Consider the following 57,671-nt stretch of genomic DNA (forward strand, 5'->3'; position numbering starts at 1 on the left):
TGGGCGTCCTTCAGTTCCGGATGGTTGCGCACCAGCCAAAGAATAGCATTCGGGCGATCCTGGCGCTTGGAAACCGGTGTATAGCGCGGTCCACGGCGTTTGGATTCAGGCACGCGAACCTTGGGCTCGGAAAGCTTCAGCTTGTGTGCCGGGTTCTTTTCGGCACGGGCGATTTCGTCGCGGGAAAGCTGGCCGGTTGAGATCGGATCGAGCCCCTTGATGCCCTGCGCGGCTTCGCCATCGGCAATCGCCTTCACTTCGAGAGGATGCAGCTTGCAGAACTGTGCGATCTGGTCGAATGACAGGGCTGTGTTGTCGACGAGCCAGATGGCGGTCGCCTTCGGCATGAGCAATTGTTGAGCCATGGATATAGTCCTTCTGTCGTCCGCGCCGGTGTCGCGGTCCGTGGATTGTCACCACTATGTCCGGGAAATATGGCGCTATATAACCGTAGTGACACAGAATTGCAATTGATCACGAATGAAATGACCTTTGTCTAATTGCCGGTCAAATGCGACCTGCTATGAATGCCTAAAGCCAGGCCGGGCTGCTTCATTTTGTCCGGTGTCCGTGTGAGGAGGAGTTCCATGTCGGAAAAGATCTACCCGGTGCAAAAGCCGGTGAAGAACCATGCGCTTATCGATAAGGCCAAGTACGAAAAATGGTACGAGGAAAGCATCGAGAACCCCGATAAGTTTTGGGGCAAGCATGGCAAGCGGATCGACTGGTTCAAGCCCTACACCAAGGTCAAGAACACGTCTTTCACAGGCAAGGTCTCGATCAAGTGGTTTGAGGACGGGCAGACCAACGTTTCGTACAACTGTATCGACCGGCACCTGAAGACCAACGGCAATCAGGTGGCCATCATCTTTGAAGGCGACAATCCTTACGTCGACAAGAAGATTACCTACAACGAGCTCTATGAGCATGTTTGCCGTATGGCGAACGTCATGAAAAAGCATGGCGTCAAGAAAGGTGATCGCGTCACCATCTACATGCCGATGATCCCGGAAGCAGCCTATGCGATGCTCGCCTGCGCTCGCATCGGAGCCGTGCATTCGGTCGTATTCGGCGGCTTCTCGCCGGAAGCGCTGGCCGGCCGCATCGTCGACTGCGAATCGACTTTCGTGATCACCTGCGACGAGGGCGTCCGCGGCGGCAAGCCGGTGCCGTTGAAGGATAATACCGATACAGCAATTCATATTGCCGCTCGCCAGCATGTTATTGTCGACAAGGTTCTGGTGGTCCGGCGTACGGGCGGCAAGACCGGTTGGGCGCCAGGTCGCGACCTCTGGTATCACCAGGAGATCGCGACGGTTAAGCCTGAGTGCCCGCCGGTGAAGATGAAGGCGGAGGATCCGCTGTTTATCCTCTACACTTCAGGCTCCACGGGAAAGCCGAAGGGTGTGCTGCATACAACGGGCGGCTATCTTGTCTATGCAGCGATGACCCACGAATATGTGTTCGACTACCACCCGGGTGATATCTACTGGTGCACCGCCGACGTGGGCTGGGTGACCGGCCATTCCTACATTGTCTACGGTCCGCTTGCGAATTGCGCGACGACACTGATGTTCGAAGGCGTGCCGAATTTTCCGGATCAGGGCCGATTCTGGGAAGTCATCGACAAGCATAAGGTCAATATCTTCTACACAGCGCCGACGGCGATCCGCTCGCTGATGGGCGCCGGCGATCACTTCGTCACGCGCTCGGCGCGTTCGAGCTTGCGCTTGCTCGGAACGGTCGGCGAGCCGATCAATCCCGAAGCTTGGGAGTGGTATTACAATGTCGTTGGCGACAAGCGCTGCCCGGTGATCGATACATGGTGGCAGACGGAAACCGGCGGCCACATGATCACGCCGCTTCCCGGTGCGACAGACCTGAAACCGGGTTCGGCGACGAAGCCGTTCTTCGGCGTCAAGCCGCAGCTTGTCGACAACGAAGGCAAGGTCCTGGAGGGAGCTGCCGACGGAAACCTCTGCATCACAGATAGCTGGCCTGGACAGATGCGTACCGTCTACGGCGACCACGAGCGCTTTATCCAGACCTACTTCTCGACGTATAAAGGCAAATATTTCACCGGTGACGGCTGCCGACGGGATGAGGATGGCTATTACTGGATCACAGGTCGCGTCGATGACGTGCTGAACGTCTCGGGCCATCGCCTCGGCACCGCCGAGGTCGAGTCCGCGCTCGTTTCGCACAATCTTGTGTCGGAGGCCGCGGTCGTCGGTTACCCGCATCCGATCAAGGGGCAAGGCATTTATTGCTACGTGACGCTGATGGCCGGCAATGAGGGCTCGGACGAATTACGGCAGCAACTGATCAAGCATGTTCGCGGTGAGATCGGCCCGATCGCCGCGCCTGACAAGATACAGTTCGCACCGGGTCTTCCGAAGACCCGTTCGGGCAAGATCATGCGCCGCATCCTGCGCAAGATTGCCGAGGACGATTTCGGCTCTCTGGGCGATACCTCGACGCTTGCCGATCCGGCGGTTGTCGATGACCTGATCGCAAACCGCCAGAACAAGGCGATTGCCTAATGAAAAAAGCCGCCCTGAGTGATCGGGGCGGCTTCGTTTTTTAGGGACAGGCTTCCCGCGGTTTTCGGCCGCCATCGTATGCCCGGACCATTCCTTCATCCAAAAGGTTCTGAGCCGGATCCCGGCCGTCCGAAAGTGTGACATTTGCCAGGATACGGCCGAAATACTTGTCGCCCTCGATGTGGGTAAGCCGGATTTCAGGTGATCCTGAGGTCAGTCCTTCCAGCGCATGGCGAGCATCAATCCCCGCGCGCCTTACTTCAGCACAGCTGGAGTGCATTTCGGGGGCGTCGATACCGCGAATCCGAACGTAGACTTCCATTGTCTGCTGCGGCCACGGACGCGCTTCAACCAGCAGCGTGTCTCCGTCGATCACTCGTAGGATTTCAGCTGCTACCGGCCCTTCTATTTCGTCGCGTGCCACGGATGCGACAGGAGACACCATAAGGGTCAGAGCAATAAGTGAAGCAATTTTCCTCATAAAAGGAATAAATTCCGATCAACAGGGAAGGTCAATAGGAATATTTACTTAGAAATCGATCGCCCTGCCATTTATTTCCCAGTCTCCGAAACGGGAGGGATCGGCACCGCCGCGACCACCGATCTCTGCCGGCATTTCCACCGGCTTCTCATTTCGACGACGCGCTTCCGCCTCGGCAAGCGCGCGCTTGGCAGCTGGCGAAAGCAACTTGCGAGGCGTCTCGGCCGTCACGGTTTCGTTGTTGTCGTTATCTGCTGCCTGCATCACGCGATTCCGCCTGAAAAATATTGAAAATGGCTGGTGAATGACCAAATCATAGTGCGCCGGCGCCGCAATTGAAACCCTCTAGCCTTGTGCGGTCCGCTTAGGGGTATTTGGAGACAGCAATGAACCTCATCCGTACAGCCATGTTGCTTGCCTTCATGACCGCGTTGTTCATGGCCGTCGGCTTTCTGATTGGCGGACGCGGCGGGATGATGATTGCGTTCCTGATAGCCGCCGGCATGAACTTCTTTTCCTATTGGAATTCCGACCGAATGGTCCTGTCGGCCTATCGTGCCCAGGAAATCGACGAGCGGAATGCGCCGGAGTTCTTCTCAATCATAAGAGACTTGGCGCGCAATGCCGGCCTGCCCATGCCGAAGGTTTATTTGTATGACAGCCCGCAGCCAAATGCTTTTGCAACCGGCCGCAATCCCGAGAATGCCGCTGTCGCTGCCTCCACCGGCCTGCTGAGCGCATTGTCGCCGGAAGAAGTCGCCGGTGTCATGGCGCATGAGCTTGCGCACGTGCAAAACCGTGACACCTTGACGATGACGATTACGGCGACGCTCGCTGGCGCGATCTCGATGCTTGGCAACTTTGCATTCTTCTTCAGCGGCAACCGCGAGAACAACAACAATCCACTCGGTTTTATCGGCGTATTGCTGGCGATGATCGTTGCACCGCTTGCCGCCATGATGGTTCAGATGGCCATCAGCCGGACGCGCGAATATTCGGCCGATCGCCGAGGGGCAGAGATCTGCGGCAATCCCCTATGGCTTGCTTCGGCTCTCGGAAAGATTGCGCGGAGTGCCTCGCACGTGCCGAACTATGATGCCGAGCGCAATCCTGCCACCGCGCACATGTTTATCATCAATCCGCTGACCGGTGCGGGCATGGACAATCTGTTTTCCACACATCCGAATACGGAAAACCGGATCGCCGCGCTGGAGGAAATGGCACGGAGCGGCATGAATGTCTCGACGCCGCAGGCTCGCGCTGATAATCCGACGCGCAAATCGCGCTCGGTTCCGGATACGGGCCTTGGTCGCGGTGGTTCACAACCGCCGAAAGGTCCGTGGTCTTGAATTCAGACGGCAAGAAGAAGCCATTTCGTAAGCAGCCTTCCAACGCACGGCCTGTCCCGGGTCCGGCAAAACCTGGATTGCAGGTTCGTGCCGCTGCCGCCAAGATCCTGGCTGCAGTTGTGGACCGCAAGCTCCCGCTTGATGGCGCGTTGGACAATGAGCATGGCAATCCTGCCTACAAAGCGCTCAACGAGAGTGATCGAGCGCTCGTGCGGGCCATTCTCAATGCGACGCTGCGCCATTTGCCGCGTATCGACGCCGCGATCTCTCAGCTGCTCGAATCTCCGCTGCCAGAAGGCGCGCGGGCACTCCATCACGTCCTCGCAATTGGTGCTGCCCAGATCCTGTACCTTGATGTACCTGATCACGCGGCGGTTGATCTTGCTGTAGAACAGGCAAGCCATGATCCGCGCAGTCGTCGTTTCGCCAAACTGGTGAACGCGATCCTGCGTCGCCTTGGCCGGGAGAAGGAAGAGATTCTCGCTCATGTCAGCGCGATTCCCGTCATGCCGGAATGGTTCCTCCAAAGGCTCGAGCGGGCCTATGGCAGGGAAAGAGCACATTCGATTTCTGAATCACAGCTGGAACCTGCCGCGATTGATCTCACCGTCAAAGCCGATGCAGAAGGCTGGGCCAAACGGCTGAATGGCTTCGCGTTGCCGACAGGTGGTGTGCGGCTGGCGGCCTTCGAAGGCGGTATTCCCTCACTCGAAGGATTTTCAGACGGGGCATGGTGGGTGCAGGACGCGGCCGCCAGCATTCCCGCCCAGCTTTTTGGCGATCTTGCAGGTAAGCGCGTCGCCGACCTGTGCGCGGCGCCTGGCGGGAAGACGGCTCAGCTGGTTCTCGCCGGTGGCGACGTCACGGCGGTCGAGCAATCCGAAAATCGTATCAAGCGGTTGCGATCGAATCTCGAGCGCTTGGGTTTGCGCGCCAAGACGATTTCATCCGATCTGACGAAGTACCAGCCAGAGGAACTATTCGACGCTATACTGCTGGACGCGCCCTGTTCGTCCACAGGAACGACGCGCAGGCATCCGGATGTTCTCTGGACCAAGGGGCCGGAGGATATAGTGAAGCTTGCAGCTCTTCAGGAGCGTCTTCTGAGGCATGCTGTTGCCTTCCTGAAGCCGGGTGGTACCATTGTTTTCTCCAACTGCTCGCTGGATCCGATCGAAGGCGAAGATGTAGTAGCCCGCGTTCTTGCGGATACACCGAGCATGGAGCGTGTTGCGATCGATGCCAAGCGCTGGCCTGGGCTGGAAGCCGCGATCAGCCCGCTCGGCGAATTCCGAACGACCCCTGACATGCTGGAGGCTCCGTCCGGATTTGCTGGTGGCCTCGATGGCTTCTATGCCGTCGTCATGCGCCGTGTTGCCTGATCGAAGGGCAACTGGCATAGTTGAGCACTTGTCACAATTTGATACGTAAGTGTCACTGATTCCCGGCTTATTCACCTTTTCTTAACGACGCGGGTCAATAGACGATAGATATGTGGTCCGGGCGGTTCTCGACTCTTTACATGGGGGAGGCTTGGCGGCGCGCGATGTGCCGCGGAGCAATCCTGCGGCTGCGCCTGTTTCGGCACACGGTCAAGGCGCCGGAACGCCTGACCGTTGCGCCTACGGACCTGCGAGCCGTCGATCCACATGTGGCCGAGGAAATCCTGAATGGCCGTTTCCCGCTTGCCGGACGTCTTCTTGAAACGGGCGGAAAGTCGCCCTTCAATTTCAGCCTCCCCTCACGATCCTTCGCCGTGCGGCTTCACAGTTTCGGCTGGCTCCGGCACATGCGGACCAGGAAAAGCGATCTCCACTCAAGTGTCGCTCGTTCCATCGTCAACAACTGGCTGTCTCTGCACGGAGGGCGTATCGAAGGCATCGCCTGGGAGATCGATGTCACGGCACAGCGTGTGATTGCGTGGCTCTCTCATTCTCCCGTTGTACTTCACAATGCGGATCACGGTTTCTATCGCCGTTTTCTGCGGTCGCTCGCGTTTCAGGTCCGCTTTCTGCGCGCAATGGCAAAGCATGCCCCACCGGGAGAGGTTCGTTTTCGTCTGCGTATTGCCCTTGCAATGGCTTCGATTGCAATGCCAACGCGTGCGGGCGTGCTGCGGCGCGCCGCCGAGGCTCTGGATCAAGAGTTCGATAGCCAGATTTTGCCCGATGGCGGCCATATATCGCGCAATCCGCGAGTCGGCTTGGAGCTGCTGCTCGATCTTCTTCCGTTGCGGCAGACCTATGTCAATCTTGGCCATGACCTGCCACAGAAACTGATCTCGGGCATTGACCGCATTTATCCAGCCCTGCGCTTCTTCAGACATCAGGACGGTGATCTGGCTCTTTTTAATGGTGCGACATCGACCCTTGCGACGGAGCTGATGTCGCTTCTGCGCTACGACGAGTCTGCGGGAGACCCCTTCAAGGCCATGCCTCATTCCCGCTATCAGCGGTTGGCCGCGGGGAGGACGGTGGTTATCGCCGACACAGGATTGCCCCCCGCTGGCGGCCTGTCGCGCACCGCTCACGCCGGTTGCCTGTCGTTCGAGATGTCATCCGGGCGCCATCGCTTTCTCGTGAACGCAGGATCGCCGAAATTTGCCGGCCGGCGCTATGTCCAGATTGCGCGTACGACGGCGGCCCACACCACGGTTACCGTCGACGATACCTCCTCGAGCCGGTTTGCGCCGTCGGATTTCGTCTCGAATGTGATTACCGATGGCGTGAAGACCGTGAGCGTCGATCGTGTGCTCGCCGATGATGGGCGAGACGTGATCAAAGCAAGCCACGACGGCTATCTGGAAGCTTACGGGGTGCTGCATGAACGCGAACTGACCTTGAACGCGACCGGACTGATCATCACGGGTTGCGACCGGCTTACTACGCCGGAAGGAAAAATCGAGGGTTCTGTGCGAGCTATCGCGCGATTTCATGTGCACCCTTCGATAAACCTTAAGCAAATCGACAAAGAGTCCGTGATGTTGACGGCGCCCGACGGAGAGACCTGGCTGTTCTCCTCGCCCGGCAGCGAACTACTGGTTGCCGAGGACGTGTTCTTCGCGGACGCCTCGGGCATCTGCGGGTCAGATCAGATCGAGATCGCCTTCTCCTACCCTGATCGGCCGGAAATACGCTGGTTTTTATCGCGCAAGAGCTAGCGAGTGTTTCCGCGGGCGTAAAGCTGTGCTAACGCGGCGCCATCATCCTCTTATCCCTCGCCGGATATCTCCTGAAGACCAAACGGAGAAGCCTCATGGCCGTTGTTTCCAAGAAAATTCCCGCACCCGACAAAGTAGCAGTCAAGACCGCCCTGCTTTCGGTGTCTGACAAGACCGGTATCGTTGAGCTCGCGCGTGCGCTTGCTGACAAGGGCGTTCGCCTCTTGTCGACAGGGGGCACTCACAAGGCAATTGCAGCGGCTGGCCTTGCTGTAACCGATGTTTCCGACGTCACGGGTTTTCCGGAAATCATGGATGGTCGAGTGAAGACCCTGCATCCGAAGGTGCACGGCGGCCTGCTTGCCATCCGGGACGACGCGGAACACCAGGCGGCAATGAAGGCGCATGGCATCGAGGGCATCGACCTTGTGGTTATCAACCTCTATCCGTTCGAAGACGTCCGAGCAGCCGGCGGCGACTACCCGACGACCGTCGAGAACATCGATATCGGCGGTCCGGCAATGATCCGCGCATCGGCCAAGAACCATGCCTATGTGACAATCCTGACCGATCCTGAGGACTATCCCGCCCTGCTCGAGCAGCTCGCAGCGGATGCCGGCCAAACTGCTTATGCCTTCCGCCAGCGGATGGCAGCCAAGGCGTTTGCTCGTACGGCAGCTTACGATGCCATGATCTCCAATTGGTTTGCTGAGGCGCTTTCGATCGACACCCCGCGTCATCGCGTCATTGGCGGTGTGCTCAAGGAAGAGATGCGCTATGGCGAGAATCCGCACCAGAAAGCTGCATTCTATGTGACGGGCGAGCGCAGGCCCGGCGTTGCCACCGCGTCACTGCTTCAGGGCAAGCAGCTCTCCTACAACAACATCAATGACACCGATGCAGCCTATGAGCTTGTCGCCGAGTTCCTGCCGGAGAAGTCCGCAGCCTGCGCGATTATCAAGCACGCAAACCCCTGCGGCGTAGCAACCGGCGCCAACCTGCTCGAAGCTTACAAGCGCGCGCTTGCCTGCGATTCCGTTTCCGCCTTCGGCGGCATCATCGCGCTCAACCAGACGCTCGATGCGGAAACGGCGGAAGAGATCATCAAGCTCTTTACCGAAGTCATTATCGCGCCCGACGTTACCGATGAGGCGAAAGCCATCGTCGCGCGCAAGGCAAACCTCCGGCTGCTGACAGCGGGCGGTCTACCGGACCCGAGATCTGCTGGTCTGACGGCGAAAACCGTTTCCGGCGGGTTGCTCGTCCAGAGCCGGGACAACGGCATGGTCGAGGATCTTGAGCTGAAGGCGGTGACCAAGCGCGCGCCGACCCAGCAGGAACTCGAAGACATGAAGTTTGCATTCAAGGTTGCCAAGCACGTCAAGTCCAACGCTGTGGTCTATGCCAAGGATGGACAGACCGCCGGCATCGGTGCAGGTCAAATGAGCCGCGTGGATTCCGCACGTATCGCAGGCCTGAAGGCTGAGGAAGCGGCGAGAGCTCTTGGTCTTGTTGAGCCGCTGACGCGTGGATCTGCCGTTGCCTCAGAGGCGTTTCTACCCTTTGCCGATGGCTTGCTGTCGATGATCGCTGCAGGTGCTACGGCGGTTATCCAGCCCGGGGGATCGATGCGCGACCAGGAAGTGATCGACGCTGCCAACGAACACAATGTCGCGATGGTCTTCACCGGTATGCGCCACTTCCGGCACTGAAGCTCCGCCTGTTACGCCCTGTCCGCTGGATAGGGCGTACGGATAAGCAGGATCAGCCCTCCTGCCAGGAATAGTACCAAGGTCGCCATTCCAAGTCGCGACGAGCCGGTCATATAGGTGATGGCTGAGAAGAACAGCGTTGCCAGGAAGCTGGTAGCGCGGCCGGAAAGCGCGTAGATACCGAAATAGCGGCCCGCTTCGTTCAGGCTCACGCTGCGTGCGAGGTAGGAGCGCGATGAGGCCTGCACCGGCCCAAAAGCGAGACCGATCAGCAAACCATACAAAATGTAAGCCTTTTCAGCTGCTGTGCCAAAGAGGCCGCCGGAATCGGCGGTTGGCAACTCAAGCCAGCGAAAGAGCGTATATCCAGGTCCCGTCGATACAATCCCGATGGTTGCGAGCATCAGCATGACCAGGCTGATGACGATCGTCGATTTGGAGCCGATACGCCGATCGACGCGGCCGGCAATGATGCAGCCGAAAATCGCAACGACGTTGAGTATGATCCCGTAGATCCCGATCTCGATCGTCGCCCATCCAAACATGCCAGCGGCAAAGGCACCGCCCAGGATCAACAGTCCGTTGACGCCATCCTGATAGATCATCCGCGCGATCAGGAAACGGACAATCCCACGGCGTTGCTTGAGTTCGCCAAGCGTGCTTTTCAGCTCGGCAAGGCCGGTGCGGACGGCGGCTCTGAAGGGCAGGCCCTTGCTGATGTCAGGCGTGAAAAAGAACATCGGAAGGATGAAGATCAGATACCATAGGGCCGAGATCGGTCCCGTGATGCGCGCATCCTCACCCTGGTGCGGATCGAGACCGAACAACGGCTCTAGACCGAGAATTGTCTTGCCGGATTCGAGATTCCCCGCAAGCAGAACGACGACTGCGATCAGCACGATCATCCCGCCGAGATAGCCGAGGCCCCAGGCCGTATTGGATAGCTTTCCGACCTCGTCCTTGCTGACGAGGCGGGGCATCATGGAATCGTTGAAGACAATGGAAAATTCCGCCGCGATCGAAGCCAGGATCATGAAGATCATGGGATAGATCACAGGCGAGCCGGGGGCTGCAAACCAGAGCCCGAAGAGGCTTGTGATCTTGATGACGGCAAAGAATGCAATCCAAGGTTTTCGAGCGCCGGACTGGTCGGCGATTGAACCTAGCACAGGCGACAGTATGGCAATGATCACCGAGGAGATCGTCGCCATGTTGCTCCATGTCGTCTGCGCCGAGACCGGGTCGGCCGTCAGGCGCGACACAAAGTAGGGGCCGAAGATGAAGGTCGTTACGACTGTGAAGAACGGTTGGGCCGCCCAGTCGAAGAGCATCCAGCCCCAGATGCCCTTCTCCGATGCCCTAGCCGGCTGCGTTCCCGTCCAGTCGATTCGATTCACAATCCGCTCCCGATTCCGAGCGGAACTGTCTCACCTCGCCCCTTCGCGCGCAAGATCGCTCAAGAGACCTGCGGCCACTGTGATTCGGGCAAGGTTCGGGTCGCCGCTATCACTCAACCCAGATAACTCTTCAGCTATCCGATTGATCCTGATGCGATCGCCCGCATGCCAAGCCTGGACCGGAAGCTTGTCTTTGCCGTGGTTGGCGAGTGCCGAGATGACAATATCACGCCTCGCACTGGCGATCTGGTCGATGCTTCGTGCGAGCGCCAGATTTTCATAGTGGTCGGCCGTGATGATGCGCGATCCCGCGGCAAGCAGCCGTCCGATCCGGAATGTCTTTGAGACGGCAAAGTAGCTCTCCGCGGCACGAGCCAACGGTTCGCTTGTGCGTTCGGCGATCTGCATGATCTCGGGCGCCAGCGCGAAGCCGAGCAGCCCGGAGATCTCGGCAGCCAGCTTATCTGGCACGCCAGCCTCACGATACTCCTGCTGACGCGCCTCGAGTTCCGGTACCGTCTGACTGGCGAAAATTGGCCTGAGCTTCTTCAGCGCCGCCTGGAGCCCTTCGATGGTGGTCGCCATATCGCCCTTGGCCATCTGCGTCTTTAGAAGAAGGCGTGTCAGCACCGTGAAAGTGTGGCTGATTTCTTCGTAGATGCGGTTCTGCATCTGGCCGCCAATCTTGCCGTCCAGCGCATCGGTTTCCGCCCAAAGCCGTCCTAGATCGAAACCATCACGCGCAATGATTGCCGCACGCACGACCTCCGGCGCCGACGCTGCGGTTGCGTCCATCATGCTGACAGCGAAGCCAGGGCCACCTCTGTTAATGGCCTCGTTGGCGAGCACGGTCGCAATGATCTCGCGCTTCAGACGATGGGCGTCAATGTCGGACGCGTTGGTCTTGCGCATCTTTGCAGGGAAGTAATTTGAAAGCGTTGCCGCGAAATAAGGGTCGTCAGGCAGTTCGCTGGCTGCCAAGGCATCGAACAGTACGATCTTGGCGTAGGAAAGCAACACGCCGATCTCGGGTCGCGTCAGTGGCTTGCCGGCCACATAGCGCTCAGCAAGGACTGTGTCGTCAGGGAGCGTCTCGACCTTTCGGTTCAATTGCTTGGCACCTTCAAGCACCGTCATGAGCCGGGCAAGTTCCAAGCCGTTAGCCGTTCCCTTGCGCGCCGTCAGTGAAATCGCCAGAGATTGCAAATAGTTGTTTCTGAGCACTAGCTTTGCGACTTCATCCGTCATCGATGCCAGAAGCTGGTTGCGTTTTGCCCGCGTAAGGCGCGCATCGTGCATCGCAGCCGCAAGCGCGATCTTGATGTTCACCTCGACGTCCGACGTGTTGACGCCGGCCGAGTTGTCGATCGCATCCGAGTTGCAGCGTCCGCCTTTCAGGCAGTACGCGATACGGCCCTTCTGCGTGACACCGAGATTTGCGCCTTCGCCGATCACCTTGGCGCGCACATCCTCGGCTGCAACGCGGATGGGATCATTGGCGCGATCGCCGACTTCGGCATCCGTCTCGAACGGCGCCTTGACGTAGGTGCCTATCCCGCCGAACCAAAGTAGATCAACCTGGCTCTTCAGAATGGCTGTCATGATCTCAAACGGCGTTGCCGCCGACTTGTCTATCCCAATCGCGGCCACCGCCTCCGGCGTCAGCGTAACGGACTTTGCCGATCGCGAAATGATCATGGCGCCCTTCGAGAGCACGGTCTTGTCGAAATCCTGCCAGCTCGACCGCGCCAGGTTGAAGAGACGCTGCCGTTCGGCGAGTGTCTTTGCCATATCTGGATCAGGATCGATGAAGATGTCGCGATGGTCGAAGGCGGCGACCAAACGGATTTTGGGCGACAGCAGCATGCCGTTGCCGAATACATCGCCGGACATGTCACCGACACCTGCAACGGTGAACGGCGTGGTCTGGATATCGATGTCCATTTCGCGGAAGTGGCGCTTGACCGTTTCCCAGGCGCCGCGAGCGGTGATGCCCATCTTCTTGTGGTCGTAGCCGGCTGAGCCGCCTGAAGCGAAGGCATCGTCCAGCCAGAAACCTGCCTCCTGAGCGAGCGCATTCGCGGTGTCCGAGAACGTGGCGGTTCCCTTGTCCGCGGCGACGACGAAATAGGGGTCGTCGCCGTCAATCCTGACCGTGTCCTTGGGCGGCACGATATCGGCGCCGCTGATGTTATCGGTGATGGACAGCAGCGTGCGGATATAGGTTTTGTAAGCCTCGCGCCCCGCGTTGAAGATCTCGTCGCGGCTGCCGCCGACTGGAAGTTTCTTTGGATAGAAGCCGCCCTTCGCGCCAACCGGCACGATCACGGCGTTCTTGACCTGTTGCGCTTTCACAAGCCCGAGGACTTCGGTGCGATAATCCTCAGCACGGTCGGACCAACGTAGGCCACCACGCGCCACCTTGCCGAAACGTAGGTGAACGCCTTCCACCTCGACGCCATAGACGAACATCTCGCGGAATGGCCGCGGTTCGGGCAGGCCGTCGACGAGATGCGGGTCGAGTTTGAAGGCCAGCATCGCTTTCGGCGATCCGTCCTGATTGCGCTGGAAATAGTTGGTTCGCAGTGTCGCGTCCACGACGTTGACGTAGCGGCGCAGGATTCGATCATCGTCAAGGCTCGGCACATCAGAGAGAGCCGCCTCGATCCTTTGATGATGCTCGGCGGCCTTCTTGATCCGCACCTTCTCGGAGATTTTCGGATCAAGCGCGTCGTAGAACAGCCGGAAGATCATCGCTGCGATGACCGGATACTTGTCCAACGTCGTAGCGATATAGTCCAGAGAGTACGGAATGCCGGCCTGGCGCAGGTAGCGGGCATAGGCGCGAAGCACGCTGGTTTCGCGTGCAGTCAGTCCCGCCGAAACGATCAGGCGGTTGAAGTTGTCATTATCGATGACGCCGCTGAATGCTGCGAGGAACGCCTCCTCCAACATTGGTCCATGACGGTGGAGATCGATTTGGACGCCTCCCCGCGGCTCAAGGTCCATATCGTGCAACACGACCAGCGTTTCCGTGCCGCCGTGGAGGGTTACGTCGATATCGAACGTTCCCTCACTGATGACGTTGAAGCCGAGGTTTTCCAGCAGCGGCACGCGGCGAGACAAGGCAAGCTGCCCGCCGGCGTGGAAAATCTTCAGGCAGAGCAGCTCAACGCCGTCCTTCTCTCGCGTATAGAACGCGATGCGGATCGGCTCACCGGCTGCGCAAGCGGCGATATCCTCAAGATCGTAGAAGGTTTCCTCAGGCGGGAAGAGATCCTGGAAAGCGTGGCTTACCTGCAAACGAGGAGCCTTGGGACCGGCGAGAGCTTCGAACCGATCATCCCAGCGCGCCGTGATGGCTCGAATTGCCTCCTCGAGTTTTGCCTGGGGCACGCGTGGAGTTTTACCGCCGGAACGGCCAATAATGAAATGGACGCGCGCCACGCCGCCCTCCGGGAAAGCCGGGTAATAGGCAGACACGCGACCGTCATAGACGGTCTTCAGATAGGTTCCGATCTTTTCGCGCACGATCGAGTCGTATTCCTCGCGCGGCACGTAGACGATCACCGAAACGAAGCGATCAAAATGGTCGATGCGCGGCAACGCCCGGACACGCGGCCGATCGGCAAGATCGTTGATCTGCTCCGCGAAGCTCGCCAGGAGCGTGGTGTCGATTTGGAAAAGGTCGTCGCGAGGATAGGATTCGAGTGTGTTATCCAGCATACGCCCTGAGTGACTCATCGGGTCGAAGCCGAAATGTTCCTTCACTCGCTCGATCTTGGAGCGAAGCAACGGAATATCGCTGGCGAGGGATGTATAGGCCGTCGAAGTGAAGAGGCCCACTATGCGAAGTTCGCCGGTCACGTTGCCCTTGGCGTCAAAGCGCTTGACACCAATGTAGTCCATGTAGGCGCGCCGATGCACAATCGACTTCACGTTCGCTTTCGTGACGATCAGGAAATCAGGGCCATCGAGAAATGCGAGGATTTCAGGCGTTGTCGTGACGGCGTCCTTGCCTGTGCGAAGAACAAGCACATCGGGGTTTGAAAGGATACCGAGACCTGCACCCTTGTCACGCTCCACCTTTGCGCTCGCACCTTTGCCCGAGTAGACGTATTCGCGCATCCCGAGGAAGGTGAAATTTGCATCGCGCAGCCATGTCAGGAAGGCGAGTGCTTCATCCCGTTCTGCCTTTCTGCGGCTGGCATTGTAGGCGGAAAGCTCGTCGATGACAGTGCCGAGCTTATCCAGCATAGGCCGCCAGTCTGAAACCGTTACCCGCACCTGTTCAACAACGGTTTTTACGCGCTTGATGAGGTCGGCGGCCTGCGCCGTTGTGAGGGGGGCGAGGTGCAGCTGAATGTGGCTGACGCGATTTGCTGGCTCGCTCGGAATATCGGCTGAGTAAAGTTCGGGCGATTTGCCGGCTTCCATCACGAGGATCGGATGCACGGCCATGTAGAGATCGCGATAGCTGCTGGTGACCTCGCCCATCACCGATTCATAGAGGAATGGCATGTTGTGATCGGTCACGGAAAGAACGGACACAGCAACGCCATCGGGCTCCACGTCAGCTATGGTTTCGATCGTGATTCGCGCCGAATTACTCGCCCAGGCTGCCAATTCTTTCGCGGAATGCACGGAGGAAAGCGCCAGCATTTCAGGTGTATAGCGTTCCAGGTCGTCGCTGCTGGCGCGTCCGAACAAAAATTCGGGATTGAGGTAGGTCTCGCCGGTCGCGGCTGCGATTTTGCTCGCGCTTTCGAGCTGTTTTTCTCGCTTAGGATTGTTTCGGCCAGCCATCGCAGATACTCCCTCATCTCCTCGATTTGGCGCAAGTTAGCAGAAGATCTGACGAAAAAATCTCTAAAAGAGGGCGTCTTGAGGCAGCTTTCATGCGTTTTTATGCACCGGAACGCAAATTTCAGAAAATCTTGGTCTTGCGGTGGTATCGGAGTTTTCTCGGAGCCGATATTTCCACCTCCGCATGAAGGACAGTTGACAGAGAAGTCGCAAAAAGGGGATCAACGTTCATCAAAGCAGGGTCGAGTATGCCATGTCGGAAAATGCGTCAGGAACCGTCATTGTTATCTCCAGCCACGTCGTTCGGGGTTCCGTCGGAAATCGGGCTGCCGTCTTCGCGCTGGAGACGCTTGGCCACCAGGTGTGGGCGCTCCCCACGATCGTGCTGCCCTGGCACCCCGGTCATGGTCGCTCCACGCGCCTAACCTTTTCCGCAACGGATTTTGACGCGGCCATCGATGATCTCATTCGCGCGCCGTGGATCGGCGAGGTGAAGGCCGTCCTCTCCGGCTATTTTGGCAATGCTGAGCAGGCGCGCTCCGTTGCCCGGCTCGTGACGGCTCTGCGGGAGCGACAGCCTGAACTGCTCTATGTCTGCGATCCGGTTATGGGCGATCTCGGCGGCCTCTATGTGCCACAGGCCACCGCCGAGGCGATCAGGGATCATCTGATACCCCTCGCCTCGCTTGCGACACCCAACCGATATGAACTCGCCTGGTTAGTGGGCGCTCAGCTCGAGGACAACACTGCGATCATGGACGCGGCGTTGTCGCTTGGGCCGTCTCGGATGCTGGTGACTTCCGCCGTACCCATGATGGCTGGGGGCACTGGGAATCTGTATCTCTCCGGGCGGCATGCGCTTCTCGCGGAGCATCGACTTATCGACAAGCCACCGAATGGTCTCGGAGACCTTCTGGCGGCCCTGTTTCTATCGCGGCTCCTCTCCGGCATGGCGGATGAAAAGGCGCTCCAGCTCGCAACGGCAAGCGTCTATGAGGTTCTCGCCCGTGCGGTGAAAAGGGGCAGTGACGAGCTGACACTGGCAAGCGATGCTTCGAGCTTGTCGACGCCAATGGCAATGGTGCAGATGCGGCACCTTTTGCATCCGGCACAGAGGCGGAAGGGCTAAGGCTCGCACCGTTGTGCCGCCATTTTGCAGTGCGATATTGATCTTGTCCTGATCACACGGTAATCGAAAACCATGCAAAGTTTTCCAAACTACCTTCTCGACGGTTATCGGAACTTTATGAACGGCCGTTATGCCGACGCCCGCGACCGATATAAGGCGCTTGCGGAGCACGGACAAAGCCCTAGCACGCTGGTGGTTGCCTGTTCGGACTCCCGCGCGGCGCCCGAGCTGATCTTCGATTCGGGCCCGGGTGAGCTTTTTGTTGTCCGGAACGTTGCCAACATGGTCCCGCCGTACGAGCCGGATGGTCATTTCCATGCGACGTCAGCAGCGTTGGAATTCGCGGTTCAGGCCCTGAAGGTTAAAGACATCGTTGTCATGGGCCACGGGCGCTGTGGTGGCATCAGGGCGGCTCTCGATCCAAGCGCCGAGCCCCTTTCACCCGGTGACTTTATTGGCCGCTGGATGTCGCTCGTAAAACCTGCGGCAGAGCAGATCGGCGCCAACGACGTGATGACTCCTGCCGAGCGTCAAACTGCGCTTGAGCGTGTGTCGATCCGCAATTCGATCGAGAACCTCAGGACGTTCCCGAACATCAAAGCTTTGGAAGAGGCCGGCGAGATCGCACTTCACGGTGCGTGGTTCGACATTTCAACCGGCGAGTTGTGGGTGATGGACGCCGAAACCCGCGACTTCATTCGCCCTGACGTCTAAGCCCCAACAAAAAAGCGCCGAACCGCAGTTCGGCGCTCTCTGTTTGTGCTGAATTCTTCTCAGTTTCCGTCGATCTGCTGGCCGATATAGGCGATGGCCTGCTGGTAGACCGTAGCCGCGTTCCAGCCAGCAATCGCTGCGAAGTTGGGCTCGCCGGGCTGATACCCGGCGCCAGCCTGCCAGCCGTGGCCTTTCAGGAAGTTAGCGGTCGAGGCGAGCGCATCAGCGCGCGAACCGACCATGTCGACGCGACCATTGCCATCGCCATCAACACCGAAGCGTACGACGTTGCGCGGGAGGAACTGTGTTTGGCCGATCTCGCCATGAGCCGCTCCACGCGCCTGTGGGCTGAGGTAGCCCTCCGAAACGAGTTGCAGCGCTGCATAGAGCTGGTCGGTAAAATAGTCGGAACGGCGGCAGTCGTAGGCGAGCGTCGAGACCGCCGACAGCGTGTGCTGATTGCCCATATAGCTTCCGAAGCCAGTCTCCATGCCCCAGATCGCGATCAACGGGCCGGCCGGAACGCCGTAGCGGCGTTCGAGCGAGGCAAAAAGGGCAGCATTTGCACGCTTCATGCTCTTGCCACGTGAAATGATCGTGGCGCCACCGCGCTTCTGCATGAAGGCGTCGAAGGAGAGCTTGAAACTCTTTTGGCCGCGGTCCGCAGCAATAGTCGACCGGTTGTAGGAGACATTCGCGAAGGCGCGATCAAGAACCGAGCGACTGACACCGTTGGCGGCTGCCTCCTGCTTGAACTCGCCAAGCCAAGCCTGGAAACCAGCACTATTGTTGCCGCACTGGGCTGCCGTGGCTGCTGCAGGAACTGCGTGGAGAATGCAGGCCGCCGCGGCCGCCAGCAGAAATCTTTTGATGCGCATGGAGATACCCCGATCCCGATCTGACTAGCCTTCAAACCGGGCCCGCAGCCCGCTTTCAGCAATATTGTCACCGTCTTTGATTTGGCAAGCGCGGGAAGCCGAGAACGGCAAACCCGCGCCAAGAAAGCCCTTACCTTAATAAGCCGGGCTTAACAAACCATAGTTAACAATTGGTTCAGGCTGCCTGCTTGCGCGGCTTCACAAGTCCGCGATTGATAAGCAGCTCTGCGATCTGGATCGCATTGAGAGCAGCGCCCTTGCGAAGGTTGTCGGAAACCACCCACATGTTCAGGCCATTTTCGACCGTCGCGTCCTCGCGGATACGAGAAATATAGGTCGCGTCCTCGCCGGCGGATTCGTACGGCGTGATGTAGCCACCATTCTCGCGCTTGTCGATGACGAGGCAGCCGGGAGCTTCGCGCAGGATGTCGCGTGCCTGATCAGCAGTGATTTCGTTCTCGAATTCGATGTTGACCGCTTCAGAGTGACCGATGAAGACAGGAACGCGAACGGCCGTGCAGGTTACCTTGATCTTCGGGTCGAGCATCTTCTTGGTCTCGGCGAGAACCTTCCACTCTTCCTTCGTGTAGCCGTCTTCCATGAAGCTATCGATATGCGGGATGACGTTGAAGGCGATGCGCTTGGTGAACTTCTTGTTCTCGATCGGATCCGCGACGAAGACCGCGCGTGTCTGATTGAACAGCTCGTCCATGCCGTCCTTGCCGGCGCCGGAAACGGACTGATAGGTCGAAACGACCACGCGCTTGATCTTGGCGAAGTCGTGCAGCGGCTTGAGAGCTACGACGAGCTGTGCCGTCGAGCAATTGGGATTGGCGATGATGTTGCGCTTGCTGAACTGGGTAACGGCGTCCGGGTTTACTTCCGGAACGATCAACGGGACGTCGGCGTCGTAGCGCCATGCGGACGAGTTGTCGATGACGACGCAGCCCTGGGCGCCGATCTTTGGCGACCACTTCTTGGAGACCTCGCCGCCGGCCGACATCAGGCAGATGTCCGTGTCCGAGAAATCGTAGTTCTCAAGGTTAGCGACCTTCAGCGTCTTGTCGCCGTAAGAAACCTCGGTACCCTGCGAGCGTGCGGATGCCAGCGCTATGACTTCATCAGCGGGAAAACCGCGTTCGGAGAGAATGTTGAGCATTTCCCGGCCAACATTTCCGGTCGCTCCCGCAACTGCAACTTTAAAACCCATTTCTCAAGCTCTCTTTCTCTTCTCTCCTCTTGTCGGTGAGGGGGGAAGCGCGAAAATATCGCGGCTTCCTTGTCCCCAGCCGAGCCGGGGAGAGAGCGGCAGGCCAGAGACGTCAGACGGTTTTCGTCGTCGTTTTGGCCTTGGTTTTGGAAGAAACCGGAACGGCAATATCCATCCCGGCACACCGTGCCCGGTCATTGCATGCAGCAATGGCGTGTTCGTCGCGAACCATGGATATTCCTTTTCCGCCGTAGCTCTTAAAAGGTTTTCCACAGGAGTCAAGGTTTTTGCTTTCGTGGTTGCGGCCTACGGCCGATCCTTATCCGCTTGTCAGCGTCGATCCCGTGGATAGTCGGCGCGAACGGCGATTGGAATCAGGTTCCGCTGAGGCGATCGTCTGCCACGACCAGCCTCCAGTTTTCGCTTACGCTCCAGATGGTAGGCATAGGCAAACTGAATCGCGATACCGAGAACCACCAACACAGGACCAACGACCTGGTCATGGTTGTTGATATAGAGAACGACCTGACCAACCATTGCCAGAATGGTCCCGGCCACGAAGATGTTCAGCGAGTGGCGGCCCAGCACGGTCAGCGGGTTGTCCGCAGATCGGCGCAGCAGACGGGAGATCGCCGGAATGTTGATGACAAGGTACGTTAGCGCCAGAACGTGGAGCAATCTCGGCAGCGACAGAAACGTCTTGTCAAAGCCTGTCAGCACCGTCGGCAGTCCGAGTGAGGCCAGTGCAATTCCAAAGCTCCACAGTTGGCCGATAACCCACGCAAAAGACAGTGCGACATAAGCGGCGGCGACCGCAAAAAGAACGGGATGCCGCGGCAACTTACCGCCGCGACGTACATGCATCATTCCAACGATGCCGATCGTGAAGAGGAATTGCCAGGACAGCGGATTGAGGAACCAGTAGCCCTCGATCAAGAGATTATGCGGCGCAATCTCATAGATGCCTGCAAACAGCCAGATGGCGCCGGAGACGCTCAGGGCAAGGAGCGGGCTTGCCGCGTTCAGCAGAAGGATAATCGGCACCATCAGCATCAACGCGCCGTACATCGGCAGGATGTTGTTGTAGCCGATCTGGTGCCCGAGCAACAGCAAGGAGGGAATGCCGGCTTTCAGGTTCGTGAGCACGGCAAGGATATTGATCTCACACAGAAGGCCGGGTCGGTGGAAGATTGACGCGCCGGTGATAAACAGGGCGAGCGTCATGAATGTCGTGATCATATGAGCCAGGTAAAGGGTAAATGCCCGCTTCGTGGCCTTCTTCGCGGTCTGCAACCATGCGCCTGGATCAAAGCGCGAACCATACGCCAGACCAACGGCGATACCGGAAATCAGGACGAACGCTTCGGCTGCGTCGGAGAAGCCAAAGTTCTTGGTCGTCAGGTTTTCAAAAATCTGGCCGGGAACATGATTGATAAAGATCGTGATGAGGGCCAGTCCCCGCAGGACATCCAATCTCGTGTCCCGCTTCGGGGTCGCCACCGTCACAGAACTTTGCCGGGCGCTGACGGGTCGTTCTAGCGCTATTGCCATGCGTCTCTCCTGCTTGTCCGATTTGCAAACGCAGTTGCGGCCAGAAGGTTTCCCTTTGGCCGCAACGAATCGCCGGATGATTAGCTAGGAAAGATGCTGCTATCCGACCGGATATCCCTCGTCGGGATCGGTGATCTCACGTCCGTTTATGCTCACACCGTAGCCTCTTGGATGGGACGATTTTGAGACCGAAATGAGGTATTTAGCACCTGAATGCTCGATCTCGACCGAGAAGCCATCCCACGTGCTCGGCAGCGCCGGACGCACATGCAAGTGGCCATTTTTCACCCTGATACCCAGGATGCCCTCGATCACCGCACGATAGAGCCAGCCAGCGGAACCCGTGTACCAGGTCCATCCGCCACGCCCGCTAAGCGCGCCTTCGCCATAGACGTCGGCAGCGATGACGTATGGCTCGACCCGATAGTGTTCTGCCGAGGCGGGATCGCGTGCGTGGCTGATCGGATTAAGCAGTTCGAAGCAGCGCAAGGCATCATCGCCACGGCCAAGCTCGGCGAGTGCCATGACGACCCAGGTTGCGGCATGAGTGTACTGGCCGCCATTTTCGCGAACGCCCGGCGGGTAGGCCTTGATGTAACCCGGATCCTTAGCCGAGTTAGCAAAGGGTGGCGTGAAGAGGCGGATAATCCGCGCTTCCGGATCGACCAGCTTGTCGAGTACCGCATTCATGGCCTTTGCCTGATGAGCCGGATTGCCTTCTCCGGAGAGTACGCTCCAGGACTGTGCGATCGAATCGATCTGGCATTCGAGACTTTCTTTCGAGCCGAGCAGACTGCCGTCGTCGAAGGTGCCTCGCCTATAGTAGCTGCCATCCCAAGCGGCGGTCTCAAGCGCGCTCTTGAGTTCAGTCAGGTGCTTGCTCCAGCGTTCGATGCGGGCTTTGTCACCCCGCTCTTCCGCGTAGGCTGCAAACGACCGCAGAGCGCCCGCCAGGAACCAGCCAAGCCATACGCTGGTGCCCTGCCCGCCAATGCCGACGCGGTTCATCCCGTCGTTCCAGTCACCGCCGAGGAACAGCGGCAGGCCGTTGCTTCCCTTGCGGGCGATGGCAAGATCGAGGGCGAGAGCCGCATGCTCATAGACGCTTGCCTTGTCTTCGGAGACTTCAGGCAAGTAGAAGGAGTCGTGTTGCCCCTCGAGGAGCGCTGGCCCTTCCAGGAAGGCCAGCTGTTCGTCGAGAACACTCTTGTCGCCCGTGACGCTGCAGTAGTGATGGATCGCGTAGGCAAGCCAAACCACGTCGTCCGAAATGAGCGTTCGAACGCCCGCCCCGGTCCCTGGCAACCACCAGTGCTGCACGTCACCCTCGCGGAACTGCCGCGAGGCCGCGTTCAGGATCTGCTTGCGGGCGATCGACGGCTCATGCACGACGAATGCCAAAGTGTCCTGCAACTGGTCGCGGAAACCAAAGGCACCGCTCGCCTGATAGAAGGCCGTGCGGGCCATGATCCGGCAACCCAGGCTCTGATAGGGCAGCCAGGTGTTGACCAGATTGTTCATGCCCTGATCGGGCGTTGAAATCTGCAGCTTTCCAGTAAAGCCCTGCCAGAATGCGCGGTTCGCTTGGACCACGTCCTCGAACGCGACTTTCCCTATATCGCGTATGAGCGCTCTCGCCTCCGCCTTGGTCTGTGTGTCGCCGAGGAAGAAGCAGATATCCCGTTCCTCGTCGGGGGCGATATCGATATCGATCGCTATCACCGCCGCCGGGTCACCATCGAGCTCGGTCGTGCCAGAGAGGCTGGCGGCCGAGATCAGGGCGTTCGGTGTCCGGATCGTTCCCGCCTTGCCAATGAACTCCCGGCGGCTCGTGGTAAAGCTCGATGGCTTCTCGCTGGCGACAAAGAATGCGACGCGACCGGAATAGTCGATGCTGTAGTTGTTGCTCGCGAAGAGTGCGCCGGTCTCTTCATCGTGTTCCGACAGGATGAACGGCGCGGTCTTCTGTGAATTATTCCCCAAGATCCACTCGACGTAGCCGTAGAGGCGAAGCTTCCGCGGCTTGGAGCCGGCATTGCGTAGCCGGATTCTTTGCAGTTTGACCGGTCTCTCGCGATCGACAGTTTGTGTGACCTCAAGCGCGAGCTCGTTCTGGATGCTGGAGAACACGGAGTAACCCAGCCCATGTCGCGCTTCGAAGCGTATATCCTGCCGTTCCGAGAGGCTCGCAAAGGGCGTCAACACCGCGCCGCTATCGCGATCCACGACGTACATCGCTTCGCCAGGTCGGTTAATGACAGCGTCATTCGACCAAGAGGTCAACTGATAGTCGCGTGAGTTCGCACTCCACGTGAAACCAGATCCTTCCGCAGACACATGGAAGCCGAATTTCTCATTCGAGATCACATTGATCCACGGGTGAGGCGTTGCATGGCCTCCGGCAAGGCGCACGACATACTCGCGACCGTCGCCGGCAAAGCCGCCGATGCCATTCCAGAAGTTGAGATCTCCTTCTTCCTCAATCACCACCTTGGATGGCCGTGCGGCAGTTGCCGGAGTGATGCGCTTGACAGGCGTCTTCACCCGGTCGGCGCGCTCGAGCTCCTGTTGCTCTTCCTTGCTCGGTGCAAAGAGCGCAACGGCGCGGTTGATCTGATCGAGGATCTTGCCGTTCTTGGCGTGGAAGGTGACGCGCGACGCCGAGATGAGGGCGTGATAGGTCGATTCTTCCATCAGATCCTTGCGGACCGTGAAGATGTGCTGCCGCAAGCCGTCGGCCTGGCCCATCCGGCGAACGTTTTCGGCCATCTGGTCGACGGCGTGCTGCATGTCCTGCGCATAGGACGACGCACGCTCGTTCATGATAACCAGGTCTGCAGTGACACCACGCGACCGCAGGTATTCCTGCGCCAGCAAGGCTTCCCTGACGATATCGAGATCCATGTCGTCGTTGACGCGCAGCGTGAATATCGGGAAGTCACCCGAGATCGCCAGCGGCCAGAGCGATGATTGCGACTGCATCCCGGCTGCGACAGCGGCCGCATCAGCGCGCAGGTACATGTCCGGATAAACCAGATGGCGACCAAGATGCTGGAAGGCGGCGGCCTGCTGGGACGTTACGCCGACATGGCGCATCTGCACCTGCGTGCGCGTCCAGGCCTGCACCAGTTCGTGATTGAAAGCGTCAGCATGGCGATAGCGATCAACCGCTTGATCCACTTCGTGGCGGCTCGGGGCGGCAATGGTCCAGAAGATGACACTGACCTTCTTGCCAGGCGGTACGCGGACCGTACGACGAAGCGAGAGAACCGGATCGAGGGTGAAGCCGTCAGTGCCGGAAAGGGTCGCACCTGGATCGAACGCGGCAGCATCCGCGAGGCTGCGTCCACGGCCGAGGAACTTGCGGCGATCGGTTTCGAACTCGGTTTGGCGTGACGAGCCGGCGTTGTCGACGATCAGGTGGGCAACGGCCATGTTCGGCTCGTTCGGATCGCGCTTGTTGCGTTCGGCGCGGATGACATCGCCGCGCTTGCCGATCTCGGTCTTAACGAACATCCGGGCGAATGCCGGATGAGCATTGTCGACGTCATCGGTCGCAAGCACCGGCTCGAGATAGGAGGTCACTTCGATAAAGCGATCCTCGGTTCCCGTGTTGACGAGCGTGAGACGCCGGGCCTCGGCATCGTGTTCGGTCGCGACGATGCATTCGACCTCGCTGGTGATGTCGCCGACGATCTTCGTAAATTCAGCCTTCTCGTCTGCGAACAGAACCTTGACCTGCTCGCCTTCGACGCTCTTCGGCTCCGCGGTCGCCGACCACCATTCGTTGGTTGCCGTATCACGCAGGAAGATAAAGGTCCCCCACCGATCTTCCGTGGGATCCGCCTTCCAGCGCGAAACCGACTGGCCATTCCACCGCGAATAGCCGGCGCCGGTTGCCGTCAGCATCATCGAATAGTGACCGTTCGACAGGAAGACGAGCTCGCGGTCGCGCGAGGCTGGATCATAGATTTTGCGCAGCTCAGGGCGCAACAGATCGTCCTGAATGCTGGCCGGGGTGTCGGATTCGTGTTTGCCGCTCATGACCGGAATATCCCGCGGTGCCTTCTCTTGCAGAAGGAGCTCGGCAGCTTCGATCACTGGATCGGAGTGGAAGAGTTCGCGCAGGTGACCATTGAAGGCGACGTTCGCGACCGCGGCGATCGACATGCCATGATGGTGAGCATAGTAGTTGTGTACCACAGCGCAAGTCTTGCCTTCCGGAACGCGCGTCGGCGTGAAGTCAACGGCGTCGTGGTAGCCGAACTTGCCGAGTGCGCCGAGCTTGCGCAGGCGCTGGAGGTTCTCGAGCGCTGCGTCGGGGTTGTACTGGCTGGCAAGGATAGAAGCATAAGGCGCGATAACCGCGTTGTGACCGAGGCCACGCTTCAGGCCGAGCGACGGGACGCCGAAGTTCGTATACTGGTAGTTGAGGTTATGGTCGCGCGCATTGAACGCCGCTTCCGAAATGCCCCACGGGATCCCCAGCTTGCGGGCATGGTTCATCTGCTCGACGACAACCAGGTTGTTGGTCTGGTTAAGGATGCCTCCGCCGCGTTCCTGCATCACGAGCGGCGGCATCAGGTATTCGAACATGGAGCCGGACCAGGAAACAAGCGCACCACGCGAGCCAACCGGAACGACCTGGCGGCCGAGGCGATACCAATGCTCCGTCGGCAGATCGCCCTTGGCTATGCCGAACAGGCTGGTGAGACGGCATTCCGACGCCAGCAGGTCGTAGCAGGCCTGGTCGAGTTCTCCGCTTTCCACACGATACCCGATCGACAGCAAGCGCCGCTCCGGCCGGAACAGGAAGCCAAAGTCCATCGAGAATGCGAGGTCGCGGGCCTTGTCGCGCAGGGCAATCAGGCGAGGGCGCAGCGCGTCGATGTTTGACAGATCGAAGGTGCTATCGGAAATGTGTGCTTCGCAGACCTTGACCAGAGATTCCGCCCAGCGTGTGACTTCGACGCTCAAGGCGGACTTCACCTCGTGATCGAGGTTGGCAGCGAGCTTTTGAATGTCGCGCGCAAGAACGGCGAGGTTGATAATGCGGATCGATGCGAACTCGTGCTCGCGTTTGACCGCCGCCAGCGCGTTCTGGAAGCCGATGATGCGCTCCTCCAGACGGCGGCGCAGCGGGCGGACCGTCTTTCGATCGTCTGGCAGTTCGGACAGCACTTCCGCGAGGATGCCTGCGGTGTCGCCGACACCATCGAGGTTGCCCTGCATGTGAGCGGAAGGCGCTTCCGCCCAGTTGCGGCAGGCCGACGAGATCGCGATGAGGTGGCCAGCGAGGTTACCGCTGTCGACCGCTGAAACATAGCGCGGTCCGAGCGTCTCCAGAGTGTCCGTGTGGTACCAGTTGAAGAGGTGACCGCGGAATTTCTCCATCTTTTCGATGGTCGCGATCGTCTGTTCGAGCCGATCGATGGTCTCCTCGAAAGAGAACCATCCGAAGTGCCGGCCGGATACGACGGAGAGCAGATAGACGCCGATATTGGTCGGGGACGTGCGTGTCGCCACGATCACATGTGGCGTCTCCTGGACGTTGTCCGGGGGCAGATAGTTTTGCTCGGCCGTCGTGAACGTTTCGAAGTAGCGCCATGTGCGGCGGGCAATCTTGCGCAGTTCGCTGGAAACGGAATCGGCAACCTCGAGTCGGTCTTCCGTCTCGGCCGACTGACTGACGTAATAGGCGACCATCGGCGAGAGGATCCAGAGGAACGCGAAGGGAACGCCGACAAGGTAAGCGTTGTCACCGGAAAGCGCTGCAAAGGCGAGGGCGAGCAGCGCGAGCACTGGCGCGTGCCACATCGCCTTGTAATAAGAGAGGACGGTTCCCTGCTTGCCGGCCTGGACGCTTGCTGCCGTTCGCCACTGCAGCATCAGCTTGTGGCTGAAAAACAGACGATAGAGCGAGCGACCAATGGCGTCGGCCATCATGCACGCGGAATCGGCGATGAAGATAATACGGAGAGCGACCTGCGCGTTGGCGGCGCGAATATCAGACCAGACCGTATAGAGATGGGCGCGGGCGACGATATCGCTGGTGCGTGGGATGATGCCGTTGATGAGGGAAAGCGTCGGAGCAACGAACAGGCAGAAAATCAGGAGGATCTGCCAGACAAGTGCGCCAAGCGGGGACATGAAATACCAGCCAAGTACCGATGCGAAGAACCAGGCAATCGGGGTCAGTGATCGACGCAGGTTGTCGAACATCTTCCAGCGCCCGAGCCCGGTTACACCGTGCTTGGGGTTGAACATGTACGGCAGCAACTGCCAGTCGCCGCGCGCCCAACGATGCTGGCGCGAGGTCTCGACCTCGTAGCGGGTCGGGAAATCTTCGACGAGTTCCAGGTCGGTGACGAGCGCGCAGCGCGCCATCGAACCCTCGAGCAGGTCGTGGCTGAGTACCGAGTTCTCATCGATACGCCCTTTGAGCGACGCCTCAAAGGCGTCGACGTGGTACAGGCCCTTGCCGGTGAAGGTGCCTTCACCAGCCAGGTCCTGATAGACGTCGGAGACGGTAAAAACGTAGGGGTCGAGGCCGCGATTGATCGAGAAGACGCGCTGGAAGACCGATGCATCCTCGCCCGTTGTCAATGAGGGGGTAACACGCGGTTGCAGCACGCCATAGCCGCTCTCGACGCGACCGCTGACCGGATTGACCACCGGACGGTTGATGGGATGGTAGAGCTTTCCAGCAAGTTTGGTGACCGTGTCTCGCATCAAGCGCGTGTCGGCATCGAGCGTCATCACGTACTGAACATTTGCCGGAACGATATTTGCGCCCGGAAGATAGGTCGTGTCGCGGTCGCCACGAAGCAGCAGGTTCAATTCGTGCAGCTTTCCGCGCTTGCGTTCCCAACCCATCCAGGCGCCTTCCGACGGATTATAGAGGCGACGGCGATGCAGGAGGTAGAAGCGTGTCTTGCCATCGAAGGCATAGCGGGCCGAGAGGTTTGCGACCTCGCGGCGAGCATAGTCCAGCACTTCAAGGTCAGCGGACGTTTCCTCAACCTGGCTGTCCGGCCAGTCGCTGAGCAGCGCGAAGTAGATTTCGCCGCGCGGGTTGGCGAGGTAGTGAACTTCCAGATTGCGGACGAGTTCATCGACGCTGTCACGATTGGAGATAAGGCACGGCACGACCAGGAGCGTACGAGCTTCTTCGGGTATGCCTTCCTTGAACTCGTAGCCGATCAGTCGCGCCGGCGTCACGAAGAAGGACAGGACAGTATTGAAGAGACCGGTCGCTCCCTCGGAGGCCGGAAGAGAGAACATGATCAGGAGGATCGCGATCTCAAGCGGCCCCATGCCCGCATTTGCCATGAACTTGCCGACGATCGCCATGGCGATGACGGTTAGAAGGATCACCGGGACGGCGATCGACATCCAGTTGAACCGACGAACGGTCCTGACAAAGTGCTGCGTCAACGTCGGGCGATAGTTAGACCGCGCTTCGAGCTTGGGCCTCTGGGCACCCGTCAGAAAGCCGCCAACGTTCGGTTCATGCGGTTCCACTTCACCTGAGGCTTTTGCGTCCTCGGTCATGTCGAGTGCCAGCTGGGCGATCTCCATTTCCGACAGTGGCGAGCGCTTCGCGAGCTTTTCGATCTGTTTGCGGTATTTGTTGCGGGAACCGGAATCGAGATCGCCGTAGTCGGACTGATCCCATAGCAACTTGTCGACATGGCTGACCTGTTCGACCCAGACAGACCACTCCGTGTCGTCGATTTCGCGCAGGCTGCGAATGATGTTGCCCATCGTGACGTTGCCGGAGGACAGGCGGCTGTGCTCCGCCATCGTCGTCTCTTCGGTGTCGCGACCGAGGGCTTCGAGACGTTCGTCGAGCCACGCGATCGCAACGCTGGACGCCTGCGAACCGTCGCGCATGCGGTAGAGGAACTGTGTCGCGAAGGTATTGTCTTCCGCCAGCGCCTCAAGTGACTTCAGATATTCGGCTGCCTTGGCCGGGTCCGTCAGCCGCACAAGCTCGTCTGCGGCCTCGTTGGCGCGGCGGCGCATGCGGCGGCTGCGCTCGACACGGCTGGAAATACGGCGGAGGTTTTCGACGAGGACATAGCGCACGAGTGACGGCAGCGCCCAGAGTTCGCCGATCCTCAACGTTTCGCTCTGCTGGAAGCCATCGACGAGCGCCGTCAGGCTTTCCTGCGAAATTGTGCTGTGTGTATGGGCGACATAGAGCCACGCGAGCGCCAGCGTGCGGGGAACCTGAACACCGCTCACTTCGATCGTGGGCAATTCCCGGTAGAAGCGACGTGGGAAGTCGCGACGCACTTCCTGAATTGCTTCCTCGACGATGTAATGGTTATCGAGCAGCCATTCGGCCGCCGGCGTGATCGTCTCGCCCGACTCCACGTCCGTTGCAGTAGTGCGGTAGACCCGCAAGATCTCCTTCTCGTTTTCCTTGTGCCGCGCGAAGAAGTCGAAGGGCGCAAAGGCCGGCAGGGATTCCACGCCGCGGGTGGCGACGGAAGCGCCCATCGCCTTTATGTCTTCGATTGAAAGATAGGTCGAGCGGATCGAACCGTTGTGATCGATCTGCTTTGTTTCGGACTCGCGGGACGGGCTCGGAGACGTGGCGGAAATGTTCATGGGTTCGGTTCTGGATCCAAACAAAGTTATGATGATTTTGCGTAGCCTTTTGCACTGCCAAATATGACTGCCGCATGAACAGCGCCAGGTTTCGTGACACCGGGCGGCGAGATCAAAAATGGCAATCAATCGACGATGTGAAACGGTTTAAACGCGGCCTGTGGGGGCTATGCGCGAACAAGGCTCCGTTGCGCCCTCCACCTGCGGAACCCATTCGGGAAAGTTGGACACCATTGCGATAATTCAAGTCAAGAAGTTTCAAAGGGTAGGATTCGGCAGCGTGCGAATATCGCAGCTCTCGAAAAGAAACCGGCGCTTGAGCAAGCGCCGGTTTGCGGATTCCAGTCTTCTCTTATGTCACGCGCGTCGGAAAAGACGCATCACCAGAGAGATTACGAACAGGATCAGGAACAGGAAGAAAAGGACCTGAGCAATAGATGCTGAGGCACCTGCAATACCACCAAAGCCCAGAACGCCAGCGATCAGCGCGACAACGAGAAACACAAGTGCATAGTAGAGCATGGCACTCTCCTTTGTTTTTGCTGACCAAATAACGACGTATCGCTTTATTGGTTCCATTGGCCTCTCAAGGCACGGCCATACCAACAGAAAAGGCGCGCCAAGACTGACGCGCCTTTGTGTAGTCGAAAAGTGGAATTTCCGCCTAAACTACGTGGAAGAGATAAAGCAGAATAATCAGCGGGATCGGAATCCCGATCAACCAGAGCAAAATGCCTTTCATCGCCATCCTCCTTCGCAATGAATGTGTCAGGGGAATGGGCGGATCACCAGATGGTTCCCGCTGATGCACTCTGCGTGCGCGACAGTTCGTGTGGTTTATCCTACGACGCCGAAGACGAGCGCTGTGACGAAAACAAATGCAGCAGTGACGAGCGCCGTGTGAACGGCCAGCTGGATCTTGCTGCGCGCCGTGGCCGGTCTCTTGGTCTGAACGGAACCGTACTGGTTCACATGAGCATGCGAGATACCCAAGTCTGCCATGGTTGCCTCCGCTTCTCCGCGCTTCTTAATTGAGCGTATTTTCTTATATTCTCTATCTGATAGGTAGAGATAAAATTCCGTTGTTCCAGTGGGCGTTAAAAAAACGTCCTTGCAACAACTAAACGAGAATTCGCCATGCCCAAAGCAACGAGCGGTCGCCGGTCGTATCGCGGCGAGGCTTGACGGTGGCAGGCGTCTCGAGGAAGCGCCGGGCCTTTTCCGCAGGGATGGATGTCTGGGCTGCAGCTTCTCTCTCGGTCTTGGCCGGTGGATGCAGATATCCCATGGTCATGCCGCCGAGAAAGAACATGCCTGATCTCCATGATCACGAAAATTAACGGGCGTTAACCGGATCATGACAGAAGTAAGGCAGCTGTCAATAGTCTAGTTGAATGGTCGTGTTTTAGTTGATCGTTAACGCTGAGGCCCGATGAGCCTCAGCGAAATCAATTTCGTTTGAAGGGATCGTTGTTCACGCTTTGACGAAGCCCTTGCTCGCGATCATCAAATTGCGCGTGTAGTCCTCGGTCACCGCCGCCTGCGCAAGCTGGGCAGAGGTCAGTCGTTCGACGACGGTCCCGTTTCTCATTACGGCCAAGCGGTCGCACATGTGGGTGACGACTCCCAGATCGTGGCTGACCATGACGAAGGTCAGCTTGCGATCTCGCCGCACCTGTTCAAGCAGGTTCAGAACCTCCGCTTGCACCGAAGCGTCAAGCGCTGAGGTCGGCTCGTCAAGCAGCAAAATAGACGGCTCGACGATCAGCGCGCGCGCAATCGCGACGCGTTGACGTTGACCACCAGAAAGCTGGTGCGGGTAGCGGAAGCGGAAGCCGTTTCCAAGCCCAACTTCGTCGAGGGCGCGCGCAATCCGCCTGTCACTGTCGCTGATGCCCTGGATTGCCAGCGGTTCGAGCAGCAGACGGTCAATGGTTTGACGGGGGTGCAGGGATCCGTAGGGATCCTGGAAGACCATCTGTACGGCGCGGTAAAAGCCTTTGTCGCGACGATGATGGTGGAGCGCTTTGCCATCGACGCGGATTTCGCCATCGCTGATCGGCGCGAGCCCGGCGATCGCCCGCAGCATCGTGGACTTGCCCGAACCGGATTCGCCGACGAGGCCGAAGGATTCGCCCGTCGCCACGTCGATGCTCACACCGTCGAGCGCGATAAAATCGTCGAAGGCGACCGTCAGGTTTTCGATAGAGATGACCGCGGTCATAGTGCCCACTCCGCCTTGCGTTCGAGAACCGGCAGCGGATGCCGGTCGGAGCCGATCGACGGCATGCAGTTGAGCAGACCGCGCGTGTAGGGATGCTTGGCGTTGGCAAGCTCGGACGCGGCGATTTCCTCGACGATCCTCCCCGCGTACATGACGATAACCCGGTCGCAGAAGGACGACACGAGGCGCAGGTCGTGGGAGACGAAGATCAGCCCCATGCCCCTTTCCGCAACCAGCTTGTCGAGAATGCCGAGCACCTCGAGCTGGACAGTTACGTCGAGTGCCGAGGTCGGTTCGTCGGCGATCAGGAGCTCCGGCCCTGCGATCAGCATCATGGCGATCATGGCCCTCTGCCCCATGCCGCCTGAGACTTCATGCGGATAGAGATCGAAGACACGGGCGGGATCGCGGATCTGCACGGCTTCCAGCATCGCAAGACTGCGATCGCGTGCCTCAGCCTTGCCGACCTTCTCGTGCGTGCGCAGCGTTTCGACGATCTGGCTGCCGATGCTCATCACCGGATTGAGCGAGTATTTCGGATCCTGAAGGATCATCGCAATCCGGTTGCCGCGCAGGTCACGGCGCAGCTTGGGCGGAGCGTTCAAGAGATCGATGCCGTCGAAATCGAGCCTCTTCGCGGAGATCTCGGCGTGGGCCGACGTCAGCCCCATGATCGCCCGGCCGGTCTGGGATTTTCCCGAACCGCTTTCGCCGACGATGCCCAGCCGTTCGCGGCCGAGGGTGAAAGAGACGCCGCGCACCGCCTCGACGACGCCGTTGCGCGTCGGGAAACGGACCTTGAGGTCGTCGACCGTCAGCAGGGTGCTCATTGGCCGCTCTCCCGAGGATCGAGGGCATCGCGCAGGCCGTCACCGAGGAGGTTGAAACCAAGGCTGACGACGAGGATGGCAATACCGGGCATGGTGGCAACCCACCACTGATCGAGGATGAAGAGGCGGCCGGCGGCGATCATCGCGCCCCATTCCGGCAGCGGCGGCTGCGCGCCGAGGCCGATGAAGCCAAGGCCGGCGGCCGTCAGGATGATACCGGCCATATCCAGCGTCACCCGCACGATCAGCGACGACAGGCACATCGGCGTGACATGCCGGAAGACGATGCGGAAGGGCGAGGCGCCCATCAGCTTGACCGCGGAGATGTAATCCGAATTGCGCACGGCGAGCGTTTCGGCGCGGGCGATGCGGGCATAGGGCGGCCAGGAGGTGATGGCGATGGCGATGATGGCGTTTTCGATCCCCGGCCCGAGCGCCGCGACGAAAGCGAGCGCCAGCACGAGCTTCGGGAAGGCGAGGAAGATGTCGGTAACGCGCATCAGCACCGCGTCGGTCCAGCCGCCGGCGTAGCCGGACACGGTGCCGACGAGAAGGCCGACCGGGGCGGCGATGACCGCGACCAGAACGACGACGGCGAGCGTCAGCCGCGAGCCGTAAATCAGGCGGGACAGGATATCCCTGCCCTGGTCATCCGTGCCGAGCAGGTAGCCTGGGCTGCCGGGCGGCAAGAGCCGCGCGCCGCCGAGATTGCCCACTACCGGCGAATGCGGCGCCAGCACATCGGCGAAGATCGCCATCAGCACCAGAAGCACGATGATGCCCAGGCCGAGCACGGCCAGGTGGTTGGCCGTGAACCGCTGCCAGGTCATGTAGGCGCGGCCGAGGCGCGCCTGCGTCCGTGACTGGGGGCGGTCCGACAGCAGCCATTGCCGGCGCGTCATGGGCGTGGAAGTTTGGCTGGTCTGGCTCATCGCGCGCGCGTCCGTGGATCGAGCATCCGGTACAGAAGATCGGACAGCAGATTGATGGCGATGAACACCGAACCGATGACGATGGTGCCGCCGAGGACGGCGTTCATATCGGCGTTCAGCAGAGAATTGGTGATGTATTGCCCGATCCCCGGCCAGGAGAAGACGGTCTCGGTCAGCACCGAGCCTTCCAGCAGTGTGGCGTAGGAGAGCGCGATCACGGTCACAAGCGGCACCGCGGCGTTGCGCAGTGCGTGGCCCCAGATGATGCGGGTCTCGGAAAGCCCCTTGGCGCGCGCGGCGACGATATATTCCTGGCTCAGCTCGTTCAGCATGAAGCTGCGCGTCATGCGGCTGATATAGGCGAGCGAGAAATAGCCGAGCAGGCTAGCCGGCAGGATGATGTGGCCGAAGATGTCGCGGAAGGCGCCCCAGTCGCCCTGGATCACGGCGTCGAGCAGGAAGAGGCCGGTGATCGGCGTGAAGGTATACTCATAAGCGACGCCGATGCGACCGGGTCCCTCCACCCAGCCGAGCCGGGCGTAGAAAACCAGAAGGCCCAGAAGGCCGAGCCAGAAGACCGGCATCGAATAGCCGATCAGACCGATGACGCGCACGGCTTGGTCGACGAGGCTGCCGCGCTTGACGGCGGCGAGCACGCCGAGCGGAATGCCGAAGGCCAGCCCGATCAGAGTACCGACCGTCGCCAGTTCCAGCGTTGCCGGAAAGACGCGACGGATGTCCTCCATGACCGGATAGGTCGACAGCACCGAGGTGCCGAAATCACCCGACAGGACCTTCTTGGTATAGAGGAAGAACTGCTGCCAGATCGGCAGGTCGAAGCCGTATTGCTTGCGCGCCGCCTCGACGACGCTGGCCGGCGCGCGATCGCCGACAATCGCCAGAACCGGATCGATGGGCATGACGCGCCCGATGAAAAACGTCACCGCGATCAGTCCGAGGAACGTGATCGCGGCGATGAACAGGAAGCGCAGAACCATCCAGGTGCGAGAAGAAGCGCCGCGGCGCTTCTTCCTTGGTTCGGCGGTCGTAGGAACGATCGACAATGGACGAGCCTTACTTGCTGATCGGCGCGATGAAGTTGGTGTCGAAGGTCGGACCCAGCTTGAAGCCCTGGACGTTCTTGCGCAGGCCGGCGACTTCCGTCTGCTGCCACAGGAACACGAACGGACCCTGCTCGCGGACATTCTTCTGGACTTCCGCGTACATCTGGGCGCGCTTGTCGGCGTCACGCTCGAGAAGCGCGGCCTTCGAAGCTTCCTGGATAGCCGCCGGAACGTCCCAGGCATTGCGCCAGGCGAGCGGCTTGCTGGTTGCGTTGTCGGAGTTGTCCGGGTTGGTCGCGAATGTCTCGGAATTCGAGTTCGGATCCCAGTAGTCGACGCCCCACTGCAGGATCGCCATGTCGTGCTGGCGGGCGCGATAGCGGGTCAGAAGCTGCTTGAAGTCTTCCGAAACGATTTCCACCTTGATGTTGGCTTGCGCCAGGGTCTGCTGGAGCGCTTCGGCGACACCGAGCGTCGGCTGCGTGCTGGTGACGTCCAGCGTGATATTGAAGCCGTCGGCCAGGCCGGCCTTGGCCAGCAGTTCCTTCGCCTTGGCGACGTCGAACTTGTAAGGCTTTTCGTCGACGGCGCCAAGCATGCCCTTCGGCAGGAAGTTCTGGTGGATGACGCCGATGCCGTTCAGAAGCGTGCTGCCGAGCGCGTCGTAGTCGATCAGGTACTTGAGCGCTTCGCGGACTTCCGGCTTCGCCAGGTTCTCGTTCTTCATGTTCTGGCTGAAGTAGTAGACCGTGCTCTTCGGCGTGCTGGTCACGGCGAGGTCGGCGTTCTGGCCGACGGCGTCGAGGTCGCCCGGCTGCAGGTTGCGCGCGACGTCGATGTCACCCTTTTCCAGCATCAGGCGCTGCGTCGAGCTTTCCTTGACGTGGCGGTAGACGACGCGGGCGAGGTTGCCCTTGGCGCCGTAATAGTTGTCGTTGCGCTCGATAACGACGGCTTCGTTGGCCTTCCACTCGCGGGTTTTGTATGGGCCGGAACCGGCATAGTTGGTCTTCAGCCAGCCGTTGCCGAAATCGTTGTCGAACTTGTAGTCGTCACTCGGCGTGACGGCGGCGACATGTTCCTTGACGAGCTTGCTGTCAACCACGGCCGCGACGGTGGCGGTCAGGCAGTTCAGCACGAAGCTCGGCGCGTAGCCCTTGTCGACGACAAAGACGAAGGTGCCGGCGTCCGCCGCCTTGGCCTTTTCGGCGACGTTGTCGCCGGTCAGACCGAACTGCTGCAGAATGAAGGCCGGGCTCTTGTTGAGCTTGACGGCGCGCTCGAAGGACCATGCGACGTCCTCGGCGGTGATCGGGTTGCCCGAGGCGAATTTCAGGTCGGGCTTCAGCTTGAAGGTATAGGTCAGGCCGTCGTCGGAGACGGTCCAGCTGTCGGCGATACCGCCGATGACCTTGGTGGTGTCGTTGGCGTCGAGGCGAACCAGCATGTCGTAGGTGTTGCCGGTGATTTCGCCGGTCGAAAGCTCGAAAGCTTCACCCGGATCGAGCGAGATGATGTCGTCGATGTGCCAGGCCTGCACCAGCGTGTCCTTCGGCGTTTCCGCGAAGGCGGCCGGTGCGGCGGCCATCATGATCGACAGAGCGGCGCCTGCCGAAAGCAGGCGGAAAGTGCGGTTAAATTTGCTGATTATCATGGCTTTGTTCCCTTGTTTTGCCATTTCAATAGGTAACAGCTTAGGCGGCCTCTTCTCCCCACGCCGAAGCCAAAATTCTCAGCCAGTTCCCTCTGGCCAATTTTTCGAGATCTCCTGCACCATAGCCAGCGCGCTGAAGCGCGGCAATTAGGTTCTGGTTGCCAGCGGCATCCCCTATTTCGTCGGGTATGGTTGCGCCGTCAAAGTCCGAGCCGAGCGCCACACAGTCAATGCCGACACGCTCGACCAGATAGTCGATATGGCGCAGCATGTCGCGCAGCGGGGTATCGCCGTCGGAGCGGCCATCGCTGCGCAGCATCGCCGTCGCATAGTTCACGCCGACAAGGCCACGGCTCTCCCTGATCGCGTCGAGCTGCTTGTCGGTAAGGTTGCGCGCGACCGGCGTCAGCGCATGAGCGTTGGAGTGGCTTGCTACGAGCGGCTGCTCGGTTGTCTTTGCGATATCCCAGAAGCCCTTTTCGGTGATATGGGCAAGGTCAATCAGAATACCGAGCCTGTTGCATTCGCGCACGAGGGCAAACCCGGCGTCGGTCAGGCCCGGAGCGGTGTCCGGTGACATCGGGAAAGCGAAGGGCACGCCGTGGCCGAAGATATTGTGGCGGCTCCAAACCGGCCCCAGAGATCGCAGGCCGGCCGCGTAGAATACCTCAAGCGCAGCCAGATCCTGACCGATCGCTTCACACCCTTCCATATGCATCACCGCTGCGAAAACACCGTCTGCCATCGCTTGGCGAATGTCTTTCAGCGTGCGGCAAAGCCGCCAGGCGCCCGCCTTGTCCAGGCGAAGGGCAATAGCGGCCATTTCCGTTGCGATTCTGAGCGAGGGCAACGGTTCCAGCGGGGCAGCGAGCGGGGTGACGTAGTGGCCGTTCTTGTCGGGATCCGCGAAAACGAGATCACCGGAGGGCACGTAGATAGCACAAAGACCACCGACGAGTCCGCCGGCCTTGGCACGCGGAGCATCGATGTGGCCTAGTTCTGTTCCGTTTGAAAATTCGGCGACCGGATCGCCTCCATCCCGTTCATGTGTCCAAAGCCGGAGAAGAACGTCGTTATGGCCGTCGAATACGAATTGCATCTGCGTTCCTGTGTGCCCGAGCGGGCGAAATGAAGAGCGCAGAATAGAAAAGCTGGCGGAATACGCTACCCCTTTTTTCAGAAATTTTGAGGTTCAGCATCGATGATTGGCGGAAACAGAAAACGGCTGCCGGAGCTCACGTTCCGGCAGGGGCACTGCGGCTTGAAAAAGTGCGCGGAGGTTCTGTCTCCGATGCTGAAAAGAGCGGTCCCTGAACCTATCTAAACCGCCACCAACGTTGCTGTTCCTTATGGAGAAACCCCATGCCCATCTCGATCTATCGCTCCACGGTTCCTGTCTTCCAGCGCGGCCTTGAGACGTTGAGGACTTATCTCGACAGGGTCGAGAGCTTCACGCAGGAGAGGGGCATCGACGGAACTGATCTTGTTGCGGCGCGCCTGTCTTCGGACATGCTGCCGCTCTCCGGACAGTATCAGCGCGCGACGGACACCGCCAAATTTGTGATTGCGCGCTTGACCGGTGCCGATGCACCGAAATTTGAGGACAACGAGACGACGATCGCCGAGTTGCGCGAGCGAATCGCGAAGACGGAAGCCTATCTCGCTGCCGTCGCGCCCGCATCTCTCGAAGGAACGGAAACCCGGGAGATCACTCTTTCGCCAGGCGGCAACAAGATTACGTTTCGAGGCGATGAGTATCTCATGACTTTCGCACTGCCGAATTTCTTCTTCCACGTTGCCACGGCGCACGCGATCCTGCGCAACCAAGGTGTTCCTGTCGGCAAGATGGATTATCTCGGCCGCCTCGCCTGATCTTGTCGAGCCGGCTCAAAGGGTCGTTCGCGCAGGTGCAGCGTGCTGCGCCGGCATCGAGTCAGTCCTCGAGCTGGTATATCCGGTCGCCGACGGGAGCACCGCGGGCGACCGGATATCTGCACGTCAGTGCTGGTTTGATTTTGCGTGCCAGTTCCAGGCGGACCGGATGATCTCAGACAAATCGTACTGCGGCGTCCAGCCGAGAATTTCCCGCGCCTTGTCGTTGTTGGCGACCAGCGTGTGAGAGTCGCCTTCACGGCGGCCGACATATTCCACCGGAAACGGCCGCTCCGACACGCGCTCGATCGCACCGAGCAGTTCTTTCACCGTCGTTCCAGTGCCAGTGCCGAGGTTGAGAGCAACGGAGTCCCCGCCGCGTAGCAGATGCTCGACAGCGCGGACATGCGCGTCGGCGAGATCGAGCACGTGGATATAGTCGCGGACACAGGTGCCATCACGCGTCTCATAGTCGGTGCCGAAGACCTTGAAGCCTTCACGGCGACCAAGTGCAGCGTCGATCGCCAGTGGTATGGCGTGCGTCTCCGGCTGGTGCCACTCGCCGATCCTGCCTTCGAAATCAGCGCCAGCGGCGTTGAAGTAGCGCAGTACCACCGATCGGAAGCCCGTATACCTGTCGTAGTCGGCAAGCGCCTGCTCGACGATGTATTTGGTGCGGCCGTACGGGTTGATGGGCACCTGCCGGTGCGTCTCATCGAGCGGCACGCTTTGCGGCAAGCCGTATGTCGCGCAGGTCGATGAAAAGACGAATGCCTTGACGCCGGCCGCCTGGGCGGCAGCCAACAGTGTCAGCGTACCGATGACGTTGTTTTCATAGAAGGCAACCGGATCCTTTACCGATTCTCCGACCTCGATAAGGGCGGCAAAATGCAGGATGGCGGCCGGTTGGTGCTTGGCCAAGACTTCGTCCAGACGAGCCCTGTCCCGGATATCCCCCTCTTCCGCGGGTCCCCACTTTACGAATTCGCGATGACCGTTGGAGAAATTGTCAAAAACGACGGGCTTAAAGCCCTTGTTTGCGAGATCGAGACATGTGTGCGAGCCGATATAACCAGCGCCGCCCACGACCAGAACCGTTTCACCTGCCATGCACCACCTTCAATTTTCGTTACGGATAGGCAGAAGACTTAAGGCAGGTCGATGGCGAGAAAAAGAAAGAAACGAGTGCGGGAGAGATGTCGCTCCCATTTTGTCGACGACGACATTAGCAAATTGATCGATATGAGTTTTTCAGCTGGATCAACTGTCCTTGAACGTCCCTCAGCCAAATAAAGACTCAGAATCGATTTTCGGATTCCTGCAATTTCAGATGGCGTATAATTTTTGTACTTTGTCTTTTAAATGGAAGTTATATTCGTTTGATCCTCGTTGAGGATGATGTTCTTGGTGGAAATGTTGTCTATCGATCTGGAAACCGGTCTCGATGAACCCGTCTATCCGAAAGTTCATATTTCATGATCTTCAGGCAATCGAGGGATACATTGATCCGCCTGATGCGCTGGTATTCCTTGCCGCTTTGCGAGCGCAGAAATCGTCCGCGCTGGAGGGCGGTCTCGCCGAAATTGGCGTTTACTACGGCCGATCTTACTTCTTGTTGCGAAAGATTTGCGGCGATGTCGCCAAGATCGTGGCTATTGATCCGTTTGATATAAAGAGAACGGGTCAAGAGACGACGCAATATGACCGCTTTGTGGCGGCTGGCCGCCAGCTCGGTCTTTTTGTCGATGAGCAGCGGGTCATCAGGAGCGACAGCACGCTGCTAAAGCCAGAGGAAATTACCGAGAAGGCTGGACCGGTGCGTTTCTTCAGCATCGATGGGGGGCATATGCTCCACCATGTCGAGGCTGACAGCCGTCTCGCGGCAGCGACGCTTGCGGAGCATGGAGTGATCGTTTTCGACGACACATTCAATCCTGCTTGGCCGGAGGTCACGGCGGGCGTGGTTGATTTTCTGCGCAGGGAGGCAGGCCGCTTTTCGGTCTTCTGCCTAACCAAGTACAAGACCTACATCTGCCACAAAACGTTCCAGGAGTTCTATTCGCGTGCGATTGCGACTTCGCACGAGTTGAAGCCATTCGATCAACTCGACACGGAGTTTCTTGGCTCTACGGCGATCAGGTTGCATAACCCGATGCGCCGCCGCATCGCCTACGAAGTGATGGTCGGACTGGGTATGCGTGCACTTTCCGAGCGTGCGTACCGATAGTAAGCTTACGCCGCTGGCGGATCTGCCTCCTTCAGCCTGTATCCAACACCAGTTTCCGTCGTGATATATTGCGGCTGATCCGGGCTCTGCTCGATCTTCTGACGCAACTGGCGAACATAGACGCGCAAGTATTGCACATCGGCGGCGGGTCCCCAGATCTGCTTCAGCAGGAATTGATGGGTGAGGACCTTCCCCGCATGTTGAGCCAGCACCCTCAGAATGTCGTACTCCTTCGGCGAGAGCTTGATTTCTCTGCCGTCGATTTTGACAATTCGCTTGACCAGATCGATGGACAATCCGCCAGCCTGAAAAATTGCCCGTTCGCCCTGCTGTTGCAGCCGGTGACGCAGGGCGACGCGCAGCCGTGCGCCGAGCTCGTTCATGCCGAAGGGCTTTGTCAGATAGTCGTCGGCTCCCGCCTCGAGAGCGTTCACGATGCCGGCTTCGTCCGTGCGGCTGGATAGGATCACGATAGGCAAAGCGAGGCCGCCATCCCTCCATTCACGCAGCAGTTCATGACCCGATTTGTCGGGCAGGCCGAGATCCAGCACGATCAGGTCTGGTGGTTCATCTTTTGCCGACTGCAAGGCTGCGGCGCCATTGGCCGCCTCGTGTACCTCGTAGCCTTGCGCGGTCAGACCTACGCGAAGCAGCTTGCGGATCGGGGGCTCGTCGTCCACGACGAGAATTTTCACGGTTGAACCGGTCATTTGAGCTCATCCAATTTCGGGATCTCATTTGGTTTCGGAAGACGAATGGTGAAGACAGCGCCAGAACGATCGGTGCGATTTCCGGCAGTGATCGTGCCGCCCATCGCCTCGACAAAACCTCGGCAAATTGACAAGCCAAGACCGGTACCCGCCCGAACCTGGTCGCTCTTGCGTACGCGGTAGAACGTATCGAAGACTCGATCGAGGTCAGCCGGCGGAATTCCTGGCCCCTCGTCTGAAACCTGAATCATCACATTGTATTCGTCGGCCCATCCGTCGATCCGGATTGCAGACCCTTGCGGCGCGTACTTGGCTGCGTTGTCGAGCAAATTGAAAAGCACCTGTTCGAACAACACCGGGTCGATGCGAACCATTGGCAGGTCGGAAGGGATCGTCATGATCGTCTTGTGGTGCGCGAGAATCTTCTCGGCACGCCGTAGCGCGCTTCCAGCTATGTCACCTGGGTAATGCAGCGCATAGTTGGGTTCCATCGCGCCGGACTCGATTTTCGTCATATCGAGCAGGTTGGCGATAAAGCGGTGGAGCCGTTCCGATTCGTCGACAACGGTAGACAGCAGATCGACGCGATCTTCCTCCGACATGGAATCGAGGTAGTCACGCAGCGTACCCGCTGCACCGAGAATGGCAGCCAACGGCGTCTTCAGGTCATGCGAGATCGACGTGAGAAGGGCCGAGCGCAAACGATCGGCTTCGGCCGCAAGTTTAGCCCGGTCGACGTCCGCCACAAGTTGAATACGTTCGATCGCAAGCGCCGCCTGATCCGCCAGCGCATCGAGAAGACGTTGCTGCTCTGGTGTGAGAAGCGGTCCGTCGCGCCTGTCATTGTCCAAACCGATGACGCCCACGGCCGCGCGACCGGTTCGCAGCGGCACGTAGAGACGCTTGGCGCCGGGCAGGGTATCGGCCCCGCGGCCAGCGGCATGGTTATGCTCCCATGCCCAGCGCGCTGCGGCAATGTCTGCCTCATCAAGCGTGTCATCCGGCGGATAGCCAGCTTTGACGGCTATGGTGCCTTCTTCGGGCAGAAGCAGAACAACGCGCACCTTGAGCATTGAGGCTAGTTGGAAAGCGGTCGCCCACAGAACATCATCAAGCGTGCCAGTGCCGGCCAGTTTCTTGGAGAACAGATAGAGGTCCTCGGTCGTCCTTGCGCGTTGTCGGGCGGCTGCGGCCTGGCGCTGGACCGTGGCGGTCAGATTGCTCGCGATGACGGCGACGCCCAGGAAAAAGAAAAGCGCAAGCACACTTTCCGGATCGCTGATCGTCAGCGTGTAGCGGGGCGGCAGAAAGAAGAAGTTGAACGACAGTGCGCTGAGGATACAGGTGTAGAGAGCGGGGCGAAGCCCGTGGATAACAGCAGAGGTCAGCACTGCCATCAGGAAGACGAGGGCAAGGTTGCGGACATCGAGAACCTGATCGAGCACCACGCCCACGACAAGCGCCAGTAAAACATAGGCCGTGGCAGCGAGGTATGCCTGAATATTGATGGCGGGTGCAGAAGGGGCGGTTTTCACGCCACGTGCGGATGTTCCATCCTTCTCGCTACCGGATATCACGTGGACGCTGATATTGCCCGACTTTCGGATCATATCGTCGGCTATGGAGCGGTGAAACCAGTCACGCCACGTCGGCTGACCAGGGGCGCCGATGACGATGTGTGTGACGTTGTTCGCTGCCGCGTGCCGAACGAGCTCCTCGGAGACCTCGCGGCCGGGAATTGTGATTGCCTCACCACCGAGTTGTTCGGCAAGGCGAAGCGTGGCTGCAATGGCGTCGCGGTCAGCTTCCGTCAGACCGATGGACCGATTGGTTTCGACATAGACGGCCGCCCAGGGAGCACGCAGTCGCGATGCCATCCGCGAGGCGTAGCGTACCAGCGAAGTCGAGCGCGGATGATGGTCGACTGACACCAGAACTCTTTCGCCAGCTGCCCACGGGCCGGCGATGGCATGCGCTTGCATGTGAGTCAGAAGCTGGTCGTCGACACGCTGCGCCGTTTTGCGCAAGGCGAGTTCGCGAAGCGCGCTCAGGTTTCCGGGGGTGAAGTAATTGGTCAGGGCGCGTTCGGCGGTCTTTGGAACGTAGACCTTTCCGTCGTGAAGTCGTTTGATCAGATCATCGGGCGTGAGATCGATGATCTCGACATCATCAGCCATATCGATGATGGAGTCCGGTACCGTTTCTCGCACGCGAATACGCGTGATCTGCGAGACAACATCGTTCAGGCTTTCGACATGCTGGATGTTCAGCGTCGAGTAGACGTCGATGCCGCGCTCAAGCAGTTCCTTTACATCAAGGTATCGCTTCGGATGGCGGCTGCCTTCGGCATTCGTATGGGCCAGTTCATCGACGAGCACGAGGCTTGGCCGGCGCGCAAGAATGGCGTCGATGTCCATCTCTTCGAGAGGCCGGCCCTTGTAGTCGATCTTGACACGGGGGATGACTTCAAATCCGTCGACGAGCGCTTGTGTCTCCTTGCGCCCATGAGTCTCGACAATGCCGATCACCACGTCGACCCCATCAGAGATCTTGGCGCGGCCGGACTCCAGCATCTCGTAGGTCTTGCCTACGCCCGGGGCCGCGCCGAGGAAGATCTTCAGACGACCACGCGTCTCCTGCCGAGCCTTCTCAAGCAGTGCATCAGGTGAGGGTCTGCCAACCTTGTCGCGGTTGTCTTCCGGCATGCGGTTCATCTTTCCTTCACAAGCAAGCCCCGGTCGCACACAGGCGCCCGGGGCTTACAATCTTACTGAGACATAGAGGCATCAAGGGACTGGTTCAATGCCAGGACGTTGACCGTGGCTTCGCCGAGGATGCCGAGCTCGGGGCGATTGACGGCGGCGTCGACAATAGCCTTCAGCTTGGCTTCATCCATGCCGCGCGCTTTCGCAACGCGCGGTATCTGAAAGTAGGCCGCTTCGGGCGAGATGTGCGGATCAAGGCCGCTGCCGGAGGCCGTCACGAGATCGATCGGAACCTCCACGTTTGGATTGGTGGCCTTGGCCGCCTCGTAGTCTGCCTTCACGCGATCAATCAGTTTCTGGCTTGTCGGGCCGAGGTTCGAGCCGGAAGACGACGCAGCGTTGTATCCATCGCCCGCGGCCGATGGACGACCGTGGAAGTACTTGTCGCTCGTGAACGCCTGGCCGATCAGCGTAGAGCCGATGACTGTGCCGTCCTTTTCGATCAGGCTGCCATTTGACTGTGTCGGGAAGAGCGCCTGCGCAGCGCCCGTCATTGCGAGCGGGTAAAGCAGGCCAGTGATGGCGGTGGTGGCAACGATCATGACGATTGCCGGACGAAGTTCTTTCAACATGATGTCAACTCCTTAGGCGAGACCCATGGCCGTAATGACCATGTCGATCGCCTTGATGCCGATGAACGGGACGATGATGCCGCCGACACCGTAGATGAGCAGGTTGCGGGAAAGCAGCGCGCCGGCGCCGATCGCACGGTATTTCACGCCCTTCAGCGACAGCGGGATCAGCGCGACGATGATCAGCGCGTTGAAGATGATGGCCGAAAGGATGGCGCTTTGCGGAGTCGCAAGGCCCATGATGTTCAGCACACCAAGCTGCGGGTAGAAGGCCAGGAACATTGCCGGGATGATGGCGAAGTACTTGGCGATGTCGTTGGCGATCGAGAAGGTCGTCAGCGCACCACGTGTCATCAGCAGCTGCTTGCCGATCTCGACGATTTCGATGAGCTTCGTCGGATCGCTGTCGAGGTCAACCATGTTGCCGGCCTCGCGGGCGGCGACGGTGCCGGTGTTCATGGCAACGCCGACGTCAGCCTGGGCGAGGGCGGGCGCATCGTTGGTGCCGTCGCCGCACATGGCAACCAGCTTGCCCTTGGCCTGCTCTTCGCGGATCAGGGAGAGCTTGTTCTCAGGCGTGGCCTGCGCGAGGAAGTCATCAACGCCGGCTTCGGCGGCGATGGCGGCGGCTGTCATCGGGTTGTCGCCCGTTATCATGACCGTGCGAATGCCCATCCGACGCAGTTCTGCGAAGCGCTCGCGGATGCCGCCTTTGACGATATCCTTCAGCTGAACGATGCCGAGAAGGCGCCCGTCGCGGGCAACGGCCAGCGGCGTGCCGCCTGCCTTGGCGATTTCATCAGCGATTGCCTGCAGTTCCCGCACGACATCGGTGTTGCTGCGGATGGCAACGGCCGTATTGCCGGCGACCGACGCGGGCGTGGCGCCGACATAGGCGAGTACGGCATCGACGGCGCCCTTGCGGATCGACGAGCCTTCGACATCGACACCACTCATGCGCGTCTGGGCGGTAAATGGCACGAAGGTAGCCTTCAGGCTCGCCATATCGCGGCTACGGATACCGTACTTTTCCTTCGCAAGCACGACGATCGAACGGCCTTCAGGTGTTTCGTCGGCGAGAGAAGCAAGCTGGGCTGCATCTGCAAGGTCCTGTTCGGTAACGCCGCGGACCGGGCGAAACGTCGTCGCCTGACGGTTGCCGAGGGTGATCGTTCCCGTCTTGTCGAGCAACAGCGTATCGACGTCACCAGCCGCTTCGACAGCACGGCCGGACATCGCAAGCACGTTGAAGCGCACGAGACGGTCCATGCCGGCGATACCGATTGCCGAGAGAAGCGCGCCGATGGTGGTCGGGATCAGCGTCACAAACAGAGCGACCAGGATGATGATCGGGATCGAGCCACCGGCATAGCTTGCAAAGCTCGGAATCGTTGCGGTGGCCAGAACGAAGATCAGCGTCATGCCTGCGAGCAGGATGTTGAGAGCAATCTCGTTCGGAGTCTTCTGCCGCTCCGCACCTTCGACGAGCGAGATCATGCGGTCAAGGAAGGTGTGACCTGCGGCAGCGCTGATGCGGACGCGAATCCAGTCGGAGAGGACCTGCGTACCGCCCGTCACAGCCGACCGGTCGCCGCCGGATTCGCGAATGACGGGGGCAGATTCGCCGGTGATTGCGGCCTCGTTGACCGAGGCTACGCCTTCGACCACTTCACCATCCGATGGAATGATATCGCCGGCCTCGACGAGGACGAGATCGCCGACCTTAAGGCTTGTGCCTGGAACCAGGCGGTAGCCGGAGCCGTTGTTGGCCGTCAGCAGCTTTGCCTGGGTTTCCGTGCGGGCCTTGCGCAGCGAGTCTGCCTGTGCCTTGCCACGACCTTCGGCAACAGCTTCGGCGAAGTTGGCGAAAAGCACGGTGAACCAGAGCCAGAGATTGATCTGGAAGGAGAAGCCGAGATTTTCGCCACCGCTGACGAGGTCGCGGATGAAAAGGACGGTGGTCAACGCCGAAACGGTGGCCACGACGAACATGACCGGGTTTTTGGCAAGGGTGCGCGGATTCAATTTCTTGAAGGCCGCGCCCACGGCCGGAATGAGGATGCGAGAATCCATGATGCTCGCTGATTTTGCCTGGCTCATAAGAGACTCCAGCTTGAAAAGAGTAAGGCGATCGGTGTTCGATCAGCCATGTAGGATCCGAAGTGCTGCGACGATGACGAGGAGGCCAGCGAGCATCACGAGGATGATGTCGGAGGCGCGGGTCATCCGCTGGCTGTCACGTCCCGGCGAACCGGGACGTGTGTTGAAGGATTTGCGAAGCCTGTGACGAAGGATCATTGCTTCACCTCAGAAGGTTTGGCCGGCGATCATAACCAGGTGTTCGACGACCGGGCCAAGCGCCAGGGCGGGGAAGAAGGTCAGGCCGCCTACAATGAGGATCGTGCCGGTGAGCAGGCCAACGAAGAGCAGGCCATCCGTCGGGAAGGTGCCGGCCGAAGCTGGAACCGTCTTCTTGGCAACGAGCGATCCCGCGATCGCGAGTGCCGGGACGATGACCAGGAAGCGCCCCATCAGCATGCCGAGACCGAGCGTGATGTTGTACCAGGGTGTGTTGCCGGTCAGGCCACCGAAGGCCGAGCCGTTGTTCGCGGCAGCCGAGGTGTAGGCGTACAAGATTTCCGAGAAGCCGTGCGGACCGGCGGTGCCGATCGAGGCAACAGCGGACGGCAGAACACTGGCAATTGCGGTGAAGACCAGCATCGCAAGCGGCAGGCAAAGAATAGCAAGCACTGCCATCTTCATCTCCTTGGCTTCGATCTTCTTGCCAAGATATTCCGGCGTACGCCCGACCATCAGGCCAGCGACGAAGATCGCGATGATGACGAAGAGCAGGATGCCGTAGAAGCCTGCGCCAACGCCGCCGACGATAACTTCGCCAAGCTGCATGTTGATCAGGGGGATCAGGCCGCCGAGCGCCGTGAAGCTGCCGTGCATCGCGTTGACCGCACCGCATGATGCAGCCGTCGTTATGACCGCAAAGAGCGAGGACATGGCGACGCCGAAGCGCACTTCCTTGCCTTCCATGTTGCCACCCTGCAGGCCAAAAGCATGCATTATCGGATTGCCGGCGGCTTCAGCCCAATAGGTGACAGCCACGCCCGCAATGAACAGAATGCCCATGGTGGCGAGGATCGCCCAACCCTGGCGCTGGTTTCCGACCATGCGACCGAAGACGTTTGTCAGTGCAGCGCCGATTGCGAAAATCGACAGCATCTGAATGAGGTTCGAGATCGCGTCTGGATTCTCGAACGGATGAGCCGAGTTGACGTTAAAGAAGCCGCCGCCGTTGGTGCCGAGCATCTTGATAGCAAGCTGCGAGGCAACAGGGCCGAGAGCGATTGTCTGCTTGGCGCCTTCGAGTGTGGTCGCGTCGACATAAGGGCCGAGCGTCTGCGGTACGCCCAAGTAGACGTAGACCAGCGTCAGTACGATGCAGAGCGGAAGCAGTACATAAAGCGTGCTGCGGATCATATCGACCCAGAAATTGCCGATCGCCTTGCCGGATGCGCGCGAAAATGCACGGATCAGGCCGATGGCGATTGCCATACCGGTGGCCGCAGATACGAAGTTCTGCACCGTCAGCCCTGCCATCTGCGTGAGATAGGACATCGTGCTTTCGCCGCCGTAGTTCTGCCAGTTGGTATTGCTGACGAAGCTCGTGGCGGTGTTGAAGGAAAGCTCAGGGCCAACGGCAGCCATCCCGGCCGGATTATAGGGCAGGACAGCCTGCAAGCGCAGCAGGGCATAGAGTACAAGTACGCCGAGCAGGTTGAACATCAGCATCGCAAACGCGTACGAGGTCCAATGCTGCTCTTCGCGTTCACTGGTGCCGGCAAGCGCGTAAAGCCCCCGTTCAATCGGAACGAGGACTGGTGAGAGAAAAGTGCGCTCGCCGTTGAAGACGCGAGTCATGTAACCGCCGAGCGGTTTGACGAGCACGATGATGATTCCGCAGTAGAGCAGAATCTGAAGCCATCCGTTGAGGGTCATGGGAGGTAACTTTCAATACCCGATTGGTTCCGCCTGTCGCGACTGGGAGGGACGCGCGGTTAGAAACGTTCGGGGCGAATGAGAGCGTAGGTGAGGTAAACCGTGAGAAACACGGTGACGGCACCGCTGAGAATATAGTCGAGGGTCATGGCGTTTCCTCCGGTCAAAGCCGGTCACAGGCTTTGGTGTAGGCAAAGCACAGAACGAAAAATATGATTGCTGTCGCGAGTAGAACTATGTCCATCATCGATCTTGACTCCTGTTGTTCTTTTGGAGTCAGACAAGACAAAGGGCGCCACCCACCGGATGGCACCTTTCATGCTTTCTGGCGTGGAGATGATCCTTGGATCTCTCGGGCCTTAATATGAGGCCTAACCGCATAAGCATTCGAGAGTGGCACTGCGCCGCAGATATAAGAATCTTATAAATGCCGATAAAAGAAAAATGCCTCGCCGAAGCGAGGCTAGTCCTAGGCCGCTTCGGGGAAAAGAAGAAGCGGCGCGGTTGTTCTATTGCTCGTTAGCCCGGCTGCAAAGCGCACTTTCGGCCATTTCGGTACGCCTTGCGCGGATTGAACGAAGCGCGTCAGCTGCCCGTGCGGCCGACTTTCAGGCTTCGAACGATATTCCGGCCTCGTCGCAGGGCCGTAAAAGCGGCGCCTATGGCGATCAACCAAAGGGCCGCGCGCAGGACCTGATTATGTCCGCTCCAGAGGGGCTCAAGGACGCACAGAACTGCCGCGGCTGTGATTGTCGCCATGCGGTGCTGCTTTGCCATCGGACCCGAGAAGTCGCTTGGCGTTCCCGACGCCCGACCAAGCTCGCGAACATAGGCGGTCAACACGGCAAAAGATGCCGCTGCCCAACCGAGCCCGGGTGAGCCAATGCCCCACCCCACGCCGGCCAGGATCAGGATATCCGCGATGCGGTCGGGGAATTCGTTCCAGAACGGTCCGTCGGCAGCACCTTTTCCACCTTCGACGGCAACCATGCCATCAAAAAGATTGCACAGCAGCCGCAATTGGCAGAAGGCCGCCGCGAGGATCAGGAAGAGTGCTCTGGTCCACGCTGTGTTCTGTCCCGCGAGGAAAAACGCGCCCCCTGCCAGGGCCGCGGCGATCATGCTCGCCTGAGATATCTGGTTGGGTGTGATCGATCTCATGGCCAGCCATTGTGCAACACGCTTTGCCCACTGCGTCTCCCTGCTTGCCAATGGTCGCCGATCGCCAGTTTCTGTCATGCCCCGATCCTCTTTCGATAGAGAAAGTAGTTGTAGATCGCCGCGTAGCTCGTCGAGACGGCTAGTGGTATCGCGACCGTCCTCAAAATCTCAGGCGTGCCGCTCAATGCGTGGATCGAGATCAGCATCGCAGTGGAAGCAAGGCATGCGATCAATGGTGGCGCCCAAAGGCCGGCGGCCCCCTTAAACTGCTTGGATAGGCGCTCGATCACCGTCTTTAGGAAGAAGGTGAGGCAGGCCGAGAGCCCGCCCTGCACAACGCCGGCCAGCAGGGCGCGCTGTAGCGGATGGTTGACGTTGGCAAGGACCGCCCAGCCGCCCATGGCGAAAAACGCGAACAGCACATGCGTCACACTGCTCTGAACCAGACGACGCGTCTGCACCATCATGTGGTCGACCACCAGTAGCGGACAATGTGGAAGAAGATCGGTGCGGAAAAGACCACGGAATCGAGCCGGTCAATCAATCCGCCATGGCCTTCGATCAGATTGCCCCAATCCTTGACGCCGCGATCCCGCTTGATTGCAGACATGACGAGACCGCCGAAAAAGCCCATCATCGTGATAACGAAGGCCATGACCCCGGCTTGAAACGGGGTGAAGGGTGTAATCCACCACAAGGCGGCGCCGATCAATGTGGCGCTGGCTACGCCGCCGACAAAGCCCTCCACAGTCTTTGACGGGGACAGGCTTGGTGCGATCTTCGTTCGGCCAAACAGCTTGCCCCAGACATATTGAAGGACATCGCTGAGCTGCACGATGATCACCAGAAAGGCGATCAGAAGAACGTTGCGGCCTTCGTAGCCCGGGATCGTCAGCGTCAGCAACGCCGGAACGTGGGAGGCGCAGAAGACACAGATCATCAGCGCCCATTGCACTTCGGCAATACGTATCAAGAAACGCTCCGTATCGCCGCGTAGTACCGAGATGATCGGCATCAACAGGAACGCGTAGACCGGAATGAAGATCGAAAAGATGCCATATTGTCTCTCCCACAGCAGCCAGTACTGCAGCGGCAGGACGACGAAGAAGGCGGCTGCGAGGGCCCAATGATCGGCACGTTTGGTGTCGGTGAGTGTGATGAACTCGCGCAATGCCGCGAAAGAGCAGAAGCCAAATAGCAGCAGCACGCCGATCCGACCCGCAAGAAAGGCGAGGCCGATCAAAATGGCCATGATCCACCAGGCCTTGATGCGCGCGTTCAGATTTTCGATTGCGGTATTCGACTGACCGGCTGGCACGCGGCGCTGTAGCGCGTAGCCGATGCTCGAGGAAACGACGAGGAGCGTGAAGATGCCAAGGACAAGCGTCCACAGATCGGAGTTGGCTGCGTTCATTCTTTATCGCCTGAGTGCTTTGGTGACAGATCGAGCAGGGCCGTGCGTGCCCTGTCAAGGAAGGTTTCCTTGCTCTCGCCGGCTTCGATTCGCATGGCGTTGCCAAAAGTCACAGTACAGATAAGGGGGATGGGGACGATCTCGCCCTTTGGCATGACGCGATTGAGATTGTTGATCCAGACGGGTACGAGCTGAATGCCCGGTCGGGTCGAGGCCAGGTGGAAAAGTCCGCTTTTGAACGGCAGGAGCTGTGCGTCGGTCTGGTTGCGCGTGCCTTCGGGAAAGAGGATCAGCGATGCACCGGAATCGATTACATCAGCCATAACCTCAATCGGATCACGGGTACGCTTGTCGCGGTCTCGCTCGATAAGGACAGCATCGAACACGTCACGGCCGATGAAGCGGTTGATCGATGATTTCAGCCAATATTCCGCGCCGGCGACAGGCCGTGTTCGGCGCCGCAAGCTCGGCGGCAAGACGGCCCATACCAGGATGAAATCGCCATGACTGGAGTGGTTGGCGAAATAGATACACTGCCCATCGGGAATGCCATTGCTAGGCCAGATGGCGCGCACTGCCGTAATCGCACGTGCGAACACCACGATGGCCGCCGCAACAGGCTTCGCGATCACACTTCTCACTGGTTTCAGCCCCCTCGCTGCATCAACAAGCAGCTTGGAGAAGCGTAGCGGCATTTTTGATCGTTCGGAAGTCCTGCTTGTGGCGGAGGGGCGCGTTCAAAATTCCACGCTCCGACGGGATCGGCGAGACTCGGAAGGGATCGAACCGGCACGTTTGTTTAGGGCGGAAAGGAAAGCGTTAACCATGGTCGGTTAGGAATGAGTCGGACGCAACGGAATGAGTCGATGCCAGTACAGTCAAACAAAACTCTGCAAGCAATGACGACAAGCGAGATCGTGCTTTTCCCGGTCGCTTCGCGCGCCGGTGACATTGAGCGGTGCGCGGCCGAACTGGATCGCCGTCATGGCGAGGATGCTGTCTCCTTCTGGAAGACGGAATGCCGCCGGCTGGCCAACGAGCTGACGTCGCTCGGCTGCTCCGAAGATGAGGTTCGCAACCAGGTCATGACATTTCAGGCCGAGGTACAAGCCGAGCTGGTTCGCCGCCATCAAGTGCGTGCAATCGCCGAAAGCCGCAGTGGTCGTGCAATAAAGCGCTAATCACATAGCGATTGGTTCTTCTCGCCATTCGGGTTGTCGATTTTGTCGGGCGGCCTGCGTGGTTGAACTTGTCGCCAAGGCGACGAATTCTTTCCATACTTTGCGCGAGGCGAACCTTCTTGGTTCAGAAATTCCGCGCGCCCAGTGCTAGCATCGTGTTGTTCTCACGCGGATGCCCAAAGATCCCGTGCGTATCGAAGTCGTCGCCTATCTCGGGAGGAAGGCAGATGCCGACGCAACATCTGTCGAACATCCACCGGTGCAAACTGGCGATCAGAAACGTCTGGACTGCCGGAAATGCTTGCCATTTTCGCGTTCTTCAACGAAATTTATCGAGCCGACCGGCAGTTGAGGAGCTGCCGACAAGATACGCGCGTGAAGCGGGAGAATAACGCACGCATGCCGGACGCTGCGGTAGCCGCGCGCCGGACTTGGGAGGGAAGGCATGTATTCCGGTGGTTTGAGATTTGGTTTGGCGGACGAGATCGAGGCGCTCCGCGACAGCGTTCGACGTTTCGCCATTGAGCGCATCGCACCGCTTGCAGCAGAGACGGACAGCAACAACAGCTTTCCAACGCCGCTTTGGCGCGAGATGGGCGACATCGGGCTGCTTGGGATCACGGCCGAGGAGGCCTATGGCGGTGCCGGCCTGGGATACCTGGCGCATTGCGTCGCTATGGAGGAGATCAGCCGCGCATCGGCTTCCGTTGGGCTCAGCTATGGCGCGCATTCGAACCTGTGTGTCAATCAGATCAGCCGCAATGGATCGGAAGCGCAGAAGTCTCGATATTTGCCTGGGCTTATTTCTGGCGAGCATGTCGGCGCACTTGCCATGTCGGAGCCGGGCGCCGGATCCGACGTCGTTTCGATGAAGCTTCGGGCGGAGAAGCGAGGCGACCGCTACGTTCTCAACGGTAACAAGATGTGGATCACCAACGGCCCGGATGCCGAGGTGCTCGTGGTCTACGCGAAGACAGATCCTGACACGGGGCCGCGGGGCATCACGGCGTTCCTCGTCGAGAAGGCCTTCAAGGGTTTTTCAACAGGCCCGAAGCTCGACAAGCTGGGCATGCGCGGTTCCAACACCTGTGAATTGATCTTCGAGGACTGTGAAGTTCCGGAAACCAATGTCCTTGGCACGGTCGGTGGTGGTGCGCGCGTTCTGATGTCGGGGCTCGACTATGAGCGCGTCGTCCTTTCAGCCGGACCTATCGGCATCATGGCGGCCTGCATGGACGTCGTCGTGCCCTATCTTCACGAGAGAAAGCAATTCGGCCAGGCGATCGGCGAATTCCAGCTGATGCAGGGCAAGCTCGCCGACATGTACGTGACCATGAACACGGCGCGCGCTTATGTCTATGCGGTGGCGGCCGCCTGCGATCGCGGCGAGACAACGCGCAAGGATGCCGCTGGCTGCATCCTTTATGCCGCCGAGAAGGCGACGCTTCTGGCTCTCGAGACGATCCAGGCACTCGGTGGCAACGGCTATACGAATGACTATCCTGCCGGCAGGCTGCTGCGCGACGCGAAGCTCTACGAGATCGGTGCCGGGACCTCTGAAATCAGACGCATGCTGATCGGCCGGGAACTCTTTACGGAAACGGCCTGATCCGAACGTTCATCCGACAACCATTCTGGTGACCAATGACGGTTTTGAAGTCGCAGATTTCGACGAACTCGGAGAGTTTCAGGACAAATCGCGCAGCGATGGCCGAGGCGATCCGGGTCATCGAGGAAGCGGCCGCGAGTGCCGCGAACGGTGGTGGAGCTACAGCTCGCGAACGCCACGTCGCGCGTGGCAAGATGCTGCCGCGGGATCGGATCGCCGGACTGCTCGATCCGGCGACACCGTTCCTCGAGATCGGATTGACCGCAGCTCACGGCATGTATGGCAACGAGGCGCCCGGCGCTGGCCTGATTACCGGCATCGGCCGTGTTTCGGGACGCGATTGCATGGTGGTCTGCAACGATGCCACCGTCAAAGGCGGCACCTATTTCCCCATGACAGTGAAGAAGCATTTGCGTGCGCAGGAGGTTGCGGCGCAGAACAATCTGCCTTGCATCTACCTCGTGGATTCCGGTGGCGCGAACTTGCCGAACCAGGACGAGGTATTCCCGGATAGGGATCATTTCGGCCGGATATTTTATAATCAAGCCAACATGTCGGCAGCGGGAATTCCGCAGATTGCCGTTGTCATGGGCTCTTGTACGGCGGGCGGTGCCTATGTGCCTGCCATGTCCGACGAGGCGATCATCGTCGAGGGACAAGGGACGATCTTTCTTGCCGGCCCTCCGTTGGTGAAGGCTGCCACCGGCGAAGTCGTTTCCGCGGAAGATCTCGGCGGCGGCGACGTTCACACGAGGCTCTCTGGTGTTGCCGACCATCTCGCTCGCGACGATGGGCACGCGCTCGCCCTGGCAAGGCGTGCCGTCGCCAACCTCAATCGGTCCAAGCCTGGTGTCGTCGAGCGCCAACCGGTCGAAGCACCTTTGTTCGATCCAGCGGAAATCGCCGGCATCGTCCCGGCCGACCTGCGCGTGCCCTACGACGTGCGCGAAGTCATTGCGCGTATGGTCGACGGGTCACGTTTCGATGAATTCAAGGCACGCTATGGGACGACGTTGGTCTGCGGCTTCGCCCATGTCCATGGTATCCCCGTGGGCATTGTCGCCAACAACGGTGTGCTCTTTTCGGAATCGGCTCTGAAGGGAGCCCATTTTGTGGAGCTCTGCTCGCAGCGCAGGATACCGCTTGTTTTCCTGCAGAACATCACCGGCTTCATGGTCGGTCGCAAATACGAAACCGAGGGCATTGCGAAAAATGGTGCGAAGCTCGTCACAGCGGTTGCGACAACAGCGGTGCCGAAGGTGACGATGCTAGTTGGCGGTTCCTTCGGTGCGGGAAATTACGGCATGGCAGGCCGTGCCTTTTCACCGCGCTTTCTCTGGACCTGGCCAAACAGCCGCATCTCGGTCATGGGCGGTGAGCAGGCGGCCGGTGTGCTTGCAACTGTGCGGGGTGAGGCGCTTTCCCGGGCCGGCACGCCCTGGACACCGGAAGAGGAGGCTGATTTCAAGCAGCCGGTGCTCGATCTCTTCGACCGGCAGAGCCATCCGCTTTATGCGTCGGCGCGGCTGTGGGATGATGGGGTGATCGATCCTTCCAAGAGCCGCGATGTGCTCGGTCTGTCGCTGTCTGCGGCACTGAATGCACCGATCGAAGACACGCGTTTCGGCCTTTTCCGGATGTGAGGTAGCGATGTTCCAGAAAATCCTCATCGCAAACCGTGGCGAGATCGCGTGCCGGGTGATCCGAACTGCCAGGCGTATGGGGATCGCCACCGTGGCGGTCTATTCGGATGCCGATGTTGGAGCACTGCATGTCGAGATGGCCGACGAGGCGGTTCGCCTTGGTCCTGCCAGCGCACAGGAGAGCTATCTCTCTCCCGAGCGAATTCTGGCGGCAGCTGAGCGGACCGGCGCCGAGGCAATCCATCCCGGCTATGGGTTCCTCTCGGAGAACGCCGATTTTGCAGCAGCCGTCGAGGCTGCGGGCATCGTCTTCATCGGGCCGCAGGCATCTTCCATTCGCGCCATGGGAATGAAGGACGCGGCGAAGGCGCTGATGGATCAGTCAGGAGTGCCCGTGGTCCCGGGGTATCACGGCGAAGAGCAGGATGCCGGGTTTCTGGCTGATCAGGCGGCCCTTGTCGGTTATCCAGTGCTCATCAAGGCCCGCGCGGGTGGGGGCGGCAAGGGTATGCGCCGCGTCGACAGCGAAGAGGATTTTCCAGAATCCCTCGCTGCCGCGCGGCGGGAGGCGAAGGCTGCCTTCGGCGACGATGCCGTGCTGATCGAGCGGTACCTCATTCGTCCGCGCCATATCGAGGTTCAGATCTTCGGCGATCGCCATGGCAACGTCGTGCATCTTTTCGAGCGCGATTGTTCGCTCCAGCGTCGCCACCAGAAAGTGATCGAAGAAGCACCGGCACCGGGGATGACGCCGGAGATGCGCCGCGCGATGGGCGACGCGGCCGTACGTGCGGCGCGTGCCATTTCCTACCGTGGGGCCGGCACTGTGGAATTCATCGCGGATGTGTCAAACGGCCTCTGGCCCGACCGCTTCTACTTCATGGAGATGAACACCCGCCTGCAGGTCGAGCATGCGGTCACCGAGGCGATTACCGGAGTTGATCTGGTCGAGTGGCAATTGCGTGTGGCCGCCGGCGAACCGCTGCCGAAGAAGCAATCGGAGCTTGAGATCTACGGTTGGGCCTTCGAGGCCCGGATCTACGCGGAGGATGCCGCCAAGGGCTTCCTGCCGGCTACGGGAACGATCAGGCATCTGGATTTTCCGGATGTTACGGCGCGGATCGATGCCGGAATCCGCACAGGCGATACGGTTTCAGCCCACTACGATCCACTGGTTGCCAAGATGATCGTGCATGGACCGAACCGCAGTGTCGCACTGTCGCGGTTGACCCGTGCGCTGCAAAGTTCCCATGTCGTTGGCGTCACCACCAATCTGGACTTTCTGGCCAGGTTGAGCATGCAGGAGGAGTTCGTCGCCGGCCATCCTGATACCGGGCTGATCGATCGCGATCTTCAATTGCTGACGGCAATCGAGCCGCCCGCAGACACGGTTGTTGCTCTTGCAGCAGTGTTGTCGCTGGGTGCGCTTGGACAGTCATCGGATGGCGACCCATGGTTGACGCTGGGGCACTGGCAGCTTTGGAGCGAAATGCAGCGTATCGTCGCCCTGACCTACGAAGGGGCCCACTCAACGCTACGGGTTGCCGCTAAGGGGTTTGATTTCTTTGCGGTACACGACGGCCGGCGCGTCATTCCGGTGAAAATCGTCAGTCGGCAGGAGGACGGATGCCGGGTGGAGATCGATGGCCGGCAAGTCCAGGCCAAGGCGAGCTTGGCGGCGCATCACTTGGTGGTCAGCGTCGATCACAGAACCCATATCTTCCACCTCGGGAACCCACTCGATTTCAGTGCGAGCGATGTGGCGGATGGCAACAGGCTGATCGCCCCGATGCCGGGCTTTGTGAAGATCGTGCGCACGAGTTCGGGAGCTGAGGTTGCCAAGGGCGATGCGCTAGTCGTCATGGAAGCGATGAAAATGGAACTCACGCTCGTTGCGGCCCGCGACGGGACAGTGGAAGCCGTCGAGGTGAGCGAAGGACAGCAGGTTGACGAAGGCGCGGTGCTTCTGACGCTTCGGGTAGAGGAGGCGTGATCTTGCAGCCTGGAGAATCGTCATTGTTGCCGCGGGACGTGTCGATCGTCGAGATGGCGCCGCGCGATGGCCTCCAGAACGAGAAGACTCTGATCCCGACGGCGACGAAGATTGCCCTGATCGACATGATCTCGGAATGCGGCTTCGAACGGATCGAGGCGACAAGCTTCGTCAGCCCGAAGTGGGTGCCCCAGCTTGCCGATGCTGCGGAAGTGATGGCCGGTATCCAACGCAGGCCGGGAGTCCGCTACGCGGTCCTG

The 57,671-nt window shown here is 59.5% G+C and carries 44 protein-coding genes and 1 pseudogene (2 of these 45 cut by a window edge); 14 read left to right on the forward strand and 31 right to left on the reverse strand.

Annotated features, from left to right (window positions below; translation table 11 throughout):
* Positions 1-365, reverse strand: partial view of a DUF1013 domain-containing protein gene (locus JNB88_RS10965; RefSeq protein WP_037131616.1) — the 5' portion only. 334 nt of this gene lie to the left of the window's left edge; only the first 365 of its 699 coding nucleotides appear in the window; its start codon is at positions 363-365; its stop codon lies beyond the left edge, outside the window.
* A 222-nt stretch (positions 366-587) separates the two neighbouring features.
* On the opposite strand from JNB88_RS10965, the gene acs reads away from it, so the two are divergent.
* Positions 588-2,543 carry an acetate--CoA ligase gene (gene acs / locus JNB88_RS10970; RefSeq protein ID WP_220355499.1) on the forward strand — a complete coding sequence of 652 codons (1,956 nt, stop codon included), beginning with the start codon at positions 588-590 and terminating at the stop codon, positions 2,541-2,543.
* A gap of 40 nt (positions 2,544-2,583) precedes the next feature.
* Here the strand turns inward: acs and JNB88_RS10975 are convergent, their stop codons facing one another.
* Entirely contained in the window at positions 2,584-3,024 is a 441-nt protein-coding gene (locus tag JNB88_RS10975; protein ID WP_220355500.1) for a thermonuclease family protein, read from the reverse strand.
* Positions 3,025-3,072: 48 nt separating this feature from the next.
* Positions 3,073-3,288: a DUF1674 domain-containing protein gene (locus JNB88_RS10980; protein WP_220355501.1), complete on the reverse strand. Its 216-nt coding sequence runs from the start codon at positions 3,286-3,288 to the stop codon at positions 3,073-3,075.
* 122 nt (positions 3,289-3,410) lie between these two features.
* Here JNB88_RS10980 and htpX point away from each other — a divergent pair, with 122 nt between their 5' ends.
* The 4 genes from htpX to purH all read left to right on the forward strand — a co-directional run bounded on the left by htpX (position 3,411) and on the right by purH (position 9,245).
* Positions 3,411-4,373 (forward strand): zinc metalloprotease HtpX, encoded by a 963-nt coding sequence (gene htpX, locus JNB88_RS10985; RefSeq protein ID WP_220355502.1) that lies wholly within the window; start codon positions 3,411-3,413, stop codon positions 4,371-4,373.
* Positions 4,364-5,755, forward strand: coding sequence for an RsmB/NOP family class I SAM-dependent RNA methyltransferase (locus JNB88_RS10990; protein WP_220355503.1), 1,392 nt, complete (start codon positions 4,364-4,366; stop codon positions 5,753-5,755). The genes htpX and JNB88_RS10990 overlap by 10 nt, the downstream gene beginning before the upstream one ends.
* Positions 5,756-5,865: 110 nt before the next feature.
* Positions 5,866-7,533: a heparinase II/III family protein gene (locus tag JNB88_RS10995; RefSeq protein ID WP_220355504.1), complete on the forward strand. Its 1,668-nt coding sequence runs from the start codon at positions 5,866-5,868 to the stop codon at positions 7,531-7,533.
* A 95-nt stretch (positions 7,534-7,628) separates the two neighbouring features.
* Positions 7,629-9,245 (forward strand): bifunctional phosphoribosylaminoimidazolecarboxamide formyltransferase/IMP cyclohydrolase, encoded by a 1,617-nt coding sequence (gene purH / locus JNB88_RS11000; protein WP_220355505.1) that lies wholly within the window; start codon positions 7,629-7,631, stop codon positions 9,243-9,245.
* An 11-nt stretch (positions 9,246-9,256) separates the two neighbouring features.
* Here purH and JNB88_RS11005 read toward each other — a convergent pair whose 3' ends face one another.
* Positions 9,257-10,645, reverse strand: a complete 1,389-nt coding sequence (locus tag JNB88_RS11005) for an MFS transporter (protein WP_220355786.1) — start codon at positions 10,643-10,645, stop codon at positions 9,257-9,259.
* Between the two features lie 27 nt (positions 10,646-10,672).
* The gene (locus JNB88_RS11010) at positions 10,673-15,448 is read right to left on the reverse strand and encodes an NAD-glutamate dehydrogenase (RefSeq protein WP_220355506.1); all 4,776 of its coding nucleotides are present in this window, start codon (positions 15,446-15,448) and stop codon (positions 10,673-10,675) included.
* 253 nt (positions 15,449-15,701) lie between these two features.
* Between JNB88_RS11010 and pdxY the strand changes: the two genes are divergently transcribed.
* Positions 15,702-16,577 (forward strand): pyridoxal kinase PdxY, encoded by an 876-nt coding sequence (pdxY, locus tag JNB88_RS11015; protein WP_220355507.1) that lies wholly within the window; start codon positions 15,702-15,704, stop codon positions 16,575-16,577.
* 72 nt (positions 16,578-16,649) lie between these two features.
* Complete coding sequence (locus JNB88_RS11020; RefSeq protein ID WP_220355508.1) at positions 16,650-17,291, forward strand: carbonic anhydrase; 642 nt, start codon at positions 16,650-16,652, stop codon at positions 17,289-17,291.
* A 59-nt stretch (positions 17,292-17,350) separates the two neighbouring features.
* Here JNB88_RS11020 and JNB88_RS11025 read toward each other — a convergent pair whose 3' ends face one another.
* From JNB88_RS11025 to JNB88_RS11085, 14 genes and pseudogenes are all read right to left on the reverse strand, one after another.
* Entirely contained in the window at positions 17,351-18,169 is an 819-nt protein-coding gene (locus JNB88_RS11025; protein ID WP_220355509.1) for a lytic murein transglycosylase, read from the reverse strand.
* Positions 18,170-18,344: 175 nt separating this feature from the next.
* A complete protein-coding gene (locus tag JNB88_RS11030; protein WP_220355510.1) occupies positions 18,345-19,379 on the reverse strand; it encodes an aspartate-semialdehyde dehydrogenase in 1,035 nt (344 codons plus the stop codon).
* A gap of 112 nt (positions 19,380-19,491) precedes the next feature.
* Positions 19,492-19,674: pseudogene (locus JNB88_RS34585) on the reverse strand (hypothetical protein); the annotation flags it as partial.
* Between the two features lie 35 nt (positions 19,675-19,709).
* Positions 19,710-20,930 carry an OpgC family protein gene (locus tag JNB88_RS11035; protein ID WP_220355511.1) on the reverse strand — a complete coding sequence of 407 codons (1,221 nt, stop codon included), beginning with the start codon at positions 20,928-20,930 and terminating at the stop codon, positions 19,710-19,712.
* A 99-nt stretch (positions 20,931-21,029) separates the two neighbouring features.
* Complete coding sequence (locus tag JNB88_RS11040; protein WP_220355512.1) at positions 21,030-29,549, reverse strand: glycoside hydrolase family 94 protein; 8,520 nt, start codon at positions 29,547-29,549, stop codon at positions 21,030-21,032.
* A gap of 357 nt (positions 29,550-29,906) precedes the next feature.
* Complete coding sequence (locus JNB88_RS11045) at positions 29,907-30,071, reverse strand: DUF1328 domain-containing protein (RefSeq protein ID WP_220355513.1); 165 nt, start codon at positions 30,069-30,071, stop codon at positions 29,907-29,909.
* A 315-nt stretch (positions 30,072-30,386) separates the two neighbouring features.
* On the reverse strand, positions 30,387-30,551 hold the full coding sequence (locus JNB88_RS11050) for a hypothetical protein (protein WP_220355514.1): 165 nt from the start codon (positions 30,549-30,551) through the stop codon (positions 30,387-30,389).
* Positions 30,552-30,669: 118 nt separating this feature from the next.
* A complete protein-coding gene (locus tag JNB88_RS11055; protein ID WP_037131661.1) occupies positions 30,670-30,861 on the reverse strand; it encodes a hypothetical protein in 192 nt (63 codons plus the stop codon).
* 162 nt (positions 30,862-31,023) lie between these two features.
* A complete protein-coding gene (locus JNB88_RS11060; protein WP_220355515.1) occupies positions 31,024-31,773 on the reverse strand; it encodes an ABC transporter ATP-binding protein in 750 nt (249 codons plus the stop codon).
* A complete protein-coding gene (locus tag JNB88_RS11065; protein ID WP_220355516.1) occupies positions 31,770-32,603 on the reverse strand; it encodes an ABC transporter ATP-binding protein in 834 nt (277 codons plus the stop codon). The genes JNB88_RS11060 and JNB88_RS11065 overlap by 4 nt, the downstream gene beginning before the upstream one ends.
* The gene (locus tag JNB88_RS11070; RefSeq protein ID WP_037131667.1) at positions 32,600-33,535 is read right to left on the reverse strand and encodes an ABC transporter permease; all 936 of its coding nucleotides are present in this window, start codon (positions 33,533-33,535) and stop codon (positions 32,600-32,602) included. The genes JNB88_RS11065 and JNB88_RS11070 overlap by 4 nt, the downstream gene beginning before the upstream one ends.
* Positions 33,532-34,599 (reverse strand): ABC transporter permease, encoded by a 1,068-nt coding sequence (locus tag JNB88_RS11075; protein ID WP_220355517.1) that lies wholly within the window; start codon positions 34,597-34,599, stop codon positions 33,532-33,534. Before JNB88_RS11075 ends, JNB88_RS11070 begins: the two co-directional genes overlap by 4 nt.
* Before the next feature lie 10 nt (positions 34,600-34,609).
* On the reverse strand, positions 34,610-36,253 hold the full coding sequence (locus tag JNB88_RS11080; protein WP_220355518.1) for an ABC transporter substrate-binding protein: 1,644 nt from the start codon (positions 36,251-36,253) through the stop codon (positions 34,610-34,612).
* A gap of 40 nt (positions 36,254-36,293) precedes the next feature.
* Positions 36,294-37,352: a dipeptidase gene (locus JNB88_RS11085; protein WP_220355519.1), complete on the reverse strand. Its 1,059-nt coding sequence runs from the start codon at positions 37,350-37,352 to the stop codon at positions 36,294-36,296.
* 263 nt (positions 37,353-37,615) lie between these two features.
* On the opposite strand from JNB88_RS11085, the gene JNB88_RS11090 reads away from it, so the two are divergent.
* Positions 37,616-38,125, forward strand: a complete 510-nt coding sequence (locus JNB88_RS11090; RefSeq protein ID WP_220355520.1) for a DUF1993 domain-containing protein — start codon at positions 37,616-37,618, stop codon at positions 38,123-38,125.
* Between the two features lie 126 nt (positions 38,126-38,251).
* Here JNB88_RS11090 and galE read toward each other — a convergent pair whose 3' ends face one another.
* Entirely contained in the window at positions 38,252-39,235 is a 984-nt protein-coding gene (gene galE / locus JNB88_RS11095; protein ID WP_220355521.1) for a UDP-glucose 4-epimerase GalE, read from the reverse strand.
* Positions 39,236-39,569: 334 nt separating this feature from the next.
* Here galE and JNB88_RS11100 point away from each other — a divergent pair, with 334 nt between their 5' ends.
* Entirely contained in the window at positions 39,570-40,352 is a 783-nt protein-coding gene (locus JNB88_RS11100; RefSeq protein WP_220355522.1) for a class I SAM-dependent methyltransferase, read from the forward strand.
* Between the two features lie 5 nt (positions 40,353-40,357).
* Here the strand turns inward: JNB88_RS11100 and JNB88_RS11105 are convergent, their stop codons facing one another.
* The 11 genes from JNB88_RS11105 to JNB88_RS11155 form a co-directional block, all read right to left on the reverse strand.
* Complete coding sequence (locus JNB88_RS11105) at positions 40,358-41,062, reverse strand: response regulator transcription factor (RefSeq protein WP_037131684.1); 705 nt, start codon at positions 41,060-41,062, stop codon at positions 40,358-40,360.
* Positions 41,059-43,767, reverse strand: coding sequence for a sensor histidine kinase (locus JNB88_RS11110; RefSeq protein WP_220355523.1), 2,709 nt, complete (start codon positions 43,765-43,767; stop codon positions 41,059-41,061). Before JNB88_RS11110 ends, JNB88_RS11105 begins: the two co-directional genes overlap by 4 nt.
* Positions 43,768-43,829: 62 nt before the next feature.
* The gene (kdpC, locus tag JNB88_RS11115) at positions 43,830-44,399 is read right to left on the reverse strand and encodes a potassium-transporting ATPase subunit KdpC (RefSeq protein WP_220355524.1); all 570 of its coding nucleotides are present in this window, start codon (positions 44,397-44,399) and stop codon (positions 43,830-43,832) included.
* A 12-nt stretch (positions 44,400-44,411) separates the two neighbouring features.
* Positions 44,412-46,499, reverse strand: a complete 2,088-nt coding sequence (kdpB, locus tag JNB88_RS11120; RefSeq protein ID WP_220355525.1) for a potassium-transporting ATPase subunit KdpB — start codon at positions 46,497-46,499, stop codon at positions 44,412-44,414.
* A gap of 42 nt (positions 46,500-46,541) precedes the next feature.
* Complete coding sequence (locus JNB88_RS11125; protein WP_197066629.1) at positions 46,542-46,697, reverse strand: hypothetical protein; 156 nt, start codon at positions 46,695-46,697, stop codon at positions 46,542-46,544.
* Positions 46,698-46,706: 9 nt separating this feature from the next.
* On the reverse strand, positions 46,707-48,410 hold the full coding sequence (gene kdpA / locus JNB88_RS11130) for a potassium-transporting ATPase subunit KdpA (RefSeq protein ID WP_220355526.1): 1,704 nt from the start codon (positions 48,408-48,410) through the stop codon (positions 46,707-46,709).
* Between the two features lie 59 nt (positions 48,411-48,469).
* Positions 48,470-48,559, reverse strand: coding sequence for a K(+)-transporting ATPase subunit F (locus tag JNB88_RS11135; protein ID WP_016556800.1), 90 nt, complete (start codon positions 48,557-48,559; stop codon positions 48,470-48,472).
* Between the two features lie 436 nt (positions 48,560-48,995).
* A complete protein-coding gene (locus JNB88_RS11140) occupies positions 48,996-49,649 on the reverse strand; it encodes a CDP-alcohol phosphatidyltransferase family protein (RefSeq protein ID WP_220355527.1) in 654 nt (217 codons plus the stop codon).
* Complete coding sequence (locus JNB88_RS11145; RefSeq protein ID WP_220355528.1) at positions 49,646-50,038, reverse strand: hypothetical protein; 393 nt, start codon at positions 50,036-50,038, stop codon at positions 49,646-49,648. The genes JNB88_RS11140 and JNB88_RS11145 overlap by 4 nt, the downstream gene beginning before the upstream one ends.
* A complete protein-coding gene (locus JNB88_RS11150) occupies positions 50,035-50,985 on the reverse strand; it encodes a phosphatidate cytidylyltransferase (protein ID WP_037131695.1) in 951 nt (316 codons plus the stop codon). The genes JNB88_RS11145 and JNB88_RS11150 overlap by 4 nt, the downstream gene beginning before the upstream one ends.
* Positions 50,982-51,626: a lysophospholipid acyltransferase family protein gene (locus tag JNB88_RS11155; protein WP_220355787.1), complete on the reverse strand. Its 645-nt coding sequence runs from the start codon at positions 51,624-51,626 to the stop codon at positions 50,982-50,984. The genes JNB88_RS11150 and JNB88_RS11155 overlap by 4 nt, the downstream gene beginning before the upstream one ends.
* 225 nt (positions 51,627-51,851) lie before the next feature.
* On the opposite strand from JNB88_RS11155, the gene JNB88_RS11160 reads away from it, so the two are divergent.
* The 5 genes from JNB88_RS11160 to JNB88_RS11180 form a co-directional block, all read left to right on the forward strand.
* A complete protein-coding gene (locus tag JNB88_RS11160) occupies positions 51,852-52,166 on the forward strand; it encodes a DUF6074 family protein (protein ID WP_037131700.1) in 315 nt (104 codons plus the stop codon).
* 445 nt (positions 52,167-52,611) lie between these two features.
* Positions 52,612-53,775 (forward strand): isovaleryl-CoA dehydrogenase, encoded by a 1,164-nt coding sequence (locus JNB88_RS11165; RefSeq protein WP_220355529.1) that lies wholly within the window; start codon positions 52,612-52,614, stop codon positions 53,773-53,775.
* Between the two features lie 35 nt (positions 53,776-53,810).
* Positions 53,811-55,418, forward strand: coding sequence for a carboxyl transferase domain-containing protein (locus tag JNB88_RS11170; protein WP_220355530.1), 1,608 nt, complete (start codon positions 53,811-53,813; stop codon positions 55,416-55,418).
* A gap of 7 nt (positions 55,419-55,425) precedes the next feature.
* Entirely contained in the window at positions 55,426-57,411 is a 1,986-nt protein-coding gene (locus JNB88_RS11175) for an acetyl/propionyl/methylcrotonyl-CoA carboxylase subunit alpha (RefSeq protein WP_220355531.1), read from the forward strand.
* Positions 57,408-57,671: the 5' end (the start) of a hydroxymethylglutaryl-CoA lyase gene (locus JNB88_RS11180; protein WP_220355532.1), read on the forward strand. Its footprint extends 621 nt past the window's final position; only the first 264 of its 885 coding nucleotides appear in the window; its start codon is at positions 57,408-57,410; the stop codon falls past the right edge of the window. Before JNB88_RS11175 ends, JNB88_RS11180 begins: the two co-directional genes overlap by 4 nt.

Source organism: Rhizobium cauense, assembly GCF_019511525.1.
In the GTDB taxonomy this organism is placed as follows: Bacteria; Pseudomonadota; Alphaproteobacteria; order Rhizobiales; family Rhizobiaceae; genus Rhizobium; species Rhizobium cauense.

Bases quoted from the DNA above. Each gene is read 5' to 3' on its own strand.
- JNB88_RS11045 (WP_220355513.1), bottom strand. From the start codon at position 30,071: ATGCTCTACTATGCACTTGTGTTTCTCGTTGTCGCGCTGATCGCTGGC.
- JNB88_RS10975 (WP_220355500.1), bottom strand. From the start codon at position 3,024: ATGAGGAAAATTGCTTCACTTATTGCTCTGACCCTTATGGTGTCTCCT.
- JNB88_RS11080 (WP_220355518.1), bottom strand. From the start codon at position 36,253: ATGATAATCAGCAAATTTAACCGCACTTTCCGCCTGCTTTCGGCAGGC.
- JNB88_RS11125 (WP_197066629.1), bottom strand. From the start codon at position 46,697: ATGATCCTTCGTCACAGGCTTCGCAAATCCTTCAACACACGTCCCGGT.
- acs (WP_220355499.1), top strand. From the start codon at position 588: ATGTCGGAAAAGATCTACCCGGTGCAAAAGCCGGTGAAGAACCATGCG.
- JNB88_RS11025 (WP_220355509.1), bottom strand. From the start codon at position 18,169: ATGCGCATCAAAAGATTTCTGCTGGCGGCCGCGGCGGCCTGCATTCTC.
- JNB88_RS11010 (WP_220355506.1), bottom strand. From the start codon at position 15,448: ATGGCTGGCCGAAACAATCCTAAGCGAGAAAAACAGCTCGAAAGCGCG.
- JNB88_RS11135 (WP_016556800.1), bottom strand. From the start codon at position 48,559: ATGACCCTCGACTATATTCTCAGCGGTGCCGTCACCGTGTTTCTCACG.
- galE (WP_220355521.1), bottom strand. From the start codon at position 39,235: ATGGCAGGTGAAACGGTTCTGGTCGTGGGCGGCGCTGGTTATATCGGC.
- JNB88_RS11085 (WP_220355519.1), bottom strand. From the start codon at position 37,352: ATGCAATTCGTATTCGACGGCCATAACGACGTTCTTCTCCGGCTTTGG.
- purH (WP_220355505.1), top strand. From the start codon at position 7,629: ATGGCCGTTGTTTCCAAGAAAATTCCCGCACCCGACAAAGTAGCAGTC.
- JNB88_RS11145 (WP_220355528.1), bottom strand. From the start codon at position 50,038: ATGATGGTGCAGACGCGTCGTCTGGTTCAGAGCAGTGTGACGCATGTG.
- JNB88_RS11110 (WP_220355523.1), bottom strand. From the start codon at position 43,767: ATGCCGGAAGACAACCGCGACAAGGTTGGCAGACCCTCACCTGATGCA.
- JNB88_RS11170 (WP_220355530.1), top strand. From the start codon at position 53,811: ATGACGGTTTTGAAGTCGCAGATTTCGACGAACTCGGAGAGTTTCAGG.
- JNB88_RS11070 (WP_037131667.1), bottom strand. From the start codon at position 33,535: ATGAGCCAGACCAGCCAAACTTCCACGCCCATGACGCGCCGGCAATGG.
- JNB88_RS11055 (WP_037131661.1), bottom strand. From the start codon at position 30,861: ATGTTCTTTCTCGGCGGCATGACCATGGGATATCTGCATCCACCGGCC.
- kdpA (WP_220355526.1), bottom strand. From the start codon at position 48,410: ATGACCCTCAACGGATGGCTTCAGATTCTGCTCTACTGCGGAATCATC.
- JNB88_RS11040 (WP_220355512.1), bottom strand. From the start codon at position 29,549: ATGAACATTTCCGCCACGTCTCCGAGCCCGTCCCGCGAGTCCGAAACA.
- JNB88_RS10980 (WP_220355501.1), bottom strand. From the start codon at position 3,288: ATGCAGGCAGCAGATAACGACAACAACGAAACCGTGACGGCCGAGACG.
- kdpB (WP_220355525.1), bottom strand. From the start codon at position 46,499: ATGAGCCAGGCAAAATCAGCGAGCATCATGGATTCTCGCATCCTCATT.
- JNB88_RS11090 (WP_220355520.1), top strand. From the start codon at position 37,616: ATGCCCATCTCGATCTATCGCTCCACGGTTCCTGTCTTCCAGCGCGGC.
- JNB88_RS11035 (WP_220355511.1), bottom strand. From the start codon at position 20,930: ATGGCAATAGCGCTAGAACGACCCGTCAGCGCCCGGCAAAGTTCTGTG.
- JNB88_RS11165 (WP_220355529.1), top strand. From the start codon at position 52,612: ATGTATTCCGGTGGTTTGAGATTTGGTTTGGCGGACGAGATCGAGGCG.
- JNB88_RS11140 (WP_220355527.1), bottom strand. From the start codon at position 49,649: ATGACAGAAACTGGCGATCGGCGACCATTGGCAAGCAGGGAGACGCAG.
- JNB88_RS11060 (WP_220355515.1), bottom strand. From the start codon at position 31,773: ATGACCGCGGTCATCTCTATCGAAAACCTGACGGTCGCCTTCGACGAT.
- JNB88_RS11100 (WP_220355522.1), top strand. From the start codon at position 39,570: ATGAACCCGTCTATCCGAAAGTTCATATTTCATGATCTTCAGGCAATC.
- JNB88_RS11030 (WP_220355510.1), bottom strand. From the start codon at position 19,379: ATGGGTTTTAAAGTTGCAGTTGCGGGAGCGACCGGAAATGTTGGCCGG.
- JNB88_RS10995 (WP_220355504.1), top strand. From the start codon at position 5,866: ATGTGGTCCGGGCGGTTCTCGACTCTTTACATGGGGGAGGCTTGGCGG.
- pdxY (WP_220355507.1), top strand. From the start codon at position 15,702: ATGTCGGAAAATGCGTCAGGAACCGTCATTGTTATCTCCAGCCACGTC.
- htpX (WP_220355502.1), top strand. From the start codon at position 3,411: ATGAACCTCATCCGTACAGCCATGTTGCTTGCCTTCATGACCGCGTTG.
- JNB88_RS11160 (WP_037131700.1), top strand. From the start codon at position 51,852: ATGCCAGTACAGTCAAACAAAACTCTGCAAGCAATGACGACAAGCGAG.
- kdpC (WP_220355524.1), bottom strand. From the start codon at position 44,399: ATGTTGAAAGAACTTCGTCCGGCAATCGTCATGATCGTTGCCACCACC.
- JNB88_RS11065 (WP_220355516.1), bottom strand. From the start codon at position 32,603: ATGAGCACCCTGCTGACGGTCGACGACCTCAAGGTCCGTTTCCCGACG.
- JNB88_RS11175 (WP_220355531.1), top strand. From the start codon at position 55,426: ATGTTCCAGAAAATCCTCATCGCAAACCGTGGCGAGATCGCGTGCCGG.
- JNB88_RS11050 (WP_220355514.1), bottom strand. From the start codon at position 30,551: ATGGCAGACTTGGGTATCTCGCATGCTCATGTGAACCAGTACGGTTCC.
- JNB88_RS11020 (WP_220355508.1), top strand. From the start codon at position 16,650: ATGCAAAGTTTTCCAAACTACCTTCTCGACGGTTATCGGAACTTTATG.
- JNB88_RS11105 (WP_037131684.1), bottom strand. From the start codon at position 41,062: ATGACCGGTTCAACCGTGAAAATTCTCGTCGTGGACGACGAGCCCCCG.
- JNB88_RS11150 (WP_037131695.1), bottom strand. From the start codon at position 50,985: ATGAACGCAGCCAACTCCGATCTGTGGACGCTTGTCCTTGGCATCTTC.